The following is a 57,671-nucleotide window of genomic DNA, read 5'->3' on the forward strand; positions in this document are numbered from 1 at the left end:
AACCATATGAAAAGCTTTTGAAAAAAAATTCCTCATCGAAAATTTTTACAAGGTATTTTTTTAGATTATACTCTGTTTTCCACCTAAAATGATGATTTTACCACCTAAAACCAAAGAGAAATGCATGTCACCTTGCATGCTGTGTCAGCTTTCCCCAAAAGGACAAAGCCCACACCGGTCTTTAAATAATGGCAATCAATAAACAATGGTTTGTAAACAATCTGGCTTCTTATCTAACAGATTTGACTTGGCTTCCCCCTTCAAATGCATCCTTGTAATGTATCCCCTGTCCAGAGTTACTCTACAAAAAAACGCTGCTTTAGGAATACACACAGACGAAAAACACCCCATGCATAAAATTTTAACCACATCTCAAACAATGGTATTTTACAACACAACGGGATAAACTATTGTCTTATAGATTTTCTCGTATCACTCTCATCCTGTTTCAAGAAGTTGCCTGATAAGCACAAAATGCCATCTCAGAGAGTTCAATGCCTCACCATACGTTACAACGCATCGCCAACCTGCTGCTCTTGCCAACAGTGCACCCATTTTGAAAACAAAGAGTGGCTTTTTTCCTACACGCTTTGCCAAAAAAGGGAGCGCTCCATTTTGCTTTTTCTCGCTTTAAATAAACATATCCGTTGACCTCTTTCCACCACCCTCAAAGGACAAAGGTTTTAGCCCCACATCGGTTTGTAAACAATCCAACTCCTCTGAAGGGGCTCCATATCTGCTCATTATTTATATGATTCACTTGCATAATACTTAACCAAGCAAATCCTCACCAGAACAGTTGCTAATGTATTAAATACTTTAAGCTATCTTACTGATATCACCACCTTCAATAATAGTGTTTTAATGACGGTATTTTACGCTATAATAGGATAAAATTATCTAGGGGCTTTTTGTCATCGCACAGCAGCGCTTTAACCCCAGCACTTGAAATAATGGATCACGATATCACAAAAGAGAGGCATTTGAGCTAAAATATTGATTCATCAGCAAAAAACGCCATGAATAAAGAAAGTTTTTTTGTTCTCCCCCTACCTTCAATAATCACCGTCTTGATCCTCTAAAGAACAATAGGCAAACTTACCTTTAGACATCCAACAAAGGCAGCACAAAAAATAAAGAGAGTTGAGTTTTTTCTAAAGCGCCTCAAAACTTTCTACACAATATATTCTATAAGACTTTATATTCAATAAGACTTTTTTTCATAACAAACATTTTAGCATTTTTATCTTTCTCTCACACAGCTTTCATTCTCAGGCTTTGACAGCATAAACCACCGCCATATTGACGGGGCGTGTTTCATCCCCCCCTGTTTTTTGCAACAAGACCTTATGTTCATGCTCTCCCGCAGCCTTCGTTAACCGATCTTTATTGTAGACTTGAGCCAGATGTCTATAATATTCACCGTGATTCATATCCCAAACTACTTCGTCAATCATTGGATAACTATGCTGGTGGTTACCTGTTGAATCTGTTTTTCCCTCATGGGTATGGGATTGAAAAGACTCTTCTTGTCGGCTTCCCAAGCGACGTCCTTTATCAATTTCTTTTCCACTATCGAGCCCCCGTAAAAACATTCCACGCAAATCGGGAACATTGAATGTTGTTCTCCCGTCTCCTTTTCCCCATGTTTCTCCCAGAACAGCAAAGAGATTAGCATAGTTCCTTCGCGAATATTCTTTACCATTACACAGTAACCATCCAGAGGGTATTTTTTCTGTAGCAAAAGTCCCGATAAATCCAGAAGAAAAAGTTTCAGGCAAAGGAGGAAAGGGCGGAATTTCAGGAAGTTTTATAGTAGGATTGGTTAAAAACCAGCCATCAGCATTTTTTCCGGCAATATCACGCGTATAGACGATCTCATAAAGCCCCCCTTTTTGAATTTCCCCGCCCTTTAAAGGCACAATACCCTCTGGCGTTGCCATATAAGTTGGTCTTGGCGGCAATTGATTTAAAGAAATATTTGTTATTCCTCTGTTGACGCCTTGTGCTTTAAAGCGCACAACAATGCCATCCATATAAGTCTCAAAAAAAGACTTTGTTGCCAAACGAAGTGACGTTCTCTCGTTTTCCACATCGACAGTAAACTGTGTTTCAATCCCGCCCCCATTATCCAACAAATATTCTTTGATGCGTTGCATCATAGCGCGAGCACTATCATTGACTGTGCTTGGCGGTTGCCCTTCTGCCCAGTTTATATTCTCGTCGACATAAGCATTTTCTGATGCAACAATTGACCAATCATAAATCGAGCTCATAGAAGATACTCTTTTTTCAAAAAGGGAAAACGAGCAAAAAATGAAGAAAAGAAAGCCGCAATTTTATTTTTAGATGCCGGCATTTTCTCCATTTTCATTTTTTCCATTTTCAGGCCTATTTTGTCATAATCAACATGCAATAACTTTGTTTTCGCATTGACATAAACAGCTTCAGGGTTCACACGCAACACGTCTTGCGCCATAACGCCCTGATAACGTTGTGGATTTCCCTTATAATTAAAGGTATAAAGTGGATATCCCTTTTTCTGCCCCACAGGGATAATATTTTCTTTTGCTCTCACATCACAAAGCCCTAAAATTCCTCCGACCAATCCAAGCACTTGCTGCGCATCACGCAATGGATCTTTTGTCACAGAAGGCATTGTCGTGGATTTTCCTGAAGTCGTTCCGTAATTTCCAGCAGCCTGTGTTCCTACCTGTAACAAACTTTGCAATCGGTTCCAATCTTGATTATCTTTTTCTGACCATTTTTGGCGTTCAGCATCTAAGACATTTTGGCGGTTTATATCTTGAATCATGCCCCCTTTCAAAGCATTGCTTTGCACGTTACTCTGTCCTTGATAATAGCTATTTGCCGCATTAACTTGATCATTCTGAGAGCGATCAATCATCTGGTTTGCATTCATCATATTGTTAATATCTTGATTATATTGCTGTGCTGCAGCATTTGTTGCCAAGGCGCCTAACTCATCGGCCAGCACACCAGTATGAGCCCCAGAGCCATAACGTCCTGCTCCCGACATCGATTGATTAATTGCATCGGACGTTTTATTCAGAGCATTTTGCAATGCAGTATTAAATTTACTATTGCTTCCAATCCAGCTTCCCTTAGCCATACCGGAAAGATTTGTAGCGCTGTTGGTTGGTGCACTCAACCATTGCGTTACCGTTGGATTGTTATAGAGCCCTGCTGCTTGTTGTAAACCGGTCAGCGCATTTTTTGTCATATTGCTAAGACCAGCGACTCTGTCTCCCTGATAAACGTTTCCGCCAATTCCTTTATTATAAAGTCCAAGTGCATCAGCACTGGCTTGTTTAAGAATATCAGCCGCCCAAGCAGGTGGAGCATTTGTTTGTGTTGTTGTCTGCACTTGAGGTGTGGTTTTTCTACTCATGGGTTCAGAACCTTTCTATATTGAATAAGATTACGAGAATATCCGTGATGAGCGAGCTTTTTCGCCCATCCAGTTCTTCCAAACATGTGCATTTCTTCAGCATTAATTGTTCGCGCCCATTTTTCGACTTCATCAATCAACTTGACCAATTTCAGCCCTCCCTCTCCAGCAAGATCAGAGAGAACGACGCATTTTTTTCCCGTATGGGTTATTTCAACTTTGGTAATTGCAAAAGCACTAAATTGGATTTTATTTTTTAAGACCAGCCACAATTGTGCTTGTCCTGTAGCGATTTCTTCAGCAATTTTTTCCAGACAAACATCATCCGGAAAGCGCTGAACATATTTTTTCAATGCAGCATTGAGAGCCTCTTGATAGGGAGCTATTTTTTCCCATGGCCACTGCTCTGTCAGATGAGCAGAATATAAATCTTGACTCTCTTGCATCATAATTTTAGCTCTTTTAGCTTTGTCATTTCCCTCATTTGAGCAATACGCATCCCCATGCATACTTCACGCATTCCATGCCCCCCGCACAATAAAAGAAAAAAAGCCCCATCATCCCTTTGTCACAACAAAGAGGGAACTTTTTTCTTTATAAAAATAAACCATGGTGCAGCCTATTTTCCTTTATCGCAGAAAAGCATGAAACATAACGCACCACCTTGTTCTTCATATTATAAAGACACAGCTTATCGCATTGTGCCTTTGTTTATAAAGGCTTGGGAAGTCTATGGGGCATTTGTTCTTTAATAATAGAGGTTTGAGCCTATCGCATGGTATTACAAAAGGGCATGCCTATCGCATGCCGGCCCGCGTCAATTCCACATCAAATCCAGTGACATGAGTCCAATTCACCCCTTCAGGAATACGCAATTTAAAGCGATAAAACCGTGCCCTTGCACGACAATGAATTTGTCCAGTATTATAAGAGGGCTGTTTTTCTGGCAACCAAACAGTTTCCTCTTCAAGAGATTGTCGAAAGCGCATTCCCACAGACAAATAAAACTTTCCACTATTGACTTGAGGCATAATATTTTTCACTCGTGTTATCATGCCATTTGTCTGTCCCATTTCTTGTGATGTCACGACACAAGCCATAGGACACCCAGAAAACGAACCCAGTCTCCCCTGTTGATCAAATGCCCCCAGAATAGGCGATTCATTTTTCCAAGCTTTACTATCAAGAGAAAAGGACAAATCGTCAATATTCTTAGTCACAAAATCAAGACCTTCTAGGGTTGTTCCGGCTAAGAAAATAGGCAATATCATTTTGATATCGACGAGAGCTTTTGTCCATTTTTGCAATCCCCAATCATAAATGAGCAAGATACGTTTATGAAGATTCTCATCAGAATCAACCATCCAATAAACACGATTATACACCCCATCGATAGCAGCAGATAGAGTGTACAGATTATCCTTCCTTGATTTTGCGGTCATCGTTCGATCGACTTTTTCGAACCCAATGGGTATAATCTGTCCCTCATTTGTTATTTGATAAAACCCGCCCTCATCGGCAAAGAATGCTAAATCGCCTCTACAAACAATTGATTCAGCATTTTTTGCGCCTCGTTTATCGTGGATTTTTTGGAAACTAAAAATAATCTTAGAGCCAGGGATAAAAGAACCGGCATAGATTGCAGAACGCATAAAGATAATTGGATTTGTTGTCTCCGTTGCCCCTTGGACGAATCCGCCATCAGGAAAATCTTGATAATCACAACTTTTTTTCCCCACGGTCCAAAATTCAGCATCATTTAATCCAGACCAATGAACCCTTCTTGGATACTCGGTTAATTTCATCAAACAAACGAAATCTCCCCAGATTCGAACAATCCCTGCCTGTGGTGGATTTCCTCCTAAATTTCTAAATGTTTTATCATGGTTAATATCAATCACTTGTGGTTTATCATTGGCATTCACCGCAATGATCAAATCACCAAACAAAGCAAAAGACCACGGAGCATCAACATTAGCCAGATAAGGTTTTCCTTTTTGGCTAATATCTTTCCAGTTCATTGTTGTATTATCAAGCAAGAAGATTTTTTCTCTTGTCCCGACAATAATAGAAACCCCATTTTTTGTTTTAACCGCAAGAGTGCCTAAAATTGGCTCCGGACAAGGCTCTGATAAAGGCTCAAAACTTGGCATAGGGATATAGGAGCCATCAGCCGGGAGCACATTAACAAGTTCATCGGTAAAAATTCCATTGATATCCGCCACATCGGGTCGATAATCAGCGATTGGGAAAAAAGCCATCAAGACCCCCATAAAATCTTTGAAGAGCCCAGTGCCATTCAAAACACCAAGGCTTATTGATAAAAAACCACAAAAGCCCTTAAAACTCTAAAGGCATAAAATTCAACAAAATAAACAACCTTAGGTTGTCTAACGCACCAAAAAAACGATACCATCAATAATAGCCACCCCAACGCCATCCACCAGCGCCAAACCAAAATCAACTGCCCGCAAAATCAACCCCCACAATGACGGGGGAAAGAGCCATCAAAAGCCCCCCATAAAACCTTTGAAAAGCTCAGTGCCATTCAAAACACCAAGGCTTATGGATAAAAAACCACAAAAGCCCTTAAAACTCTAAAGGCATAAAATTCAACAAAATAAACAACCTTGGGTTGTTTAACGCACCAAAAAAAAACGATACCATAAATAATGGCCACCCCAACGCCATCCACCAGCCCTTCACCATCAACACCCAACGCGTGTATCCAGCCATAAGTGACAAACCAGCCACCAGTGCCAAACCAACCTTCAACGCCAGCCATAAACGATTTGGAAAAAAGTCTTTTAAAAACGCATTGGGCGAATCTTTGAAGAACCTTTTCGGCGCGATGTTTCAATGCGCAAAGCTTGAAGCTGTTCTTGAAAATCTCTGAAAGAAACGGCGGCATATTCAGGATCTTTAAGAATATTTTTATAAAGTTCATATTTTGCTCGTGCTTTAATAAGATCAAAAGCATAAATCAACCAAGGGTTATCATCCTCTTTCAGCTGTTCATCGGCAAAATGAACAGGAGCATAAGAAAGCTGTACAGCTTCCACATGTTCTGGTGTTGGAAAGAGTCCTATTTTTTGATCAAGGTAGGTATAAAAGAATGGCGTTCCTAGCGCAGGATGCATACCATATTGTTGATGCAACACTTCCAAGGGCTTAAAGAACAACTTTGTTGGTGTTGCACTCTTTGTTACTAAAAAGACGCCCTCCAAACTCTTTTCTGCTTCAATAAAAACCCCTTCTTCTTGCCCATACCATGTTTTACCACTTTGTGTTTTAAACGTCCTTTCTCTTTTTTCATTAAAGAAAAAGGGTTCGCGTTCACACAAACGCAAAGCCGTAAAAATTGAATCTTGAATTTGCAGGGAATATTCCGCTGTTGTATCGTCAATTTCATCTTGAATAAGCGCGACCATATAAGCAAAAGTTTTAGAATGGTCTGAATGTGTAAGGTTTAGATTTTGGGGATCAGAGGATAAAGTGGTCATAAGCCTGTCCTTGTTTCTGGAAGCATTTTAAATTTTTCCCCCAACAGATCCCTCTTGTTGGGGGAAGAAAGCAAAAATTTGCTTTAAGCGGGTGCTCCATAAGTTGGAATGACAATAGTGCCAAAATCCTGAGCCCCTTGCGTACTGCCTGGCAAGGTAAAGCAAGTTTTTTTCATCCCAATAATGGTTTTTGCCGCAACCCCGAATTCTCTTTCATAGTCGAAGAGTTCCTCCACCAATTTATAGCGTGTCGCCCCTCGATCTTTACCAAAAGCAATCACAGCACTCTGCGCACCAAGCAGAACAGCCCGCCGCACATTTGGTACAGCTTTGTTAGCGGTTCCAGCTTCGACCCCTTCGGTAATATGTTCAGCTTCGCGCAAAACCACACCATTATACATGCCCAAAGACCCATCATAGAGCGGATTTTTGATACGACTTCCACTATAGATTGCCTTAGTAATGTCGAGCCATTGCCCCGCATCAGTATTGGTTCGCAATTGTGTCACTTGGGTTGGATGTAGATAAAGCACATAGACATTTTCGCCATCAATCCGCACAGGTCTAATTTTAGGATTTGCCAATTTAGCCCGTTCAACTGCTTTATCAATCAAGCTGAGATCAAAAACATCGTCTTCTTTTAAGTCCTCATCTTTTGCTTTATCATTAGGACGTACCACACGTTTATTGGTTGGTGCCGTTGGCGCATTAAACCCATAATGAACTGGTTTAAGGGTAATCGTGCGTCCTTCAAAGTTAATTGTTTTTGCGGTATACCCGCAAACTTGAATGAAGAACATCATACTCAGACGATCTGCATACCAATCAACCAAACCATTTTTTGCCTCGGTGCGCAAATCATGGAGAATTCGTTGTTGATCAATCGTTCCCTCATTTTTGACACGCACAGCATGAACGAGTTCATTAATTGCCAAGCGATCATTGAGAAACTGTAAAGCTTCTTCATTGCCTTCCAATGTCTGCCCTTCGCTCACCCCATCGCCTAGCAACTGCACACGCAAATTAAAGCTAATAGCATCCCCACTTGCTTTCGTGGTTTCATCTTTTAATTGTACGATACTGTTTGAATCATTTCCAATCAACGGTGCAATTGGAAGTGCTTTTGAGACTTCTTGGTTTAGTAATTTAGACCATGTGCGCACTGCCATTGGGTCATTAAGTCCGATATAAGTTACAGTCATTTTGTCCTCTAAAAGTTTTATTGACATAAAAAACCCGGCAAAGCGCCGGTTGTTAAAACACCACATTTCATTTCAAATGGTGAATAGGTTGTTTGTGAGTTTTATCTAATTTCTGTTAGCGTCTGCCTCCCCCTTATAAGAGCTCTCCTCTCCACATCCGTGTTTAAGAAATCCCCTAGCATTCTCCTGCGCCAAAAGCCGCTCCACGTTCCCGCAAAAACACTCCCCCACATTCTCCTGCGCTAAAAGCCTCTTAACTTTCCCGCAAAAAACACTCCCCCGCATTCTCCTGCACCAAAAGCCTCTTAACATTCCCCGCAAAAAACACTCCCGCATTCTTCTGCGCTAAAAGCCTCTTAACGTTCCCGCAAAAAACACCCCCCGCATTCTCCTGCACCAAAAGCCTCTTAACATTCCCCGCAAAAAACACTCCCGCATTCTTCTGCGCCAAAAGCCTCTTAACATTCCCGCAAAAAACACCTGCCACATTCTTGTTTTTAAAATTCTCTTCCCCCCATTAAACGATTAAAAGCGGCTTTATTTTTAGGATCAGCAACCCAAGCGCTAAACTCTGCTTCTGACATTTTATCAAGCATATCCAAAGAAATCGGCCCATTTGGCGTCAAGCCGTTATAAGCAGCAAGAGTACGTGCAGAATTGTGTCTTTCCTGTAAATTTTCACCCATGTTATTGGGAACATTTGTGTAGCCAATTTTTTGTGCAATAGAGTAAATCACTTCAGCCGGATTTTGATTTTTTTGCGCACAATCGCGCAAGATCTGCTTCAACTCATCACCAATTATCGCATCAATATTTTGGGGATCTGCCATCTCAGGATAGAGCGAAGCACAAGCTGCCAACTGTTTAGCCCGCGTTTCATAAATAAAATCAGCTGCTTGATCAAAATCATGATGCTTTTGTTTAACACTGGCAACAGACTGCTGAAAAAATGCATGCAACTGTTCTGCTTCGCGAGCAAGAGAAGGCTGTTGTTTTTCATGTACAAGCCCTTGTTTTTGGAGTGTTTTTCCCAACCATTGCATATAGCCCATAAAGTCTTTTTGCGGATCTGGTGGAACATCTTCTCCCCCTTGAACCTCTTTTCCAGCCTTTTGCGAAGAGTACTGTTGTTGATGCACTTGCCCTTGAAAATTATCTTCAAGAGTTTTTTCTTCTCTTGCAATTTCACCATCTTCTCCCTCTTGTGTTGAGACCAGAAAATCTTGTTTCAATTGGTTTTGTTCTGCCGGCGTTAAGTGTTCTTGATCCATGACATTAGCCTTCTCTTTTTTTAAACAATAAAATCAAATTTTTCAGATAAAACAGCCCATAAGCACTTATCCCCTCAATGTTCTCCCATCATTTGAGCACCAGTATTCCCCCCAATGCTCTCCACCCCACATGACGGCAAAACTCCCCTCTCCACCCTACTTTTCCCAACAACACTGCCCTACAAAACAGTTCTTTTAAGAAAAGGGAGCCCATGCACTATGGAAATCGATAAGCCCATTCTGCGCCCACCATTCCCACCATGTTCACCCCACATGACAGCAAAACTCCCTCTCCACCCTGCTTTTCCCAACAGTCCTGCCCTACAAAACAGGTCTTTTAAGAAAAGGCAGCCCATGCACTACGAAAATCGATAAGCAATTTATGATATATGGCGTTTATCAGAAGTCACGCATGACAAAGCACCCTATTGTTGAGCCTTTGCTGTCTGCAACATCTGCATTATCTGCTCTGTCCCCACATTATCCCCCATCTGCGCTGAGGCATTTTGCTCTTCTTGAAAAGAGTTTTGCGCCTTTATCGCAATTTTATGAATAAGTGAAGCCGGTAAAGGCGAATAGCGTAAGAGATCGAGCATAATCTCAGGCGTTGTAAAATTTTGCATCAAAGGCAGCAATTGCATGATCAGTGCAAAAGTACGCTCTTTTTCATTAAGACTTGTTGGTGCATCATCCACGACAATATCATATTCCAAACTTGTCACCATTTCGCGTGTCAGCGGCACATACTGGGCATTTTCATCACCAGCAATACGCACCAACCGCCCATCGGACAGATAATTTTGAATAAGATAGAGAATAATTTTTCCCTGTCGTTGCCGATATCGACGCAACCCATCAAAAAAGGAAGCCAAAAGATTAAGTGACGATTGTCGCCGTTGTTGCTCAAGAATGCCGGGCTGATTGACAGCTCGCGTTCCAATAAATTCAGAAGACAACCCCGTCACCTGTTCGAGTGCGCTCTTTGCTTCATTAAACAATTGGAAAAACCCTTGCGGAAATTGTGCCATGGGTTTAGGCTGGATTCTTCCCCCAGACACCGCCCCACTTTTCAACCAAGTAATACTATCGGCTCTAGCCCAACTCTCGACGGCTTGTCGATCATCATCAAAAGCATCGCGCTCTGCCATAATTCCGCCTTTTGATTGGCTATTGAGCAAATGCATCACTTGACTAAAATATTTGTTTGCCCACCGTTGCGGATCTTTTGTAGGGCGCACAATTCCGTAAAACTGTCGGCTTAACTTATCAAAAGTACCGGTAATACACTCCCATCCCAATTGATTGGGTGGAACCAAAGGCTTATCAGGCGCTTCAAGCAGCTTTCTACCTAAAAATGCCCGTTTGACAATTTTTCTGTTCAACCTTGTTGCCTGGACATGAGGAAAGGTTTTGCTTAAATTTTGGAAATCCTGCTCTGAATAATCGACAAACTTTCCACTTAGAGGCTCGAGAACTTTATAAACCACCTCGCGTTCAAACCAGCGACATTCTACCAATGTCACCATTTTAGGACGTTGATAGCCGCTCCCCTCTTCTCCTTGATACCCCCTCTCGGACTGATAACTTTGTGTCATCCCATCGCTGGTTGAATGTAAAAAACTCTGATGTTTAACCCAATCAGCATTAAGGTCACTCCAATGAACATTGGGAAACATTTCCTGCGCCACAGCAAGGGGTTTTTCATCAATATACCATAAGCGTTGAGCATCAATAAGATTAGACTTGACAGCACTTGCATCCCACACCATTTTCATAGGATCCAGCCGCGCAATGATTGGTTTTCCTTGGGGATCTTGTTCATAATCAAGGCGTGTATCTGTCCAGCCCATACCGCAAATAATTGCATCTTGAAAAGCATCGGAATCTTCGTATTCCCCGTCGGCTTCATCGCGAAACCATTCGGCTGCTCCTGTCAAAATCTGGTTTGCAAAGGCAGCCCCTTCTTGTCGTGGAATAAATTGCACTTGCCTTTTATTATTGCGCTCAGCCCCAATCACGGCATTAATTAAAGGCGCAATACGGTTAAAAGTCATCACCGGTCTGTTTTGTTCGTGCAAGACAGCCAAGTCTTGCTCATTCCATTGCCGTCCATTATAAAAATCGTAATCTTCCTGGGCATTTTTTCGCCATTTTTCGACATGATCAATATCATCCTGATACCAACCCACGAGTTTTTTAAAGAGAGCTTGATTTTCAAGCGTTTTGATTTGATTAAAAGAAGAATCTGTAGAACTATTCATTAAAAAGCCATCCATGAAGTTTGAGAATGGTGAAACGAGCGATAAGGTTTTTTTCGCGCTTTAGCATTTGGTTGTTCATAAGCCACACACATCAGTCCAAAGGCATCGGCTCCATGGCTAGCCCAATCATGTTCAGCCCCTAGTCCGATATTGCGCTGTTCGTCGCGCTTTTCATGATACCAAGCAAGCGCTTTTCTCCCCGCACATGTCGTTTCACGATTAAACCATAGTGCAGGAAACAACCGCCGTACGGCTTCGATACGCATTTTCACAGCACCTGTTCCTTGGTTAGGAATTATTTTGGTTTGAAAACCGGCTTGTTGAAGGGCACTGTCAAAACTCACATTATAGACACGATCTTTTGTTGCACCATCATGAGGCAAGACCATAAGAGCCTTTTCATATCCCCTTTGAAAGACCCAGCCCACATGCTCTGAGAGAGGTTGTCCTTGGGCTTCATAATAATCGAGCACTCGGATTTCACGTCCAACAAATTGCGCCACCCACAATGCGGTAGCATCAGCCTTTGCGCCTGTTCCCCCGATATCCCAAAAGATTCTCACCTGCATCAAAGGATCCCGTGGAACAGTGGTAATCCGCCCTTCCATTTCGGCTTCCAGCAGGCATTTCTGATAATAAGCCCCTTGGACAGCTTGGAGATATTCGCCTTCCCAAATATGGTTATACTGCTCTGGTCTTTGCTGCAAATCGTCCATTCGATCACGATTGAGTTTTTCAGGAAATTGCGGATTATCACGCCAATTGATTTCCACCCCTTTGATATGAGGATTATCGACATTTCGGAAACGTTTTTCCACGGCTGCATTTTCATGGCATGGGTTCCATGTGACCCATAATTCTGCATTCCAATCTTTTCCTTCTTCGCGCAAAGTTGGAATAAGTGTTTGCCAAGCAGTTTCTGTCACGGGCTCGGCTTCATCGACCCAACAAAGGAAAACGCGTCCCATTGATTTAATACTTGCGATATTGCGATCAAGCCCAGCAAACACATAGACAATCCGTCCATCTTTTGACTTAATATATTTATCGCCGATTTCATAATAGTCTTGTAAAAAAGGATAAGACTCGATAGCGCGTTTAATTTCCTCCAAAGAACTTTCATTAAGAGAATTTTGAAATTGCCTTGCACAAAGAATAATCCCGCGTTCTCCAGCCATTCCATGGCGATATCCCACCACAGCCGACATCAAAGCAAAAGAACGTGTTTTTCCAGAACCCCGTCCTCCCCAAGCGGCTCGCACATCTGCTTTTCCAGTAAAAACAGGAATAAGCTTTGGAATAAGAGCCACTTGAGCCGTTTTCTGCTCAATTTTTTGAGAAATTTTCTGAACAGTTGTCATTATAAATTTTCATACTTTAGCAATAATTGCGCTGCACCCTTTTGCTTATCCCAAGTTTAATGATCCCAGAGCAATTGAACGAAAAGAGCAATTGAACGAAAAACGCCCTTCTCAAAAGCAGCGCTTTATCTTTTCTTCATCCTAATATTCAATAAATTTCACTTTTTTGCATGAGATCCCCTTGACCCCACCTATGCGCCCCAAGCCCCCAAGGCACAAAAGCCCCACCCCCTCAAACACCGCGCCTGTCATCCCCCAACCACAAGCAAGGTATCCCCCCAACCAAATCATAGCCTCAGCACATGGCTCTCAGGCATATCCAAAGCCCAACATCCTCCAATATCATGCCTCTCAAGCATCACCAATCCTCACACTTTATCCCCCAAGATACCCCCACCAAAACACATGCATCCCGCAAGCATAACACTTCTCTCAAGTTTCATGCCCCTCCCCCATCAAAACACTGTTCCATATCCACCACACAAATACCCTGCACCAAATTCCCTCCAGCACACGGGGGCCCTTACGGCATCATTCACCAAAGCCCCTTCCCAATATCACGAGCGCCTACAAGCACGATAGCCTCCGCTTCAATCCCCTCAAGATAGGCAATCACCAAAGCAGCCCCCTTGCAAGACATCACCCCACATCACCCACCTCAGCCTAACATTTTTCAATATCACAAGCCTCAGTTATCGAGGTATCATGCTTCTCCGGTTCACTATTTTTTGCATTCACTGGTACAATCTCAATACGCGAAACTGTTTTTGATATCTCCACACCTTCAATAACGAGAAAAAACCAAATCTTCACCAGATGTCCAAAACAGCAAATATCATCAAGCACTCCCCAACATCTTTCAGGTATCGCGCCCCTCACGCATCGCCATAAAAGCATCTTGCCGGCCCCTCTTCAAACAGACCACCCCAGACGCCATGTACCCCCAAAAAACACCATATGCACCGAAGTCTCCTCCAGTCCACGTCCTCATGCATCCCCCCAACCAAAGCCCAACAACTTCACAGCTCACATGCCTAAAGCACTCAGCCCCTCACCGCAATTTCAATCATAAGCTTTCAGACAAACACCTAGTATTCCCGTTCAAAGACAATATCCCTTAAACATCATATGCCCAACCCAATATTTTCTCATAACTTCAAGCCTCAGTGACCAAAGGATCAAGCTTCTTCGGTTCGCTATTTTTGGGCTTCACTGATACAATCTCAATACGCGAAACTGTTTTAACATCTCCCCCATTTCAATAACGAGAAAAGACCAAACCTTCACCAGAAATCCAAAACAGCAAATATCATCAAGCACTCCCCAACATCTTTCAGGTATCGCGCCCCTCACACATCGCCATAAAAGCATCTTGCCCGCTTCACACAGACCACCCCAGACACCATATACCCCCAAAAACACCATATGCACCGAAGTCTCCTCCAGTCCACGTCCTCATGCATCCCCCACCAAAGCCCAACAACTTCACAGCTCACACGCCTAAAGCACACACCCCTCAACGCAATTTCAATCATAAGCTTTCAGACAAACACCTAGCATTCCCGTTCAAAGACAATATCCCTTAAACATCATATGCCCAACCCAATATTTTCTCATAACTTCAAGCCTCAGTGACCAAAGGATCAAGCTTCTTCGGTTCAGTATTTTTGGGCTTCACTGGTACAATCTCAATACGCGAAACTGTTTTAACATCTCCCCCTGCTTCTCCCGTAACCTGAAGAGGCAAGACTTTTGCCAGCAGCGAAAAAAAAGGAACAGGATTATTCAACGCATGATATTGAAGATAAGACACCAGCCCATCCTCACCATAGTGATATCCAGCCTGCTCAGCGGCTGTCAAAAGAGCTTCATTAAATCGCTTTGTTGTTTTATTCAAAGTTGTTTTTTTCCGCCCTTTTCGACGTAAGGGAAGACAATGTTCATCTACCATCATCATGTTCCTTCCAACTAAAGAAAAACCAATACTTCAAACACAAAAAATGACATGAAAATCAGCAACAAAATTTAACAAGCCATCAACAATAAAAAATGAGACCACACCCTAAAAGACAAGAACCCACATAAAGCCCAAATCCTCCGCATAATTTTACAGATACACGTTTTTACGCTTTTCCATCTTTACAGAAAAAAGCCAAACGAAACGCTCAAATCACTACCCCGCACCGTTCTGTAAACACGGGTCTGTCAACAAGCTGATTTCTCGTCTATCAGATTTCCCTGCTGATTATTTCATATGGCTATCCCACACTTCAAAGAATGGTGTTTCATCAAACACGCCAGATAAACTCTGATCTACAATTCGACTTCAGAAAGCAAATTTTCCTCTGCTAAATAAAGCTTCCACCCCGCACCGGTTTTAAACTATAATCCAACCTATTACCCAATAAATTCCCCTACTAACATCAGATTACCGCCCCCAAACATCCCTATTTTACAGTATAACCGTACAGCAAACATTTTAATTTTTCTTGCCAATCTCCTGAAACTACTTTATTGATAGTTCTGTGTTTTTGATCGTCCACGCAACGGTCAAATAGGGATTTGAAAGCCCGAACGCTCAGTACATAAATTTATCCCGCTTTGCGGGTATCCCGGAATTCCGGGAGCTTTTGCTATGTCCAAGTGCTTGTCAGCACTAAAAGCAAAAGGCTGACTGAGCTCAGTGCTTTCAAACTCCCGGAATACTCATGCGAGGGCGCTCGCAACCGGAGGGGAGCTTGAAGTGCAAACTAAAAATTCACATTTTAATGACATTTCAATAGGTAAAAGAATCCGTCACAGACGCATTTCAATGGGACTTTCTCAAAAGGAATTAGGAAGCTATTTAGGTGTCAGTTTTCAACAAATCCAGAAATATGAAAAAGGTTTAAATCGTGTAAGCGCGGGGTGTTTACTAGAAATTGCTAAAAAACTAGAGGTTCCTATGAACTTTTTTTATGCGGACCTTTTAACAGCAGATATTCCCACAAAAGAACATGCCTTACACCACGATCAAGACACATACAGCGAAAAAGAACACGCACTTTTGAAAAACTTTAGAGAGCTCGAAGCGAAAAAACAAAAAGCAATTTTGTGGTTAATTTCAGATTAGACAGTGGTTAATTTCTGATTAGGCAAAAGCGCATCAATCGACATCCTTTGCCAATATTCCCCTCTGCCTAAAGCCTTGCCGCCTGATATCACCACATCTCAAAAAAACGGTTTACGGCACCGGTTTACGACATCATAGGATAACAAACTTCAAAATAGGATAAAAACACCAAAACCTTGGAAAAACATCCCCACCCCTCTCACAGAATTTTATCAAGAGATCTCTTCTGATTTAAACGCACAATTCCGATTGTATCATTATGATACCTTTTTACATTTACCTTGTCAAGTTTTTATATTTTTCTTTTGATATTTTTGTATTTTTCTTTAAGGGAGCCACATCCCTCAAAACACCTTTCCTGCAAAATGCCCCTCATACAAAACACAATGTCTAAAACAACAAGAGCTAAAATAGGATTTCCCCTCTAAATAGGCTTTCATTGTATTGCTCATTCACCCACTTATTAAAAAAACACCTCTCAATGCTTCTCACACCCATTTCACGGATATCCCCCATACAAATATAGACGCAAATATAATTGTTAAATTTCGCATAGAATATAAAAGCCAACCACAGTTTTTATCTCTTCACATCTCTTTACACATCAGCTCTGCAATCTGTTCACAGCTATTCCAAAACTCTTCTCTCTAGCCAACACACGAACAGCACTCTTCATTTCCCTCCATTCACACACTCTTCACCTCCCCAATCCTTCTCACCCCTCGACACCATGACAATATATTGATTTATAAGAAATAATTTAGCATTATTGATACTGATTAAGAGTTCCAAACATCGTAAGATTCTCTCATTTCAAATCCCTCCCATGTTGAATCAATCAAAATCACTCGCTTGCACGTCAAAAGCAGGGGAGAGCCCGTATGGATAAAAAACGATTAAGAAAGGAATAAAATGGCTCTTATGAACCGTCTCAAGTGCCAAGGGCTGTATGCCAAGGGCTGTAGCCAACACCCACGAGCTAGCACAAATATAATGATAGTGTGCCGGCTTGCTCTTTTATGAAGCGTAAAGATAGGGGTGCTCAATGGATTTATCATTATACCATGACAAAAAAATGCACAATACACAAAGCACAAATCCTCCGCATCATTTTACAGATCACCGTTTTTACGCTTTTACATCTTTACAGAACGTAAGCCAAATAAAATTTCCACATCACCACTCCGCACCGCTCTGCAAACACTGGTCTGCAACAATCTGATTTCTCGTCTATCAAATTCCCCTGCTGATTATTTCATATGGTTATCACGACACCTCAAAGAATACCGTGTCATCAGACAAGACTGATTAAGCCCTGCCCTCAAATATTCTCCACACACTCTTCTCCAGAAAACGCACTTAACACCCCTCTTCATCCCAACTTTCCCCGCTCCATTCACAAATACATCCCCCAATCCTCGCACCACATTCCATGCCATGATAAAAGCCCACACAAAGCACAAATCCCTCACTTCATTTTACAGATTCACATTTTTACGCTTTTACTTCTTCACAGAACGCAGCCAAAGGAAACTCCCAAACCACCACGCGACAATTTGATAAAAACAAAACACCTTTCCAACAATCTCAAACAACAGATTTCTGTAAAGAGTTCATATGAATTTGATTGTTTAGATCTGACTATTAGATTGGCATACAGAGCCGTAGAACAGAAAGTAATTTTCTATAAGACAGAAACGATAAAAGCGCTATATAACTGAGACAGAACATGAAGAATTGCAAACAGATAAAACGACATCTTTCTTCGTTACAACACTGAAATTGTAACCGAAACGACGAATAATTGTCATCTGAACATGTAATTTTCACATCTGCAAATTTTTATTGATTAATTCAATCCCAACACTTCCCCTGAAACACATTTCTTCATTATCTACTTTTTTGAGACAAACCGGCAAAGGGGTTTCATCGATTATAAGTGCGGATATAATAACGCGTTACTCCAACCTCATCATAAGAAACCATAGACATGATACCTGTCTTTATTGGCGTTATTTGATAAGTCAAGATTACACCATTTTGCTGTTTGTTTGGTTGATCTGTATAGATCACGTTATATCCATTCCGTCGCAAGAGATCAATAAATACAGGAGTAAAGTTGTCTTCTGTTTTATTTTTTTTCACAATAAGTGTTGTTGTAGCGGGCGGTAAAGGTTTTTTAAGATTACGAACAAAATCGTTAGCAATTAATTTTACATCATCTTTCGTAATATTTGGACTGACATAACTTGATGAATAATTACTGATAGATGCACAACCAGCCACCAATACAAGCGGTAACGGAAATAAATATTTTGACATCTTAACTCCCCTATTAATTGCATTCTCTTCTGAGAAGCTCCTACACCAGAAATAAGAGCCTCCTTTCAAAGAATAGCCTTAACAACATACTGCTTTACTATCAAGCATTAGTTAATCACTTTCTCGCTTGTTAAAAAAACGACCACCATCTCTCATAGTACTCAAAGCTTATGTTTAAGACACAAAATATATATGTTAAAAGTACGAAAAAACACATGTAAAGCATGTAGTATACATATAGTATATGTATACTTACTTTCATGGTGTGTTGCATTACATAAACCAACGCACAGCACCCTTCATTTCCCCTCCATTCACGAAGACACTTCCCCCCAATCCTCGCACCAAATTCCACGCCCCCAAAAGCCCAAAGTGACAAAAAACACGCACAATATATGAACCCATAAATCCTCCACTTCACTTTTACAGATTCACATTTTTACGCTTCTCCACATTTACAGAACAAAGCCAAGGAAAGGTTCACCACCCCGTACCACTCTATAAACAACGGTCTGTAAAGAATTCAAATGCTTGCCTAGCAAGTTTCCACCACTGACCACTCATTCGTTTCAGATCACCCCCTTCAAAAAGCGGTGTTTTTACCTCATGAATAAGATAATGAGCAAAACCGTCTTTAGAAAAAAGAAACGGCATGGAGATATCAAATATATCAATGGTCGTCATCGACTGTCGTGTTAAGGGGTGTTAACTCTTTATTTTTCTTAATTTTTACAACGCCAATAATTCCCGTGGAAATAATTAATGCGGACATCGCTAAAAAAGAGCTTAACAATCCCACGAGAGCCAAAAGTCCAGCAATAAAGCCAGACATTGCTTCCGCAGAGTTTGCTAAAGTTGAAAAGGTTCCAAAACTCTTACCAAAATCTTCACGACGAGAATATAATTGAATAGCTGAGACTAAACCAATATCCACAAAGGCACCAATAAATCCTAAAACAAATGCTAACACGAGAAGGAATTTTAAATAAATTTCTGCAGCTAAGGGCATAACAAACAGAATAACCCCATAAAGAAGCCAAAATATCATGAGCTTCAACGAAGTAATATTTAATATAATTTTACTATATAACAAACCACCAACAATAGTTCCAACAGCCATGAGAGAAAAAATATAACTCACAAAGCTTTCCTCTCCCCCCACAAAAAGAACAAAAGCTGGAATTAAAAATCTTAAAATAGCACCCGTAAAGAGAATAGCAAACGACGATCCAACGAGCGTAATAAATAAATTATTATTTTCTGTAGAAATATATTTAAGATATGAAGCTGTTTCTTGATAAATTTTTATAAAATTGAATGATTTATTCTCGCTTGAATTTAAATTCATGAGATTAAATAACATGATAATAGATATAAAATAGGTAAAAAAATCAAAAATGAGTACTGCCGATTTATTTGCTAAAAAAAGCAGTATGGAACAAACCAAAGGGCCAATGACGGCTGCCGTTTCCATGATAATTTGAGCAATGCTATTGGCCTTTGTAAGATCTTTTATTGAAAACATTCTGGGAATAGCAGCTTGAAAACTTGGTTGGAAAATACTTCTTCCGATCGTTGTACATATTGCTGCAAAAATAAGAACAATGATATGTGCCGTACCTGTTATATAAGTTATAAAAACAAACAATGAAGCTAATAATCTAACAACTTCACTTAAGATCATATTTTTCTTCAAAGAAAAATTATCCGCTAACCAACCTCCTATAGGGCCAAAAAAGAGAAAAGGGATAAATCTAAAAAAATACACAAGACCTGTAAAAAAGGTGTTATCTGTTAATTCTAAGACCAGTAAAATAAAAACAACTTCATAAGCATAATCACCAACTTTGGAAATAAAGAGAGAGCAAAAAAGAGCTAATGGACTCTTTTTTAAAAACAAATTCATATCAACCATCCGATATTAAACTTTTCTACACTTAAAGTTACACTTCCTTCGATACAATTGGTGATATGAACTTCAGAAGAGTCTTTTATTCTAATAAATCGCTTAATAAGTTAAGTGAAAATTTTTAAAGAAATACTCCTCTTGATATAAGCATTTAGACCAATATCAAGTAATATATTAATTTTTCTTGCTTATTTGCTTTAAAAAAAGAAAGAATGTAAAAATTATGAGATCAAAATCTGCTATATTAGTACACTGACTTCCAGCCCACGTCTCAAAGAATGAAAATTCCCAACCAGCACTAATCTACAATCCCACGTCAAAAAGCAGCTTTCCCCACAAAATAAAGCTTACACCCACCCACTCCTCAAACGACAGCACTTCGTCAGGCTCAACAAATCAAGCCCTATCTCCAAAACCGCCATCCTTCACGCATCTCTTTGCACCACCGCCTTACCCACATCTCCTCCTATCCATGCGCACTCTCTTCATCCTCCATTCCCCTTTTTCTCTCCCGTCACACACTTAACAACTTAACAGCACTCTTCCTCTAAACTTCCATTCACGAAGACACTTCCCCCCAATTCTCGCACCACATTCCACGCCCCCAAAAGCCCAAAGTGACCAAAAACACGCACAATATATAAATCCATAAATCCCCCACTTCACTTTTACGGATATACGTTTTTACGCTTTTACATCTTTAAAGAACAAAGCCAACGAAAGGTTCACCACCCCGCACCACTCTATAAACAATAGTCTATAAACGAACCCAGCTTTTTGCCTAGTACCCTTACAGTCTTCAGACACCCCCCTCAAACGACAACACTTCATCAGGCTCAACAAATCAAGGCCTGCCCTCAAATATTCTAGCTCTTCACACCCCTTCAAAGAGCAGTGTTTTATGGCATAAATAGAATAGAAAATTTTTGATTTTTCTTGCCAATCTTCTGAAATTACTTTATCACTTAAAGTGTAATTTTGATCGTCTACGCAACGATCAATAGGGATTAAAAACCCGAAGACTTGACACATAAATTTATCCCGCTTTGCGGGTATCCCGGAATTCCGGGAGATTTTGCTATGTCCAGGTGCTTTGGCACTAAAAGCAAAAAGCTGAGTCAAGTCAGTGTTTTTAACTCCCGGAATACCAATGCGAGGGCGCTCGCAACCGGAGGGGGGCTTGAAGTGCCAACTAAAAATCCACATTTTATCGACATTTTGATAGGCAAAAGAATCCGTCACAGACGCATTGCAATAGGGCTTTCCCAAAAAGAATTAGGAAGCCATTTAGGCGTAAGTTTCCAACAAATCCAAAAATACGAAAAAGGCTTCAATCGTGTAAGCGCAAAATGTTTACTGGAAATCGCTCAAAAACTAGAAGTTCCTATGAACTTTTTTTATGCAGACATTGCCACAAAAGAAGATCTTTCAACAAAAGAAACTCTCTTACACCACGATCAATGCACCTATAGCGAAAAAGAACACACTCTGTTGAGAAACTTTAGAGAGCTCGAAGCGAAAAAACAAAAAGCAATCTTGTGGCTAATCTCTGATTAAGCAACAGCACAACGATCAACATTATTCCATTCATATCCCCCTTAAGTCAAATTCAAACCAGCTCCCCTTCAAAGAGCAATGTTTTAGGGCATAATAGAATAGAAAATTCTTGATTTTTCTTGCCAATCTTCTGAAATTACTTTATCACTTAAAGTGTAATTTTGATCGTCTACGCACCGATCAAGAGGGATTAAAGGTCCTAAATCCGAGCGTAAAAATGAACCCGCTTTGCGGGTGTCCCGGGATTCCGGGAGATTTTGCTATGTCCAGGTGCTTTGGCACTAAAAGCAAAAAGCTGACTCGGATTCAGTACCTTTAACTCCCGGAATACCAATGCGAGGGCGCTCGCAACCGGAGGGGGGCTTGAAGTGCCAACTAGAAATCCACATTTTATCGACATTTTGATAGGCAAAAGAATCCGTCATAGACGCATTTCCATGGGGCTTTCCCAAAAAGAATTAGGAAGCCATTTAGGTGTCAGTTTCCAACAAATCCAAAAATACGAAAAAGGCTTAAACCGTGTAAGTGCCAAATGTTTACTAGAAATCGCTCAAAAACTAGAAGTTCCTATGAACTTTTTTTATGCAGACATTGCCACAAAAGAAAATCTTTCAACAAAAGAAACCCTCTTACACCACAATCAAGAAACCTATAGCGAAAAAGAACACACCCTTTTGAAAAATTTTAGAGAACTCCAGCCGAAAAAACAAAAAGCAATCTTGTGGCTAATTTCTGATTAAGCAACAGCACAACGATCAACATTATTTGTTAATATATCAAACAACGAAACATCCTTAAGTCAAATTCAGATCAGCTCCCCATCCCCCTTCAAAGAGCAATGTTTTACGGCGGATAAACGGCATTTCTCTCTAACGTTTTTACGCACAAAGCAATAAAGCAATCCCGCTTGTGACTTCACTTATAAAATTGCAAGAAAATAGTTTTCACGACAAACAGAAGTAAAAGAATCCTACGATATTCGAAAACGCTGATTTAACATGCAAAAACACCAGCCACTCCCTTTGCTTTGCAATAAAATACCGCTGTCTCATCGTGAATTTTTCTAAATCAGCACGCTTCAAAGAGCGGTGTTTATCACATAATAGGATTATCACCGCCCTTTATACCATGAATTTTTCCAAACTTAATCTTCAGGCAAAAATTCCAACCGATCTCCTTGTTTTGTAATTTTCACCGTCGTCTCATCGTGAATTTTTCCAAATAAGATGTTTTCCGCCAATGGATCTTGAATTTCTTTTTGAATAATCCGTTTAAGGGGACGCGCACCATAGAGCGGATCATAGCCTTTATCGGCAAGAAATTTTCTCACCTCTGGCTCGATTTGCAAAGTTATTTTGCGTTCATTGAGCAAATTTTGCAAATGTTCTATCTGAATATCGACGATCGCTTCCATATCGTGACGTTGCAGCCTTTGAAAGAGAATAATCTCATCAATACGGTTTAAAAATTCAGGACGGAAAGCCGCTTTAACGACATTCATAACATCATTTTTTGCCTGCTCAACGGTTTGCCCTTCAGGCAAAGCGGTTAAAAATTCAGCACCAAGATTAGAAGTCATAATCAGCAAGGTATTGCGAAAATCAACGGTACGTCCTTGACTATCAGTCAAGCGCCCTTCATCGAGCACTTGTAGCAAGAGATTAAAGATATCCGGATGTGCTTTTTCAATTTCGTCAAACAGAATAACCTGATAAGGTCTTCTACGTACAGCTTCGGTCAGCACCCCACCCTCTTCATATCCAACATATCCAGGAGGTGCCCCAATCAGCCGCGCCCCAGCATGCTTTTCCATATATTCCGACATATCGATGCGCAACATGGCATTGGAATCTTGGAAAAGAAAAGCGGCAAGAGCTTTGGTTAATTCGGTTTTTCCCACACCAGTAGGACCCAAAAACATGAAAGAGCCAAGCGGACGATTGGGATCTTGCAACCCTGCACGCGCACGACGTACAGCACGCGCGACGGCTTGAACAGCCTCTCCCTGACCAATCACACGTTTGCTAATTTCATCTTCCATCCGCAACAGCGCCTCCCGTTCTGCCTCCAGCATTCGATCAACAGGAATACCGGTCCAGCGTGAAACAATCCGCGCCACATGTTCAGCAGTAACCGTCTCTTCAACGAGATGATTTTGTTGGTCATCATTTTCCGCAATACTCAATTGTTTTTCGAGTTCAGGGATAACGCTATAAGCGAGCTCTCCAGCGCGTTGGAATTGTCCATCACGTTGTGCAATAGCCAAAGCATTACGTGCTTCTTCGAGTTGTTTTTTCAAATCAGCAGCATGCCCTAATTTTTGTTTCTCAGCCTGCCAAGCACTTGTCATCTCAGCGGACTGTTGTTCCAATGTTTTGAGTTCCTCCTGCACATTTTCCAAACGTTCTTTTGCTGTTGGCTCGACATCTGTTTTCAAAGCTTCCCGTTCGATCTTCAACTGTAAAATACGCCGATCAACAGCATCGAGTTCTTCCGGCTTTGAATCGACCTGCATCCGCAACCGCGCCGCCGCTTCATCGATAAGGTCAATAGCTTTATCCGGCAAGAAACGATCCGTAATATAGCGGTTAGACAAACGCGCCGCCGCAATCAAAGCACTATCTGCCAAGCGCACTTTGTGATGTTGTTCATATTTTTCTTTAATACCGCGCAAAATAGAGATAGTATCCTCTAAAGAGGGTTCCGGTACAAAGACAGGCTGAAAGCGTCGTGCAAGAGCAGCATCTTTTTCGACATATTTTCGATATTCATCGAGCGTAGTAGCGCCCACACAATGGAGTTCTCCGCGCGCAAGAGCAGGTTTTAACAAGTTAGAAGCATCCATAGGACCATCGGATTTTCCAGCGCCAACAAGATTATGCAATTCATCGATAAACAAAATGATCTGACCATTTTCAGCTTGCACCTCTGCCAGCACCGCTTTAAGGCGCTCTTCGAATTCCCCACGATATTTTGCACCAGCGATAAGCGCTCCCATATCCAACGCATGAAGCTGTTTATCCCGCAAAGTTTCAGGTACATCGCCATTAACAATGCGCAATGCCAACCCTTCCACAATAGCTGTTTTCCCCACCCCAGGCTCACCAATCAACACGGGATTATTTTTGGTCCGCCGTGAAAGCACCTGAATAGTGCGGCGGATTTCCTCTTCCCGCCCAATCACAGGGTCGAGTTTTCCTTCACGGGCATCTTTTGTGAGATCCCGGGCATATTTTTGCAAGGCATCATATTGTCCTTCAGCATGGGGGCTTGTTGCTGTTTTTCCTTTCCGCAGCGCATTAATTGCCCGATTAAGCGCTTGCGGGGTCAATCCTCCACTTGTTAAAATATCGGCTGTTTTTGCGGTCTTTTCCATGATCAGCGCTTGCAACATGCGCTCCACGGTCACAAACTGATCACCGGCTTTTTTCGCAATATCCTCAGCCAGCGCGAAAACTTTTGCCAATGGCTGCGAAAGATAGAGCTGTCCATTTCCCCCCTGCACTTTAGGCAAAGCATCAAGTGCTTCTTTTAGCGCCTTTTGAATAAGAGTAAGATCACCACCAGCGTTTTGGATAAGCGATGCAGCCAATCCTTGAGAATCGTCTAACAACACTTTCAGGAAATGCTCCGGCAAAAACTGCTGATGATCAGAAGCAAGAGCGCTATTTTGTGCTGATTGTAAAAAACCCTGCACGCGTTCGCTATATTTTTCCAAGTTCATTTTTTTTCCTTAAATCTCAAGCCATCACCACACTTTAACCTCTCCAATATTTCACAAAAGAAACATCCAGAAAGGATTATCCAGCCTCTAAAAAACACCGCGAAAAAAGCAGCAAGAAGAAGAACCATAGTGCTAAAAAGAATATGGGTTTCTACAAGCCTCATAGCAAGAGGGAGAAAAAAAATACGCTATCATTTTAAATAAAAACCGCAACTTTTCTTATACCCCCCCCATCATCACTCCCCTTTTTAAACCATCACCCCTAAATTCCACCATTAAAACTTAAATTTGAACAGCAGAAAAGGAGCATGCAAAAACACTTTAAACAAAGTAGTCTTTACAGCATATAGTTTAGAGTAAACATTAAAGTATTTTCTCTAATTTTACTTAACAAAACATTGAATATGTGCTTTAATACTTATAAAGTTACACTATTTTTATTAAGATAGAGGATTTGAGTATGTACCATACTGTAAAAAAGGTTATTTTAATACTTTTATTCCTTCTGATAAGTAAACCAAGCTATGCCGTTTTTGCCGGCAAAGTTATTACAATAGAGCATGAATGGCTTAAAAATGCATCATTTGATCTATTTGTTTTCACCCAGCAAGTAAATTACGATGGTGGGCCTAACTCCATCTATTTCTGGGGAAATAAATTTGAATTCCAAAATGGAAAAAGTGGACAAATTGGTTTTTTCAACAGGAGCGGCCGTACCATTCATTTTTCTATCTGGAATGCAACGGGATGGAAGGGTAATACATGTAAGCATTTTACTCAGGAAGGTTCAGGAGTACGATGTGAAATTAACTTTCCATGGGAGATGGGACGCAGATATCGATTATATGTTGAAAAAAATGGAAATCTAGTTACAGCGACAGTAGTCGATTTTATAACGGGTAAAAAAGTGAATATTGGGACCATAGAAGTACCAAATACATTTGGACAACTCCGTAAATCTTCAAGTTTTGTTGAAGACCATTCTCGTTGGAAGAGACATCTCTCCTCCTGTTATGATTTAAGTCCGCAAAGTTCGATTTTTTTTGAGCCTCAAGGCATAAAACAAAACAAGCTACACGAAGGGAGTCTGAAAGACTCTAATCAAGGAAAGTGTCAAGATTCTGACTTCATCCAAACATCATGTACATCCAACTTTTGCATGACAAGTATAAGCGACTTTGGAGGTTTAGCCTCGCCTACTACTAAACCAGAAATACAAATTTCCAATGAGAAAGATCTGTCTGCAGAAACAATTTCTAACGTTTTGAAACAAAAAGAGCTTGTCGTTATTCGTTCAAAAAATCGTTCTTGGGCACCCAATATCTTTTTGCCATCTCCTGATTCATTTAAGTGGAAATCAATCTTTATAGATCATCTAGCGGCTTTCAGTTCTACGCTTCACACCACTCACGGCACACAAAAGATAACCACAGGTCAAAAGATTATGTATATGTCTGATGGAAAAACTTGGAAGATTATGAAAAGAAACTAGCTTTTTTCTTCTTGATAAGCCCCTCACTCCCCTTTGAAAACAACTGGGGGTGAGAAAGTTTTTTTTCATTTCCCCACCACGGCTCCCTTTCCCAGTTATTTTTTCGAGCCCTGCTCTCATCCCTTTAGCTCACCTCATCATCATACTTTCCAGCGTATTTTCTCCATTCTCACCCCCTTTCAAAACCACAGCACCCTTTAATAAAAGCCTCACCTCCCTCTTCTATCACCCTCACACCATCCCTTCACGCATCCCTTTAAACTACCCCCACCTCTTATCCACACCCTCCCCCTTGTCCATAGGCACTCTCCCATTCCACGCACTCCTTTTTCTCTCCCATCAAACATTTACGACTTACAGCACTCTTCATTCCAGCTTCCCTCCTCGATTAACAAGCTCGTTCTCCCCCCATTTATCTCACCCCATCCATGCAAAAACCCAACGTGCCCCCAAAACACGCACAATGCATAAATCCATAAATCCTCCTCTTCACTTTTACAGATTCACATTTTTACGCTTTTACACATTCACAGAAAACAGCCAACGAAAGATTCACCACCCCACACCGCTCGATAAACACTGGTCCGTAAACAATCCAGCTTCTTATCTAGGGAAGGACTACTGATCACTTCATATAATTATCACCACCCCTCAAAAGACGCGCTTTATCAGACAAGACAAATAAGCCCTTCCTCCAAATATTCTCCACATACTCTTCTCCAGAAAACGCACTTAACACCCCTTTTCATCCCAGCTTTCCCCTCTCCACTCACAAATGCATTCCCCCATTTATCTCACCACATTCCACGCCAAATAAAAGTATACACAAAGCACAAATCCCCCGCATCATTTTACGGATATACGTTTTAACGCTTTTACGTTATTACAGAAGTCAGCCAAATAAAATTTCCACATCACCACCCGCGCTGCACTGTAAACACTGTTCTGAAAACGAACCCAGCTTTTTGCCTAGTCCCCTTACAGTCTTCAGACTACCCTCCTCAAACGACAGCACTTCATCAGGCTCAACAAATCAAAGCCCTACCCTGAATATTCAAGCTCTTCACTCCTCCTTCAAATAGCGCCGTTTTACGGTATAACAGAATAGAAAATTTTTCATTTTTCTTGCCAACCTTCTGAAACTGCCTTATGAATAAATATCGTAAGTTTGATCGTCTACGCAGCGATCAACAGGGAACTAAAAGCCCTAAACCCTAACGTACAATTGAGCCCACTTTTGCGAATATCCTTAGAATTCCGGGAGTTTTTGTTATGTCCAGGTGCTTTAAGCACTAAAAGCAAAAAGCTGACTAGGGTTCAGTACTTGTTACTCCCGGAATACCAATGCGAGGGCGCTCGCAACCGGAGGGGGGCTTGAAGTGCCAACTAAAAATCCACATTTTATCGACATTTCTGATTAAGCAAAAGACGCGATTTATAATCCATATTTCGCACTTTTTTAAAAAGTACCCAATTTTATAGTCTTTGAAATTATTTTCATTTCTCTTGCCAATCTCCTGAAATTACTTTATCACTTAAAGTGTGTTTTTGATCGTCCACGCAACGATCAAATAGGGAGTTGAAAACCCGAACGCTCAGTACATAAATTTATCCCGCTTTGCGGGTATCCCGGAATTCCGGGAGCTTTTGCTATGTCCAAGTGCGGTAAGCACTAAAAGCAAAAGGCTGACTGAGCTCAGTATTTTCAACCTCCCGGAATACCAATGCGAGGGCGCTCGCAACCGGAGGGGGGCTTGAAGTGCCAACTAAAAATCCACATTTTATCGACATTCTGATAGGCAAAAGAATCCGTCACAGACGCATTTCAATAGGGTTTTCCCAAAAAGAATTAGGAAGCCATTTAGGTGTCAGTTTCCAACAAATCCAAAAATACGAAAAAGGCTTAAATCGTGTAAGCGCCAAATGTTTACTGGAAATCGCTCAAAAACTGGAAGTTCCTATAAGCTTTTTTTATGCAGATATTGCTACAAAAGAAGATCTTCCCACAAAAGAAAATACCCCACACCGTGATCAAGAAACATACAGCGAAAAAGAACACACTCTTTTGAAAAATTTTAGAGACCTCCAACCAAAAAAACAAAAAGCAATCTTGTGGTTGATTTCTGATTAAGCAAAAGCACAACAATTACCATACCCCCTGCCTAAAGTTTCCCATACCTGATATCACCATACCTCCAAGAATGATATTTTACGGCATATAAGATAATTCACACTATAGCTCCTCGTTTTCTGTTTCCATTATTGCTTCAAGTCAAGCTGATTAAGGATTGGCAGCTGAGTTTTTTAAGTTTGGCTATTCGTAGCAAAGCGGAGTTAAACAAAAATGACATTGTCGCTCAAAACCATGCCCCCTATTGCGTTTACGAGACAGTGGAACCGTATCAAGAAGGCAAAGCCCCGAAAAAAACATATGAGCGTTTAAGTAAAAATCAAAGATTAAACCTATAACGTCAAAAAAGCTGCTCTATGTTGGATTATCTCCACGTCCTCTAAATCTCAGAAAAATGATTTAAAACATTTGTTTTATTGATGAGCCAATCATTGAGATCGAACAATTAACAAAGAACGGTTCAGCAATATCCTGATAGCCAATAAACAGAATAATCCACTCAATCCAGAAAGAAGGAACAATTTTCCAGCCGAAGTGTGACCTAAAACAAACGCTCCAACAAACGGCGCCACCAACATAGCTAAATTTTGTATAGACTGCACCCATCCGGAAGCCAATCCAATCTGTTCATTGAAATTGCTTACCAGATAAACATTAGAAGATATGGAAAAGTAAGCGCTAACCATTCCAATAAGGAAAAAACAGAGCAACAAAGTCTCAATACGGAGTAAATCAAAGTAAAAAAAGCACACTGAGATCATGACAAAACCAATCATTGTTGACATTGCCGGCATTAACAACTCTGATATTTTGCCTGTAAGGGGTTTATACTTTGATTGTTTCACACTCCAAAATCCATAGAGAAAATTACCGATTGCCGAAGCCGATACCAGCATCCCAAGAGCCTGTTTATTCATTTTCATTGCACTAAGAATAACCGGCAACTGATTATTCACCATAAAGATCATGGCAAAATACACAAACATCACCGCCACATAGGCATACCAAGTTGTCCCATAAAGCCTCTGCTTTGATTTTATGGTATTCGCTGTTTTTATCATGAGCGACGAGACAGGTTGTGCACCAAGACAACAAAACACCATAAAGCCTAGCAATGTCAAAAATCCAGAAAACAATAAAGTATAGGTATCTGATAAAAGTACAGACAGAGCACTCCCCAAAGCAGGTCCTATCATCTTTGCCGCGCTATTGATCATGTTAAGCACAGAATAGTAACGAGTCCGTCCGTTTTCAGGCACCGAATTTGCACTGAGAACGGAAATTGCAGGCATGGCTAGACTGTTGAATGTCGCTCGAATAACTGCCAGTATAATAAATCCTTGCAGACTCGTCGCCATCAATAAACCGACAGTACAGAGTGCCCGTAACAGCAGTGACGCCCGCAACCAATGGATCATAGAACGGTGACTTACCAACATTCCAATTGGCTTAGACAGAACGATACCAGGTAATAATGTTGCCGCTCCAATAAAAGCGACATCATATTGATCAGCTTTCCACGTGAACACAGATACGGTCAAAATCACGATATAATCAATCCAACCGCCAAATGACACCACGCCATTACCCAGCAAAAGCACCAACAAGCGATTTTTTATTGCCCCACCTCTTTGCACCAAAACACGCACCCCTTCTTTTTCGTTAGCAATACTGATTAGATGACCAATTTTTCCTCATACCCTAAAGGCACCAACAGCTTTCACGCAACAAAGCACCAACAAGCTATTTTTTGTTACCCCGTCTCTTTGCACCAAAACACGCGCCCCTCTTTTTTGTTAGCAATACTGATTGGACTATCAATTTTTCTCTCACACCCTAAAGGCACCAACAACTTTCACGCAACAAAGCACTAACAAGCGATTTTTTACTGCCCCGTCTCTTTGCACCAAAACACGCGCCCCTCTTTTTTCGTTAGCAATACTGATTAGATGACCAATTTTTCTCTCACACCCTAAAGGCACCAACAACTTTCACGCAACAAAGCACTAACAAGCGATTTTTTACTGCCCCGTCTCTTTGCACAAAAACACGCACCCCTTCTTTTTTGTTAGCAATACTGATTGAACTATCAATTTTTCCTCACACCCTAAAGGCACCAACAGCTTTCACGCAACAAAGCACCAACAAGCAACTTTTTATTACCCCGTCTCTTTGCACCAAAACACGCACCCCTCTTTTTTCGTTAGCAATACTGATTGGACTATCAATTTTTCCTCACACCCTAAAGGCACCAACAACTTTCACGCAACAAAGCTCCATCGACCTTCATGCAACAAAGCAATTTATAATTATCCATGGTAAACAAAACCTCTGGAGATAAGTCTTAGATATGTATTAAAACTTCCATCGTTGATTGAACTTAATCTGCGTCTTTGCGAATGACGATAATAAGCAAGCCGTTAATCCAGCTCTTAAATACATTTACGATAATCCCGCGCGCCTCCCCTTCAGTTTCCACACAAAAAAACGCTTTAGCGTTCTTTTCTCAAGAGAACTCTTTATTCTTCTTCATCACTTACTTGTGGTGGGGGTGGTAAAATATAAGAGCCTGAAAGCCAACGATTAAGATCAATAGCTCGGCACCGTGTGGAACAAAAAGGATAAGAAGATTTTTGTGACATCTGACCACAAATAGGACAAGGATGCGGAGGACGGGTCTCTTTTTGCAAATTTAGCTCTTTTTGTTCTTGGCACACCTTTGTCATTGGCTTCTTCATTAACTTTTCTTCTGTTGCTTTTTTTTCATTTTTGCTTTTCTCTTTTTGTTGCTTTTCACCTTGCATTGATCTTACCTTAAAGTTTTTCTAATGCGTTTGTTCAGCCCAGTGAGTGAAAAGTGGATAGTGATAAGCGGTCAAGAGATCGGCTGTTTCAGCCAAAGGCAATCCCACAACATTAGAATAAGAACCCGTGATATGGACAACAAAAGCCCCTGCTTTTCCTTGGATAGCGTAGCCACCTGCTTTCCCTTGCCATTCTCCTGAAGCAAGGTAAGCCTTCATCATGGCAGAGGTTAAGCGTCTAAAGCGAACACGACTTTCAACCAATTTTACGGTTATTTTTCCACGTTCATTGAGCGCACAAATGGCACCATAGACCTTATGCGAACGCCCAGAAAGGTATCGTAAACATTCATAAGCCTCATCCTCGCTTTCTGGTTTGGGGAAAATGGTCCGCCCAACAGCCACCACCGTATCAGCCGCCAAGATAATCATTTTCTGTCCAGGTAATTTTTCTTGACCATTCTGCAACTCGTCTTGACCATTCTGACTGTACCAGCGCAAAATTTTTTGGGCTTTCAGTGCTTTTTCTTTTGCCAAACGTTTGGCAAGGTTTGCAGGATGTTCTTTTAATTTTGGCGTTTCATCAATATCGCTTGCATAAACCTGCTGGGGATCAATCCCTATTTGTGCCAAGAGCGCTAAACGCCTTGGCGAAGCGGAGGCAAGCACCAAATAAATTTCTTCTGTAAGAGTATCTGCCAAACGTTTTTCCCCCCACTCTCTTATATTTCTCATTTCCACCCCTTCACAATTGACTTCCCTCTCACCCCCTTTTAAGCGCCCCTTTAGCCTCCCTTTTAAGCGCTATTAATCTCCTTATCCTTTTTCCGCATCGATTTTACAGTTTTTCAAGGCTCTTCAAACACTCCCCTTTTTTCACTCATGAAAAGCAAACTAAAAAACTGTTAAAAAATAATAGAAATAATATGATAGCTTTTAGAAAAAAGTGCAAGCCACCCACGAGGCTACTTATAGCGATATGTAATACGCCCTTTTGTCAAATCATAAGGTGTCATTTCCACCATGATTTTATCACCGGCCAACACCCGTATACGATTTTTCCGCATTCTACCAGCGGTATGGGCAATAATTTCATGATCATTTTCCAGTTTCACACGAAACATCGCGTTAGGTAAGAGTTCAGTAACGATACCAGAAAATTCTAAAACTTCTTCTTTTGACATAAACAAACATTTCCTTTACAGTGCACATATTTTGTTAAGCTGCGCGTTATTTCCAGCGTTCATATCCTATTTTCTTAAGTTTGTGAATAAAAATTCCACAAAAAGGGAAAGGTTTTTCAAGTTTACTCTTCCATGCTCTCAAAAAACGTCATCCCACACCTTAAGAATCAAAACTTTTTTTTCACCAATTTTACCCGCTAATTTCCTTCAATTTTTATGATGATTTTGGTTTCAGTGTGACAAGAAATTACGCTAATTTTTTCCCCTAAAGCATTTTCCCAACACCTCTGACTAATCCCTCCACAACTTACGAACAATCATCCTCTCTCCAACTTTTCCTCACCTTCCACACCTTAAACATGTGCCCTTCAGATAAACACCACTCCCCCCACGCCAGAAGCCCTTCCTTTTCTCAAAAACCTTCTCCATTCTTCACACACCATTCACAACATGCTTCACTGCCCCACACTTCATACTCTACGCATTTCCCATACAGCCTTCCCCATTTTCTCTCTCTTCACACGCTTCCTCTAAGCCACTCTTTCCATTTATGTTGTTCTTCCTACCTTCGAAAACACGATCCCTATACATTGCGTATCATTAACCACAACGCCTCTAACGACATAAAGCCTTTTCCTTTTTTACACATTTCCGTTTTCACGCTTTTACATATTTACAGAACATAGCCAAATGAAACTTCCACACCGCACCACTCTATAAACAATAGTATTACCCCAGCTTCTTACCTAGCCAATCTCCCCCAAGCACACTTCAGATCACCCCACATTCACGGACTTCAGCCCCCCCTCAAATGACACCACTTCATCAAGTACCATAAAAGCAAAGCGCTATCTCCTTCACACCATCCTTCACGCATCCCTTCGCACCACCGCCTCTTACCCCCTCTAGTCTGTTCATTCCTATTCCGCCCCCACACTCTCTTCTCCATTCAATCTCCCGCAGGCTTCATCCCAGCTTACCACTCCATTCACAAAAACTCTTTCCCCCATTTATCTCACCACATTCCATGCCATGCCAAAAGCATACACAATGCACAAATCCTCTACTCCTTTTCACGAATATACGTTTTTAAGCTCCCCTTCTAATCATGATTTCGGAGCCGCGTGAGAGGGACAAAACAAGCCGTTAAGTTCTGGGGGTCAAGGACGCCGTTAGGCGCCATGTAATGGTCTCCTTGACCTTAAGAACCTAGGATTGTTAGTCCCCTCATTAAAAGCGGGCTTTAACAGCTTACTTGTAATCTATTTATATCTTTGTAATAATATACATTATGGATAGATTTATTGGGATAGGTAAGGCCGCTCAAGTTTTGGGTGTTTCGATCAGCACTCTACGCCGTTGGGAATGTGAAGGCAAAATTATTTCTGAGCATACGGCAGGAGGTCACCGCCGTTATGACCTATCTAGGTTTAGATCTGGGCTTTTCATTCGAGAGAACTATCACAAAGAAAAACCATTGCTTATGCGCGTGTATCGAGCCATGATCAAAAAGACGATTTAGAGCGACAAAAACAGGTTCTTGAGCTTTATTGCGCAAGCCAAGGTTGGACTTATGAACTCATCTCTGATTTAGGGTCAGGGATGAATTATCGTAAAAAGGGTCTTAAACGTTTATTGGATGCTCTCATTGAAAATGAGATAGGTCGTTTGGTGATTACGCATAAAGATCGTTTATTGCGCTTTGGTACAGAATTGGTCTTCGCCATTTGTGAAGCCAAACAAGTTGAGGTTGTCATTCTTAATCAGGGGGAAGAAAGCAGTTTTGAAGAGGATTTAGCCAAAGATGTTTTAGAAATTATTACTGTCTTTAGTGCTCGTCTTTATGGAAGTCGTTCGAGAAAAAATCAAAGATTATTAGAGAATGTTCGTCAAGCTGTAGAGGCATCGCAATGATTATTGCTCACAAAATAGCTCTAGACTTAAACAATAAACAACGAAGCTACATGGCTCGAGCCAGTGGTTGCGCGCGCTTTGCTTATAATTGGGCACTGAAGGAATGGCAGCAGCAATATGAAGCATGGAAGAAAGATAATAATTTACCAAAGCCTAATGACTATGCGCTACGTAGACAATTCAATTCTCTAAAACGAGAACAATTTCCATGGATGATGGAAGTTACTAAAAATGCTCCACAAATGGCAATTACTCAATTGGGTGTGGCTTTTAAGAATTTCTTTTCAGGGAGAAGCCGATATCCCACTTTTAGAAAGAAAGGAGTGCACGATCGTTTTACTTTGACCAATGATCAAATACAGTTGCAAGGTTTCAAGATAAGAATTCCCAAGCTTGGTTGGGTTCGTCTGCGGGAACAATTGCGATTTCAAGGAAAGATCTTGTCAGCAACCATTAGCCGTAAAGCGGATCGGTGGTTTGTAAGTCTTAGCGTTGAAACAGATAATCAAGAGTCACTGAGCGAGAACCAAGCTATTGTTGGTCTTGATTTGGGCGTCAATGCACTTGCAACGCTTTCGACAGGAGAAACCATAAGAAGCGTTAAACCTTATAAGGCTTTGCTAAATCGTTTACGACGCTTATCACGAAAGCTAAGCCGTAAGCAAAAAGGCTCGAGCAATCGTTATAAGGAGAAACAAAAACTCGCTAAGCTTCATGCACGAATAAGCAATATCAGAACAGATCATTTGCATAAGATTACAACAGATTTAATTCAGCGTTTTGGTACATTTTGTCTCGAAGATCTTCATGTAAAAGGCTTGCTGAAAAATAAGCATTTATCGCGTGCCCTTGCAGATCAAAGTTTTTTCGAGTTTCGCCGTCAATTGGAATATAAGGCGGCACGCTATGGTCGACAGATTGTTATTGCAGATCGTTGGTATGCGAGCAGTAAGATCTGCCATCATTGCGGATGTAAGATTGAACAATTACCTCTTAGCATACGTGAGTGGAGATGTTCTCATTGTGGTACACACCATGATCGAGACATTAATGCCGCGATTAATTTAAAAAACTTGGCGGTGAGTTCCACCGTATCAGCCTGTGGAGAGGAAGGCTCTGGCCAATGTCCTGTAACTTTGGTGAAACCAGCCTCAAAGAAGCAGGAAATCAACAGTATATTTAATCAGAAATGATCACATTTACATAAGTTTGATAGAACGGTCTGATCTCATGATTTTGGTGAGCGTTCCGGAGAGTTTGAGAGGCGGAAAGCCTCTCATTAAAAAATAAAGTTTATAAATAAAAACTATTTTCATTTGCCAATCTTCTGAAATTACTTTATCACTTAAAAGACATTTTGATCGTCTACGCAGCGATCAAGAGGGATTCAAAAACCCTAAGCTCTAGCGTAAAATGAGCCCACTCTTGTGGGTGTCCCGGAATTCCGGGAGATTTTGCTATATCCAGGTGCTTTAAGCACTAAAAGCAAAAAGCTGATTAAGCTCAGTACTTTTAGACTCCCGGAATACCAATGCGAGGGCGCTCGCAACCGGAGGGGGCTTGAAGTGCAAACCAAAAATCCAAATTTTATCGATATTCTGATAGGCAAAAGAATTCGTCATAGACGCATTTCCATGGGACTTTCCCAAAAAGAATTAGGAAGCTATTTAGGTGTCAGTTTCCAACAAATCCAAAAATATGAAAAAGGCTTCAATCGTGTAAGCGCAGGGTGTTTACTCAAAATCGCCCAAAAACTGGAAGTTCCCATAAGCTTTTTTTATGCAGATATTGCCACAAAAGAAAATCTTTCAACACATGCCGCACACTATGATCAAGAAACATACAGCGAAAAAGAACATTCACTTTTGAAAAATTTTAGAGAGCTCCAGCCGAAAAAACAAAAAGCAATCTTGTGGCTGATTTCTGATTAAGCAAAAGAGTAACAATTAATATTATTCCATTCATATACCCCCTTAAGTCAAATTCAAACCAGCACTCCACACCCCTCCAAATCACGCCATTTTATGGGATATTGATTTTTCTTGCCAATCTCCTGAAATTACTTTATGAATTGGCCTGTGTTTTTTGGTCGTCTACGCAGCGGTCAATAAGGAGTTGGATTCCTTAAAACTTAACACATAAACAATTATGGCTATCCCGGAAATTCCGGGGGCTTTTGTTATGTCCAAGTGCTTTAAGCACTAAAAACAAGAGACTGTTTAAGTTCAGTGAATCCAACCTCCCGGAATACCAATGCGAGGGCGCTCGCAACCGGAGGGGGGCTTGAAGTGCAAACCAAAAATCCAAATTTTATCGACATTCTGATAGGCAAAAGAATTCGTCAAAGAAGAATTGCCATGGGACTTTCCCAAAAAGAATTAGGAAACTATTTAGGTGTCAGTTTCCAACAAATCCAAAAATATGAAAAAGGCTTCAATCGTGTAAGCGCAGGGTGTTTACTCAAAATCGCCCAAAAACTGGAAGTTCCCATAAGCTTTTTTTATGCAGATATTGCCACAAAAGAAAATCTTTCAACACATGCCGCACACTATGATCAAGAAACATACAGCGAAAAAGAACATTCACTTTTGAAAAATTTTAGAGAGCTCCAGCCGAAAAAACAAAAAGCAATCTTATGGTTGATTTCTGATTAAGCAAAAGCGCACACAAAGCATAAATTCTCCGCATCATTTTACGGACATACGTTTTTATTTTACGGATCAACGTTTTGATGCTTCTCCACATTTACAGAAAGCAGCCAAACGAAACTTTCAAATTCCCCCCGCATCACTTTGTAAACATAGGTTTGTCAACAATACAGCTTCTTACTCTAGCCAATTCCCCTGCTGATTTCAGATCACGACACCACAAAGGATAATGTTGCATCAAACGCGACAGATACCTCCTATTTTAAAATATTATTGCCCCTTCACCACCCTAAAGTAAGATCACGCAAAGCACCGGTCAATCCCACTTCAAAAACAACTTTCCCCACACCCTCTCTCCTCAACACCCCCACCTCTTCATTCAAGCTTCCCCCCTTCATAAGACTCTTCATCCCCACCCCCTCTTTCCTCTCTCGTCAACACACCCACCTCTTCATCCCCCCAATCTTCTCTCCACATTCCATGCCATGATAAAATCATACACCACGCATAAAGTCCCAGCTTCCTTTTTTGCACATTTCCGTTTTTACGCTTTTACATATTTACAGAAAGCAGAAAATCTGTAAAAAATGCATTACACAATAACGTTTTCAACAACTGTCATTAAAATCTCACCTCCCTTTTCATCTAACTCCCCCTATTTTCACTTAAATCATAGATATAAACCGCCCTATTATTGTATTGAGCAGCATAAAATTTTTCGACAAATTCTAGCGATCAAAAGAGTGCATAAGAAGCATTTTACGACTTTTAAAAGAATTTTTATTTACACCCAGTGCTTTTTTGTAACGTAGAAGAGCACATTTAATTAATTGACTATAAGAAAGTTTGAAATGAGAGAAGCTTTTCGTTTTTCTCGTTCAACATCCACAACGATAACTCCTTCTTATAAATCAATTTTTTTCGTAATACAAAACGCACCAAAAGGAATAGACTTGTGTTGCATATTCACGCGCTTGTTTTAAAGAAAGATCTCTCAACGCTCATCACACCCATTTTGCAAAACGCCGCCCGTAAAGAAATGGTAAGCCCCCATGAAGTATATAAAATCCTTTCAGCCCTCCCCTATCTTTACGCTTATGGAAAAACACGTTTACGCTTATGGAAGAACAAGGCCGGCATCATCACAAAAACTCTGCCAGCTCCCAATGTTGCAGACAGCCTTCGGTTCAAGAGATAATTCATTAAAGGCATGCCTTTCTTGTACAGTTTTGACCCACATGCACGCCCCACCACTTATGATGTATAAGCCAAGTAATTTTAATTGATTTAATATGAGAGAACTGGTGATGAGAAATTTTATTATATTCAGCAACGCGCTTCACGGTAAAAAAATGGTTATTTATTATTATAAATCAATATATTAATAAAGAAGAGAGTCATCATCAAGACGCTTACCTTTTTCTAAAAAAGGCTTCACACTGAAAGAAAACATCTAAAACTTAGATAAAAAAAAAGGTTTGCCTCTAATAAACAAACCTCTGCAGAAAATTATTCACATAACTTTCAAAATTTTAAATTAATCCCTCTAGAAGCAATAAAAACGCTTTAGAAGCACCAAAATGAATACAAAGATCAATTTAACACAATGTTAAGAAAAATCAAGAACAAAAAATTTTTATCGTTAATGCACCTTTAAAAAACGAGGCTTTTTAACCTACGCGGCTCAAAAGTCCGGGGCTTCTCTACAAACGCCTCCAAGCCAATCAATCCCTTCATCTCTCTCAAAAGACAGCATAAAAGGTTCACAATACAAGTCTTCGCTAAAAAAATATCAATCGCCAGCGCTCATAAAAGCCAGCGTTGGTATAAAAGATCAGATTATCGAACAATCTTGCTAAAATGTCTTCCCAATAAATAAAAAAGAAGCGGTTTCTTAAATATTTCCGCCTCTTTAACAATAAAAATTATGATGAGGGATTATTAAAAAATTTCAAGACTGTGAAGGGAACCAATTTGATAACAATTCATACCTTACAGGATCATCGGCACACTGCCCACCACCACATTCCAGTATGGTAGAAATCAAATTTGCCGCAATCAAAAACACAAATAAGAAACTTGCCGCTTTACTCAAGACTGGAAAAGGAGAAAATTCTTTGAACTTGTGTGCCAACTCGCCTAAAATCATGACAAATGAGACAGCAAAGATACAAAGGACAGAAATAATGAAAGCCCAAGTATAAAAATGCAATCCAAAGAACGTTGAACCATATCCTAAATCATCGGGTGTGATATGCAAAAACACTTGCCGTGCTGCCACAGCACTGGTTACCATACAACCAAGAATAACCATACCATAATGGGTATTTTTCACCTTATGGTGAATATTGAGTAAGAACCCACAACCTGCCAGCATCAATCCAACGCGCTGCAGCAAACAAAGGGGACAAGGTAACTCAAACTTTACCAATTGATAATAAAAAGCCACCACCAAGACAATAGATAACCCAAAGAGTCCTAGCGTATTCATAAAGATGACGAAGTGAGGATTTTTTTGTTCAACATGTTCCATGGCTATTCTCTCAAAAAGATAAATTTAAAGTAGAAGTTGCGTGATGATTGAAAGTGAGAAGAATGACAACGAATAAAATTGCCCACAAAGCATAACTTATATTTTTTTTGCCACACATAGTCGTTACTGCAGTACCTAAAGCGATTAAAAATGGAAGAAACATAGCTTTTAAATCTCCTTTACATCCGTTGTTTAACTCTTATTTATTTCAGCGTTCACCATATTACAAAATTGGGCAAAAAAGAGACCATGGATTTATTATTCACAATTCGTCACTCGCGATTGATATTGCCATTATATTTAAGTGAAAAAACGATATAATCGCTCAGAAGCACATCTCAACAAAAGCGTTAAAAGCACAAAAGCGTTGATTATTCGCTTCCCCTTATATCAGCCATTGTTAAAGATATATCGACAATTATAAAGATTATATCCCCTATAAAGATTATATCCCCCACTCACAAAAGAATCACTTGAACAACAAAATAAATAGGCTTTGAAATCGAGAGATATACATCTCTTTTTTTCTCAAAAGAATATCCTCATTTTGCAACACATTTTTGACATAAAAATCTCTTTTTCTCATAAGCAATGTTTCAAATTGCAACAGATTTTATATCATATGGTGATCTTGTTTATTTTAGCAAATAAAAAATAAGACATTTTTTTAAAAAAAACTTATAATCAATGGCTTTTCCCCAATACATTTTTCCCTCTTATCTTAAATAAAAGACAATACCGCAAGCTCAACAGCCTCATGGGTCCCACGCCACCCCGTGACATTGCCCTCCCCCCTCACAAGAAGTGCTTCATGCCTTCAATACTTTAGTTTTTCATCTCTCGAGATCCCCTTTAAATTTTTAGCTTTCCGCCTTATTTGAAAAATAACTGTTTCTCTGTCATCAATTGGCTTTGCAAAAAGAATATAAAACTTTAAAAAAAATAATGATAAAGAATCGCATTGAACCTTTGAAAAGGATAGAGAATGATGAAAAAATCATGTGATGTGGCGATTTTAATGGGGAGCCAATCGGATTGGCAAACGATGTGCCATAGTGCAGATATTTTGACGAATCTTGGTATTTCTCATAGTTCGCATATTGTCTCAGCACACCGAACTCCTGAACGCCTTTATCAATTTGCAAAAGAAGCAAAAGAAGCAGGGTTTAAAGTTTTAATTGCCGGTGCGGGGGGTGCAGCGCATCTTCCAGGTATGTTAGCAGCCCTTACTCCTCTTCCTGTTTTTGGCGTTCCAGTGCATTCTCACTCTCTTTCTGGTCAAGATTCTTTGCTTTCAATCGTGCAAATGCCAGCAGGGATACCCGTCGGCACATTAGCAATTGGCAAAGCAGGTGCAATTAATGCAGCACTTTTAGCCGCAGCCGTTATGGCCGTTTATGACCATGATCTCGCCCAACGATTAGAAGATTGGCGTCAACAACAAACAGCCAATGTCGCCCAAACGCCTGTAACGGAGGTTTAAAATGGCACCGTTTTTCAACACCACCTCAGCCAACACCACCTCGTCCAACACCACTCCCTCCAACACCACCTCGTCCAACACCACCTTAGCCAACACCATGTTACCTCCAGGCAGCGTCATTGGTTTAATCGGGGGGGGACAATTAGCGCGGATGCTCGCCATAGCGGCCGCAGAATTAGGATTTCGAACCGTTATTTTTTGCCCTGAAGCCGATTGCCCAGCCGCTCAAACAGCAAACAACCATATTGTTTCCTCCTATGACGATATATCAGCTTTAGATCATTTTATTTCTCAGTGTGATGTTGTCAGCTATGAATTTGAAAATCTTTCGCTTCAAACGGTTCAATATGTAGAAAAGAGTAAGCCTGTTTATCCTTCTTCCAAAGCATTAGAGATCACGCAAGATCGACTTTTTGAGAAGCAATTTTTGCGTGATCAAGGGATTGGCACCGCGTTATGGCACGCTGTTGACAATTCTTCTTCTCTTCTTTCCGCTCTTGATACCTTAGGCGGACGTGGTCTTTTAAAGACGCGTCGTTTTGGTTATGACGGAAAAAACCAGATCAAGCTTGATCACCCAGATGAACAAACCCTTGACGAAGCCTTAAGGACTTTTCAGGAACAGCCTTGTATTTTAGAAGAAATAGTCCCTTTTTTATCGGAAATTTCGGTTCTTTCGGCACGTACAAAACAAGGAGAACATATTTTTTATGACTGCCCTGAAAATCAACACAAAAATGGTATTCTTCATAAGTCCTTTGTTCCATCACATATTCCACTTGACGTGCAAAAAGCAGCTCAAGAAATCAGTGTAACAGTCATGGATGCCCTCGATTATGTTGGTGTTCTTTGTATTGAACTTTTTGTCTTAACGAATGGTCATCTTTTAGTGAATGAATTAGCACCGCGTGTCCATAATTCTGGTCATTGGACACAAAAGGCATGCATAACTTCACAATTTGAACAGCATATCCGTGCTATTTGCGGACTTCCCTTAGGCAGTCCCTATCGCCATAGCGATTGCCAAATGACCAATCTTCTTGGTAACAATTTTAGCACGTTAAAATATTTTCTGAAGCAAGAGCGCACCTCGATCCATTTATATGGCAAAAGCACTGTTCACCCCAACCGCAAAATGGGGCATATCATCCAATTACTGGGACCAGCCAACAAATCTTAAGCCCACATATATACAAATACTTTTTCACACTTTCCCCCTAAATGAACTGAAAAAACAACCTCTCCCCCCACACCGATATCCATCGGCTTCAAAAGCGCCCCTAACCTTTTAATTCTCCCCTGAAAGGGCGTGAAGCCCTCCTACAAGCTCCTTCTCTCTTAAAAACATCACCTCTTCCCCCTCCAAACCGCTTCATCCTACACGAACATCTCATCCGCCCTCAAAAACAACCTCTCCCCCACACACCGATATCCAAGCAGTACAACAAGCGCTCCCAACCCTTCAACTCCACCCCCTAGCTCTTCTCCCCTTCCTTTTCTCAAAAATATCCCCCCACGGCTAAAAACAATCCACCAGCCCCCAACTTCACTACCCCTCCACCTCCCACAGCATAAATATTCCCCTATAACATACGCAGCCCCTTCATTTTTCTTTTAATGCCAATCTTTAAGAAATAGACTGATCTATTGCACCCCATAGATACCAATCCCCATGATTGCGCTTTTATTGTCTCTAGCTTCTCTTCTTATGTTCATTTTTTCACAAAAGCATTTTCACAAAAGCATCGTTTTGTTTTCCATAAAATCGCTGCAAAGAGGTAAAACGTATTACTCTCCCCAAACAACTCTCGAGAATTCGGCCCAATATCAGCCAGACGATAGCCCCCTCCAGCATAGCAACTTTCTTCTTTTTCTCCTCTCTCTTTTTCCTTCAACGGATAGAAGATTTTCTCCTTTCGTTAATTCCCCCCAACACATTCCTCGAAAAGGTTTCCTGAACTTCTCCCCAAAGGCTTAAGTTTCTTCTTTTCAGATCAATTTTTCTTCTCTCACAAAACCCTCCCCTTTTTTAGTGCATCAATTTTCTCACCTTTTAATCCTGTTAAGATAATGAATTATAAGGCACATCACCACCGTATAATGCGCATTGATTTTATGGCATCTTTTTATTGCATCTCGCACAATTCTTTATGAACTCCCCTTATCGTAAACGCACTTTGTTTACGCATATTCTTAACCACCCATAAGAGATTGTCTGTAACTCTCTAATCCTGCTCAGCAATGACATTCGTCACCCCCAACAGACCAGCGCTTCATGAAGTTCCCACAATTTTTCTCAATCCAAGCTTATTTCAAGAGCACCTAATAATTTATAAATATAAATGTTTATTTTATTATCCTGATAAAGCTAAACTATACTTTTTAATACTATTATTTTAACACTATCATTGCCTTTAAAACGCTCATTATGCGAAAAAATACTTCACTTCTAACAATAATAAAATAATTTCGCTTGTATCTTATCTTAATATGTGATTAACGTTCAGCATAAACTTAGATCTTTTTATAGCAAAAATACCATACAAAAGGGGAAAATAATGGAGGGTATCTCTTCAAACAAACTCAAAGATGAAAACAATGAAAATAAGGAAGCAACTTTAAATGAGGCACAGTCTGTTCCTCCCCAAAAACGTAAAGGAGTCCATTTAGACATATGTTGTTCCTTTTTCTTTTAACTTTTCGTAAACCCATTGTTTTCGTAACGAAAATCCTAGCGATAGGCTTTTTATTAATGGCAGGAATTCTTTGTCTAACATACCTCGCAGTAGGAAGAGAGTCATTACCCCTATCGATCGGGATACCAATGATCATTACGTCAGCTCTCTTTGGCATTTGCAACATGTATATAAATTGGTATTATGACATGCTTTTATTACGTTTATCGCCAGACAATGTGAACCTTTCACTCTTTCAATAAACATCATCATAGACCACCCTTGGGAAGGTCAAATTTTTCTACAGCATGGATATTAAAAGGAATTCAAACTATCCACATTCAAGAGCCAAAGTATATTCTCACTATACTGGTTCCCTCACCGGATAATTTGAATTCCCCCTCCGTTTGACAATATCCAGCACTCCACCCACGTAGAAATAATAGGGTTGCAAAAAATCATAAACTATTGCCTTAAAAGAGAAATTTATGCATAATCTTTCACTCTAACAGCACAGATTTAATCCCTCATTAAAAGTACCGAGCGCTCCGCTCCGTCCCTGATCTCCACGTCAAAGATATAATTACAGGATATGATTACAGCACTAAGCTTATCCATTCCCAAACCAAACATCCTCTCACCCCTCACGTAAAATAAAAAGCCTCAAACAGAAGACACTTGTGTTGCCAATTTACGCACTTGTTTTAAAGAAACACTTGGCCAATGCACATTGCCACCACTTCACAACAGCAGCCCCGGTCATAGAGCATAAAAACTCTCGATAATAACTTAAACATTCATAGTGCACCACCCTCTTTAAACTTATGAAGCGTAAACGCCAACCTCATCATACCGCTTTGCCAGTCTCCAATGTTACAACACTCTTAGCATTTGAAAGCATTCATAAAAGACCGTTTTATTCCTTATCTTCAAGTATCTTTACCATAGATCAATCCCGCTTGTGATATGCAAGCAGCGAATGCTATGCTTAAAGATACACAGATTTGCAATGAGAAAACCTTAAGACTATGCGAAACTCTTATTTTACTATGTTTTCTCTGAACAATAGAAATTTATCCTTATCAATTCATCATCTTCGTCATCATCATGCGGTTTATTTTTTAGGTTTTAAGAATAAGCCTTAAGAATATCCTCACACACGAACAAAAAACACCTCATGTTATAAATTTTACATGAGCCTTACTAAACGATGATATTTTACGAAAAAACAGGATTATTTTCTCACAAATAGGAAGCTTTTACTTTTTTCCACTCTTTGTGCTTTTTTATGTCCTTTTTTTTTACGAGAAAATTTTTACCTTCAAGGCAACCATTAACACACCCTAAGGAATTTGTAAGGGATATACCCTTGACAAGAATAAGACTTCTTGTTAAATCTCTCTTACTTTTTTGCAATTTTCACTTATCGTTGTGCTAATGAAGTGGTTAATGCGTACCTTAAGAGTGCGCTTTTCTTTTTGTGATCACAGTGAAAAAGTGTATCGTGTGATGTTATCATGCAAGTACGATATCGCAATGCAATGCTCATAGAGTAAGCAGTCTATTGGGGTTGTAATATTGTATTTTCGTGTTTTAATATTGTATTATAGTATTGTGTTACGTAAACTATTTAAACGGTGAATATGATGAAAATTAAAAATTCGCTTAAAGCACTAAAAGAGCGCCACCGTAACAATCGTTTGGTGCGTCGTAAGGGTCGTGTTTATATTCTTAATAAAACGAACCCACGTTTTAGAGCACGTCAGGGCTAATTCTTTTAGGACTAATTTCTTTAGGATCAATGTTTTTATGCCTACTTTAATTGTAGGCTTAAAAAATTTTTTTGCGTTTTTTTGGTTATAAGTCCGTTGATTACAAGTCTAGTATTTGATAATATTTGGTGATTTATCTTTTGGGGGCTTGTTTTTATGGATTCTTTTATTTTTTTAAAAGCCTTTCGATTTTTTCAGCTGCGTTTTTTCTGTATTTTTCAGCGTGCGTTTTTTCTTTTTTTTGTTGGTGTTTTTTGTTTTGTTCCCTCGAGCTATGGGCAAAATCCTCCTTCTCTTCCTGAAGATCGGCCTTCTCCACAATCGCTTTTACCATTAGATGATCTTATTCCCAATTCTCCTCCCCCTTCCTCAACGCCCTCCGATTCTGATTCCTCGGCGGTTATTCTTGAAGATCTTGACAAAGAGCAGCTTTCCCATGTTGACAGAGTTAAGCAACGCAAAGAAGCAGAAATTTCACGTTTACTCAAAGAATTGAAATATTGTGCTGATGTTGCTAAAGCGAAAAAGATCAGTCAACAACTTCAACATTTATGGTCCCAATCGGGGAGTGAGACGATTGATCTTTTAATGTCATGGGCTGAAAATGCACTCAACAGCGACGATTATGGACTTGCTCTTGATTATATTGATAATGCTCTTGCACTTTTACCTACTCATGCTGAAGCTTGGGTAAGGCGTGCTTGGATTCACATTCAACTGAACGATTTCAAACTTGCCCTGCTTGATCTCAACCATGCTCTTGAACTTGAGCCGCGCAATTATAGTGCTTTTTTTGAACTTGGCGTTGTCATGGAAGCAACGGAGCGTCCCAAACTTGCTCTTAAAGCTTATGAAACAGCATTGGATTACTATCCACAAATGCGCAGGATTCAAAAGCGCGTGCAAGCTCTGTTAGACGAACAATCACCCCAAGCTCTTTAAAACCATTCAAGAACAAGACACTTTACGACATCCTTTCAAATCTATATAAGACGCAAGCCGGCTTCACATTCCACTCAATAAACTCAGTCCCTGCACACGCCATCAAATACCATCCCAAGAAATTCCCCCCCAAGCAATTGACAATGTCTTTTTTGAATTTGGACCTTTTTTGTATTGAAGGCAGGGTCCAAACACTTCCAATATACTTCCTTCAGAATTTCTCTCATAGCAAAAAAACGCTGCACGCCTGCGTTCTCTTCACACCGCCTCTTTTTTTCACTATCCCTCCATCATGGATAAAAAGATGATAAAACACGATCCTCAAAAAATATTTTTTGAAAAAAGCTTAAAACATCGCTTAGCCCCTCTGATAAATAGTCATCGTCTTTTTTTTTATTTTTATAAAACCATAGCAGCACATACCATATCGGCTCTCTCCCCCCCTCAAAGTTGATAAAACAGCACTGAAATATTCCCTACAAGGAAAAAACTTCAAAGACGCAACGTCAGTTAAACAAACATTCTTGAATAAGAAATATTTCCCCTTCAAAGCTCCCCGAAACATTCCCCCCGAAACATAAAAATCAAGCGATTGCCAATGCATATCCTCCCCACACCTTAAAGCACGAAGTCTCTTAACCCACTTCGGACTGTAAACAATCCGAATTCTAGTAGACTTCACTTGGTTTCCCACATATGGGATTTTCTTAAACTTAAGGACATTGACCACACACATAAAAACATTGAACCTATCAAGGATAGCAACCTTATATTGCCAGTAAATAACAGTATGTTACGCCATAACAGGATAAAATTTGATACCATCACGACTTTCTATGCACGTTTTCATCTCCCAGTATAGTCACTTTCCTATTTTCCTTTAAATTGGAACAAATCTTTCTATTGGGTATAGACCACCAACACCCATTTTAAAATCTGTCATTTTAACGCTTTTACCAAGTTGAAAATCATCCAATGACTTGATATGAGGCGTTAATTTGTCAGAAGGTATATATGGGCAAACTGCTTGAAAGGTATTATCTTCAAATTGCAAACAATACCGACGACGAGCTAAATATTTAGCTGCTATAATTTTCTTTTTATTTTCTAATTTCCAAGCCCCTATTTTAGAGGGATGAATATCTAATTTTTTAGCATTTTCAGTTTTGAAACAATGGATACTATCAGTGTCACAATAGATAAAATTTTCAAGTCCAATTTTGTAAATAGACTCAATTAAAAACATACGAGCATAACTTCCAGCAAATAAAGAAATTGGCAAATAACCACATTTTTGGAATATTGTTTCACCCCAAATAAATCTAAGAACATCATTTTCAAATTCGATATATCTTTTAATTCTATGAGGACGTTCAGCCATTTTTCCACATAATGAATTAAGAAACATTTTTCCTATTCTGCTGATTGTTTTATCTGAAGAATTTTTCAATTCAAAAAATTCATCAATATAATCAGTAAAAAGGTCATCTCTTGCTTGAAAGAGATAACCATCTAATAATTCCAAATTTTGGTAGTGATAAGATTGTTTAAACAATTCAAATTCTTGTAATGTTAACATGAATATTTTTTTATGTTCACATTCGTGTTCAGATAAAATTTGTAAATATTCAACACCCCCAGATGATGATTGTGTGTTATTATTTAAAATAGGTATTTTGTTTTCTCTTAATTCTGCTGAATTTATATAAAATCTTTGAAGACCTAGAGGGTGTAAGTCATTAGTTTCAATTTTACCTTTTTTATAAAGAGGTGCCCCTATAGGTAATTGTTTTAACATCATAGCAGGGCCCATACTATTGACATCATAAATTTCAATTTCTTTATTTATGAATTTACCCATATATCTATTAAAAAAACAAAAACCACCGTCATTTGCTTTTCTAAAAATATAATCATCACCTTCTTCTAAAGATGGGAATAAATATGTTTCTGCTTTAATTTTTGTAAATTTTTTAAACATTTTTTCTGACCATACAGCTTTAGCATCAGCTGCAAAAGTCATTTTATTTCTTCCCCATTGGAGTCTTTTTTTGAGAGCAATGGCTAATCCCTTGCTTTCATTCACACAGCAATCGATATCATTTTGATGAATAATAACATCATCAATGCACTCAAAGAGAGAAGATTCACTTTGTTTTAAATCGGTAAAAGCTGTTATTATGTCTTGCAAAGGAACTAAAAATAACTCTAATGAATCGAATAGATAAACTCTTTTTGATTTATTTGATTGAAATGCAAGTTCCGATCTAAGAACTCTAGCATTTTGCGAGATAAAATCATAAAATTTAGGTGTTATAAGATCATTTTGATTAAAATGACACCAAGATCGAATAATAGCATAATCATAGTTTAGGTTATAAGCATAAAATCTTGTACTGTTTTCTATTTTTTTCACAAATTCTAAAAAAAGTCTAACAGGATCACCATCGTTTATTGTAAAAACAGTGATATCTGTTAGATCTTCAACATTAACAATTGAAACCATATAGGGCTTAACAGGTTCTTTAATTGTCGCCTTGAAAGTAAAAGTATATAATTTTCTAAAGTTGATAAGTCTCATGTTTCCTCCCTTTTTAGATTTTATCACCTCTTTATTGTGTTTGCTTCATTCTAAAGACAAAAAATATTTATCTTTTACTATATTTCGCTCTTCACGAACACTCTCATAGCCTTCACCCCATGATTGGAGATACCTTTTTACACTTAGAAAATCATAGAAACGAAAAGCGTTCACAATTTGCCCTCAAAGTTGATAAAACAGCACTGAAATATTCCCTACAAGGAAAAAACTTCAAAGAAGCAATATCAATTCAACAAACATCCTTAAATAAAAAATATTTCCCCTTCAAAGCTCCCAGAAACATTCCCCCCGAAACATAAAAATCAAGCGATTGGCAATAAACCGTTCTACGTCACTCAAACACCCACCCCCACTCATATTTTTTGCTTTTTTACTTTGAATAAGCCATCCATCATACAGCCATTTCGAGCAACCACCGACAATATCATCAATCTCTCCTGAAATACTTTATGAAAAAGAAGAGAGCGAGGTTATTTTATCTCTAGCAGAAACTCTGAAATTGTTTTATATTAAGGAGGGTGTTCTGCGCTTCTCGACAGGAAATAACGTATTCCTGAGACCTTAATGATCTCCAAGGGAGCTGTCCCTGATCAAGCCCGTGGGCTTTTTCATATGGCGCCCACCTATTTGTATAGGTTCCCGGGATCAGCTTTTTCCATCGGCTGTTGTGGATCACCCTTTATTTATATAACTTTTTTACATCAAATTTTTCCAGCTAAAATTGAGAGCGTCCTTTTACATAAGACCAATGACGATACTCTCTTTTCAAGAAATAAAAATTACGATAAGCTTTATTTTATAAAACAGACAGCACTTACAAAATAATCCCCTCTGTGAATCTGCTTCGCCCCTTCGCACGCAAGCAACGCAAAAGCGGCTTGTCGCACCAAAATACCCCCTAAAGAGCACACACTTTTTTTCATGCTTTTTTTTCATGAGCACAGCTCTTGTCCATACAGAGATTTACAAAACGCCAACAATGGATAAAATACCAGCATCTTATAAAACAATTGACGAGACAATGACAAATAATCCCCTCTGTGAATCTGCTTCATCCCTTCGCACGCAAGCAGCGCAAAAGCGGCTTGTTGCACCAAGATACCCCCTAAAGAACACACACTTTTTTCATGCTTTTTTTTCATGAGCACAACTCTTGTCCTAACAGAGATTTACAAAACGCCAACAATGGATAAAATACCAGCATCTTATAAAACAATTGACGAGACAATGACAAATAATCCCCTCTGTGAATCTGCTTCATCCCTTCGCACGCAAGCAGCGCAAAAGCGGCTTGTTGCACCAAGATACCCCCTAAAGAACACACACTTTTTTCATGCTTTTTTTTCATGAGCACAACTCTTGTCCTAACAGAGATTTACAAAACGCCAACAATGGATAAAATACCAGCATCTTATAAAATAATTGACGAGACAATGACAAATAATCCCCTCTATGAATCTGCTTCATCCCTTCGCACACAGCAACGCAAAAGCGGTTTATCGCGTCGTGATGCTCTTTTAACAGAAGAGCGTGCACTCTTTTCGCAGCGTGCTTGTTGCCACTTTATTGAATACCTTGAAAAGAAGGGAACCGATTTTTCACGCCTCATTTTAGCAGGCTATTGGCCCATTAAATCGGAAATTGACCCGCGTCCTTTACTGGATGCTGTAGCGTTACGCGGTGGGCATTTAGCCTTACCAGCAGTTCTTGATTCCACCACCATGATTTTCCGTGCCTTTTCGCCCAGCACAATTTTAGAGCCCATGCGTTTTGGCACCTTTGGTCCGGGTGCAGACAATGACGTTGTTGCCCCCAATAATATTATTGTTCCGCTTTCTGCGTTTGATCGTCAATGTCACCGTCTTGGCTATGGAGGAGGATACTATGACCGTGCTGTTGCAGCTCTTGAAAAACAAGGGCATCAAATGATATTATGGGGCATAGGATTTTCATGTCAGGAGGTTTCCTCTATTCCCGCAGCAGAACACGATCTACAGGTACAAGGAATTTTTACAGAAAAAGGTTTCTTAAAATGTTAAAATGTGATTAAAGCGCCTATGCGTTTTTTATTTTTAGGTGACATTGTTGGTAGCACAGGCTGTAAAGCTGTTTTTGAACACCTTCCTCAACTGATTGAGAAATGGCAGCTTGATTTTGTTGTGGTAAATGGTGAAAATGCCTCTGGTGGTTTTGGTCTCACACAAGAAACGTATCAAGATCTTTTGATAACCGGTGTTGATGTTGTCACCACAGGTAATCATGCTTTTTCTCACAAAGAAGCATTGCAGTATGCCCATGAGAGTGATCGTTTTTTACGCCCTGCCAATTTTTCGAAAGAAACTCCTGGAAAAGGTTCTGGTGTTTTTACGGCAAAAAATGGCGCCCGTGTTCTTGTCGCCAATCTGTTGGGCAACGTTTTTATGCCGTGTAAAGTAGAAGATCCATTTGAAACAGCGGAAAATATTCTGCTTGCCTGTTCGTTGATGGAGCAAGCCGATACGATTATTTTTGACTTTCACGCAGAAACGACAAGCGAGAAGCAATGTTTTGGCCATTTTCTTGATGGTCGTGTAAGTGTTATCGTTGGCACACATACGCATATTCCCACGGCTGACGCGCAGATCTTAGAAGGTGGGAGCGCCTATTTAACAGATGCAGGCATGTGTGGAGATTATAACTCCTCTCTTGGAATGGATAAAGAAGAACCCTTACACCGTTTTCTTTATAAGACGAAGCAAGATCGTTTTGAACCGGCCTGTGGTCCTGCCACCCTTTGTGGTTTAGCGGTTGAGATTTCAGATCGCACCGGTTTAGCAGAAAAGGTCTCGGCGGTACGGATTGGTCCTCATTTAAAGCCTGAAGTTCCGGATTTTTGGTAGCTTCTTTTAAGCCGCCCCTTTGATAGTTTCTTTCCAAGATTTCCTTTTGAGAACTCTATTTGACAAGACGACTTTTCCAGCCCTTCCCAAATCCTAAAAACACCCCACCCTCCAATTTGCCTAATACAGCAACTTTTCTAGCACAAATAAGTCACTCTTTTAAAAAAAATAAAGGATAAAGGATAAAATTTTTCGTGATTTTTAAAACGATGAGAAGGAGGTTTTATTTGGACATTTCTGCGGGGGGGGGGGGAGGAGAAATGCTAACCCCCTTCTCTAAAAAAAGCTTTATATAATAATTTATTATTTAGCAAGAGCCTCTTTAATCTTTTTTTGATTCTAACGAAAATTTAATCTTAAAATTGCTTTTTGCTTTTTAGGTTTGAGCTCTCTAAAACTTTTCAAAAGGATGTGCTCTTCTTTACTTGAAATCCTTTCATCACAGCAATACAAGACATTTTCTTTTGTTGAGAGATCCGTATAGAAAAAAGAAATGGGAACATTGAGAATATCAGCAATTTCCTGTAAACGCCCAGCTCCTATACGATTAGAGCCTTTTTCATATTTTTGGATTTGTTGAAAAGTCACCCCTAACTGGCTGCCTAATTTCTTTTGCGACATTCCCAGCATTGTTCTTTTAAAGCGAATTTTTCTGCCTATCGAAATATCGTTAAAGTGTGGATTTTTAGCTTTCACTTCAAGCTCCCCTGCCGGTTGCGAGCGCCCTCGCATTGGTATTCCGGGAGTCAAAAACACTGAATCCGAGTCAGCTTTTTTGCTTTTAGTGCTAGAGCGCACCTGGACATAGCAAAAACTCCCGGAATCTCGCGATACTTATAAAGCAGGCCAATGTTTCATCTTGGATTTTCAGGCTTTGGGTTTCACCATTCAACCACACTGTACGACGAGAACCCTGGTGCTTGTTCATAAAATAATTTCTGGAGACCAGCAATAAAATTTAAAACAGTGTTTTTATCTCATGAAACAATCAAACACAAAATTGCCTTCTGTTTTTGAGGTTTGAGCTCTCTAAAACTTTTCAAAAGAATGTGCTCTTCTTTACTTGCGATCCCTTCATCACAGCAATACAAGGCATTTTCTTTTGTCGAGAGATCCGTATAGAAAAAAGAAATGGGAACATTGAGAATATCAGCAATTTCCTGTAAACGCCCAGCTCCTATACGATTAGAGCCTTTTTCATATTTTTGGATTTGTTGAAAAGTCACCCCTAACTGACTGCCTAATTTCTTTTGCGACATTCCAAGCATTGTTCTTTTAAAGCGAATTTTTCTGCCTATCGAAATGTCGTTAAAGTGTGGATTTTTAGCTTTCACTTCAAGCTCCCCTGCCGGTTGCGAGCGCCCTCGCATAAGTATTCCGGGAGTCTGAAAGTACTGAGTTCAGTCAGCTTTTTTTGCTTTTAGTGCTCATCGCACCTGGACATGGCAAAAACTCCCGGAATCCCGGGATACCTACAAAAGTAGGCTAATCTTATGTACTGAACTTTAGGGCTTTCAGACCCTACTGATCGCTGCGTAGACGACCAAAGTTACCCTTTAAGGTATAAAGTAATTTCATGAAATTAGCAATAAAATTTAAAAACAGTCTTTATTTTATGAGCTCCACCCCCGCCTCTCAAACTTTTATGCCCGCTCGTAAAAACTCCAAAACCATGAAATAAAACCCACGTTTATTGAGAGGACTAATAACCCTTTATTTTTGAGATCACACCTCCCAAAAGCACACCTAACAACATATCACCCCCTCCCAAAGCCATTTTTGAGAGACATCTTACAGATTTACACTGTGATACGTTGGATTTTTGCGCCACAACGAGCCAATTTTTCTTCTAATCTCTCAAATCCACGATCAAGATGATAAACACGATTGACGATTGTTTCCCCCTTTGCCGCCAATGTAACAAGATAAGAGGGCTGCAATCACAAGAGAAACAACAAGCACGCAAATCCGTCGCCATGACAGGAGCCCCTTGCAAATTCTCTGTTCCATGAGATAGTTGCCCTCTCGCCCATCAAGCTTTATTTGCGCCCTCAAGCGATTGAGTTCTTGAACATGCATAAAACGATCTTCGAAAACCGTCTCTGTAATATGCGCGATTCCTTCAGCCCGTGTCATGCACCCCGCGTCATGAGCGCCATGAACGAAACTTAGACAATAATCACGAGCCTCCTCAAGAGTGAGAGAAGCAAAACTTTACACGAAAGAAAAACCATTCCGAAAAGAAAACAGCAGCCACAAAAGCCATACCCTTGAAAGATGGAGATTTGAAAGAACTATTGAGAAAATCATCAAGAATGTACGGCTCCAAAATTCCACAAGCAAGAGAGTAAACCATTAAAAATGCACCAGCCAAGCCCAGCGCCCCAAGCCCAGCCCCTCCCAACAAGCAAACATTGTGTTAAAACGCCCCCAAGCAATCGCCCCCCCCCTCAACCACAGCGCAAAGCATTCAGCATATCTTTGAAAGCTTTACACTGTGATGCGTTGGATTTTTGCACCACAACGAGCCAATTTTTCTTCTAATCTCTCAAATCCACGATCAAGATGATAAACACGATTGACGATTGTTTCTCCCTTTGCTGCCAATGCTGCAATCACAAGAGAAACAGAAGCACGCAAATCCGTCGCCATGACAGGAGCCCCTTGCAAATTCTCTGTTCCATAGACAGTTGCCGTCTGCCCATCAAGCTTTATCTGTGCCCCTAAGCGATTGAGTTCTTGAACATGCATAAAACGATTTTCGAAAACCGTCTCTGTAATATGCGCGCTTCCCTCAACCCCGTGTCATGAAAGCATGCCGCCCACACAACAGCCACCCCCCAAGCAACCTCTCAAAGCCATTTTTGAGAGACATCTTACAGATTTACACTGTGATACGTTGGATTTTTGCGCCACAACGAGCCAATTTTTCTTCTAATCTCTCAAATCCACGATCAAGATGATAAACACGATTGACGATTGTTTCCCCCTTTGCCGCCAATGTAACAAGATAAGAGGGCTGCAATCACAAGAGAAACAACAAGCACGCAAATCCGTCGCCATGACAGGAGCCCCTTGCAAATTCTCTGTTCCATGAGATAGTTGCCCTCTCGCCCATCAAGCTTTATTTGCGCCCTCAAGCGATTGAGTTCTTGAACATGCATAAAACGATCTTCGAAAACCGTCTCTGTAATATGCGCGATTCCTTCAGCCCGTGTCATGCACCCCGCGTCATGAGCGCCATGAACGAAACTTAGACAATAATCACGAGCCTCCTCAAGAGTGAGAGAAGCAAAACTTTACACGAAAGAAAAACCATTCCGAAAAGAAAACAGCAGCCACAAAAGCCATACCCTTGAAAGATGGAGATTTGAAAGAACTATTGAGAAAATCATCAAGAATGTACGGCTCCAAAATTCCACAAGCAAGAGAGTAAACCATTAAAAATGCACCAGCCAAGCCCAGCGCCCCAAGCCCAGCCCCTCCCAACAAGCAAACATTGTGTTAAAACGCCCCCAAGCAATCGCCCCCCCCCTCAACCACAGCGCAAAGCATTCAGCATATCTTTGAAAGCTTTACACTGTGATGCGTTGGATTTTTGCACCACAACGAGCCAATTTTTCTTCTAATCTCTCAAATCCACGATCAAGATGATAAACACGATTGACGATTGTTTCTCCCTTTGCTGCCAATGCTGCAATCACAAGAGAAACAGAAGCACGCAAATCCGTCGCCATGACAGGAGCCCCTTGCAAATTCTCTGTTCCATAGACAGTTGCCGTCTGCCCATCAAGCTTTATCTGTGCCCCTAAGCGATTGAGTTCTTGAACATGCATAAAACGATTTTCGAAAACCGTCTCTGTAATATGCGCGATTCCTTCAGCCCGTGTCATGAGCGCCATGAATTGCGCTTGGAGATCAGTTGGAAAAGCAGGATAAGGTCCTGTTTTAATATCAACGGGCATAATTTTGGTGTTCTTTGGATTTCGCTTAATATGAATTCCTTGAGGTTCTATTTGAATCTCGAGTCCTGTTTTTTGGAGCACCTTAAGCACTTTTGTGAGATGATTAGGATTTGCATTTTTAAGAAAGACATCTCCTCCCGTCATAGCAACAGCCATTGCATATGTTCCCGCTTCGATTCGATCAGCAATAACGCGTACTCTAGCACCGTTGAGTTTTTTAACCCCTTCAATTGTAAGCGTTGTTGTTCCTTCACCGGTTATTTGAGCCCCCATAGCATTCAGGGTTCGAATAAGGTTTGTCACTTCTGGCTCACAAGCCGCATTCTCAAGAGTGGTTGTTCCCTTTGCCATTGTCGCCGCCATCAGCAGCACATGGGTTCCACCAACAGTGACTTTAGGGAAACGATAGTGAGCACCTTTTAACCCCTTTAGCGCTTTTGCATGAACATATCCATTTTCGATCGTAATCTGTGCGCCTAAAGTTTTAAGTCCCTCAAGGATAAAATCGACAGGCCTTGTTCCAATAGCGCATCCTCCAGGAAGCGAAACATAAGCCTCTGCGCATCGTGCAAGCAGAGGTCCGATAACCCAAAAGCTTGCACGCATTTTTTTCACCAGTTCATATGGCGCCCGTGTTGTAGCTATTTTTTGCGCCGTAAAATGAATTGTTCTTGAATTCACACATTCATCGTTAAACTCTTGTCCATCAACGGCATATCCAACACCATGATTATTGAGAATACGAATAAGCAATTCAACATCGGCCAGATGCGGAATATTTTCTAAAGTGAGCGTTTCTTCTGTCAGCAGCGCCGCAATCATAAGAGGCAATGCAGCATTTTTTGCCCCAGAAATAGGAATTGTTCCTTGAAGTTTTTCTCCCCCAACAATTTGAATAGAATCCATCGTGTTTTCCCTCTTTTCCTTTGTGCCTGCCCTTCCAAAGGATTATCCCCCTTCGGGAAGTTATGCTTTATTAATCGTTTTAGAACGCATTCTAACTATGAGAACAA

The 57,671-nt window shown here is 40.2% G+C and carries 49 protein-coding genes, 1 other RNA gene and 4 pseudogenes; 19 read left to right on the top strand and 35 right to left on the bottom strand.

Annotation, left to right across the window (positions count from 1 at the left end):
- Window positions 1–1,271: 1,271 nt before the first annotated feature.
- The 15 genes from bgtC to ACFIMP_RS04365 all read right to left on the bottom strand — a co-directional run bounded on the left by bgtC (window position 1,272) and on the right by ACFIMP_RS04365 (window position 14,961).
- A complete protein-coding gene (gene bgtC / locus ACFIMP_RS04295; protein WP_375686041.1) occupies window positions 1,272–2,276 on the bottom strand; it encodes a gene transfer agent tail collar protein BgtC in 1,005 nt (334 codons plus the stop codon).
- Window positions 2,273–3,412 carry a BaGTA-type gene transfer agent maturation protease BgtD gene (gene bgtD / locus ACFIMP_RS04300; protein ID WP_375613652.1) on the bottom strand — a complete coding sequence of 380 codons (1,140 nt, stop codon included), beginning with the start codon at window positions 3,410–3,412 and terminating at the stop codon, window positions 2,273–2,275. The genes bgtC and bgtD overlap by 4 nt, the downstream gene beginning before the upstream one ends.
- The gene (locus ACFIMP_RS04305) at window positions 3,409–3,861 is read right to left on the bottom strand and encodes a hypothetical protein (RefSeq protein ID WP_375613653.1); all 453 of its coding nucleotides are present in this window, start codon (window positions 3,859–3,861) and stop codon (window positions 3,409–3,411) included. Before ACFIMP_RS04305 ends, bgtD begins: the two co-directional genes overlap by 4 nt.
- Window positions 3,862–4,209: 348 nt before the next feature.
- On the bottom strand, window positions 4,210–5,673 hold the full coding sequence (gene bgtE, locus ACFIMP_RS04310) for a gene transfer agent protein BgtE (RefSeq protein ID WP_375613654.1): 1,464 nt from the start codon (window positions 5,671–5,673) through the stop codon (window positions 4,210–4,212).
- 302 nt (window positions 5,674–5,975) lie between these two features.
- On the bottom strand, window positions 5,976–6,197 hold the full coding sequence (locus tag ACFIMP_RS04315) for a hypothetical protein (RefSeq protein WP_375621459.1): 222 nt from the start codon (window positions 6,195–6,197) through the stop codon (window positions 5,976–5,978).
- A gap of 22 nt (window positions 6,198–6,219) precedes the next feature.
- Window positions 6,220–6,915 (bottom strand): phage adaptor protein, encoded by a 696-nt coding sequence (locus ACFIMP_RS04320; protein ID WP_375613655.1) that lies wholly within the window; start codon window positions 6,913–6,915, stop codon window positions 6,220–6,222.
- An 83-nt stretch (window positions 6,916–6,998) separates the two neighbouring features.
- Window positions 6,999–8,117, bottom strand: a complete 1,119-nt coding sequence (gene bgtG / locus ACFIMP_RS04325; protein ID WP_273791303.1) for a BaGTA-type gene transfer agent major capsid protein — start codon at window positions 8,115–8,117, stop codon at window positions 6,999–7,001.
- A 253-nt stretch (window positions 8,118–8,370) separates the two neighbouring features.
- Window positions 8,371–8,568, bottom strand: coding sequence for a hypothetical protein (locus ACFIMP_RS04330; protein ID WP_375686042.1), 198 nt, complete (start codon window positions 8,566–8,568; stop codon window positions 8,371–8,373).
- Between the two features lie 46 nt (window positions 8,569–8,614).
- Window positions 8,615–9,388: a hypothetical protein gene (locus ACFIMP_RS04335; RefSeq protein ID WP_375613656.1), complete on the bottom strand. Its 774-nt coding sequence runs from the start codon at window positions 9,386–9,388 to the stop codon at window positions 8,615–8,617.
- 179 nt (window positions 9,389–9,567) lie between these two features.
- Window positions 9,568–9,699 (bottom strand): hypothetical protein, encoded by a 132-nt coding sequence (locus tag ACFIMP_RS04340; RefSeq protein WP_375686043.1) that lies wholly within the window; start codon window positions 9,697–9,699, stop codon window positions 9,568–9,570.
- Window positions 9,700–9,813: 114 nt separating this feature from the next.
- Complete coding sequence (gene bgtI, locus ACFIMP_RS04345) at window positions 9,814–11,664, bottom strand: BaGTA-type gene transfer agent portal protein BgtI (RefSeq protein ID WP_375686044.1); 1,851 nt, start codon at window positions 11,662–11,664, stop codon at window positions 9,814–9,816.
- On the bottom strand, window positions 11,649–13,010 hold the full coding sequence (locus ACFIMP_RS04350) for a PBSX family phage terminase large subunit (RefSeq protein ID WP_375686045.1): 1,362 nt from the start codon (window positions 13,008–13,010) through the stop codon (window positions 11,649–11,651). The genes bgtI and ACFIMP_RS04350 overlap by 16 nt, the downstream gene beginning before the upstream one ends.
- A gap of 663 nt (window positions 13,011–13,673) precedes the next feature.
- Window positions 13,674–13,889 carry a hypothetical protein gene (locus tag ACFIMP_RS04355; protein WP_375641003.1) on the bottom strand — a complete coding sequence of 72 codons (216 nt, stop codon included), beginning with the start codon at window positions 13,887–13,889 and terminating at the stop codon, window positions 13,674–13,676.
- Complete coding sequence (locus ACFIMP_RS04360) at window positions 13,870–14,001, bottom strand: hypothetical protein (RefSeq protein ID WP_375611677.1); 132 nt, start codon at window positions 13,999–14,001, stop codon at window positions 13,870–13,872. Before ACFIMP_RS04360 ends, ACFIMP_RS04355 begins: the two co-directional genes overlap by 20 nt.
- A 630-nt stretch (window positions 14,002–14,631) precedes the next feature.
- The gene (locus ACFIMP_RS04365) at window positions 14,632–14,961 is read right to left on the bottom strand and encodes a hypothetical protein (protein WP_375611698.1); all 330 of its coding nucleotides are present in this window, start codon (window positions 14,959–14,961) and stop codon (window positions 14,632–14,634) included.
- Between the two features lie 792 nt (window positions 14,962–15,753).
- Here ACFIMP_RS04365 and ACFIMP_RS04370 point away from each other — a divergent pair.
- On the top strand, window positions 15,754–16,122 hold the full coding sequence (locus ACFIMP_RS04370; protein WP_375686046.1) for a helix-turn-helix domain-containing protein: 369 nt from the start codon (window positions 15,754–15,756) through the stop codon (window positions 16,120–16,122).
- Between the two features lie 1,926 nt (window positions 16,123–18,048).
- Here ACFIMP_RS04370 and ACFIMP_RS04375 read toward each other — a convergent pair.
- From ACFIMP_RS04375 to ACFIMP_RS04390, 4 genes are all read right to left on the bottom strand, one after another.
- Window positions 18,049–18,444: a conjugal transfer lipoprotein TrbH gene (locus ACFIMP_RS04375; protein WP_375610669.1), complete on the bottom strand. Its 396-nt coding sequence runs from the start codon at window positions 18,442–18,444 to the stop codon at window positions 18,049–18,051.
- Window positions 18,445–18,717: 273 nt separating this feature from the next.
- A complete protein-coding gene (locus tag ACFIMP_RS04380) occupies window positions 18,718–18,849 on the bottom strand; it encodes a hypothetical protein (protein WP_375686047.1) in 132 nt (43 codons plus the stop codon).
- Window positions 18,850–18,942: 93 nt separating this feature from the next.
- Window positions 18,943–19,098, bottom strand: coding sequence for a hypothetical protein (locus ACFIMP_RS04385; protein ID WP_375686048.1), 156 nt, complete (start codon window positions 19,096–19,098; stop codon window positions 18,943–18,945).
- A gap of 16 nt (window positions 19,099–19,114) precedes the next feature.
- Complete coding sequence (locus tag ACFIMP_RS04390) at window positions 19,115–20,350, bottom strand: MFS transporter (RefSeq protein WP_375686092.1); 1,236 nt, start codon at window positions 20,348–20,350, stop codon at window positions 19,115–19,117.
- A gap of 1,188 nt (window positions 20,351–21,538) precedes the next feature.
- Here ACFIMP_RS04390 and ACFIMP_RS04395 point away from each other — a divergent pair.
- Window positions 21,539–21,910 carry a helix-turn-helix domain-containing protein gene (locus ACFIMP_RS04395; RefSeq protein ID WP_375686093.1) on the top strand — a complete coding sequence of 124 codons (372 nt, stop codon included), beginning with the start codon at window positions 21,539–21,541 and terminating at the stop codon, window positions 21,908–21,910.
- A gap of 368 nt (window positions 21,911–22,278) precedes the next feature.
- The gene (locus ACFIMP_RS04400; protein ID WP_375686049.1) at window positions 22,279–22,650 is read left to right on the top strand and encodes a helix-turn-helix domain-containing protein; all 372 of its coding nucleotides are present in this window, start codon (window positions 22,279–22,281) and stop codon (window positions 22,648–22,650) included.
- A gap of 404 nt (window positions 22,651–23,054) precedes the next feature.
- On the opposite strand, the gene clpB is transcribed toward ACFIMP_RS04400, so the two are convergent.
- Window positions 23,055–25,634 (bottom strand): ATP-dependent chaperone ClpB, encoded by a 2,580-nt coding sequence (gene clpB / locus ACFIMP_RS04405; RefSeq protein WP_375686050.1) that lies wholly within the window; start codon window positions 25,632–25,634, stop codon window positions 23,055–23,057.
- Between the two features lie 460 nt (window positions 25,635–26,094).
- Here clpB and ACFIMP_RS04410 point away from each other — a divergent pair, with 460 nt between their 5' ends.
- Window positions 26,095–27,126, top strand: a complete 1,032-nt coding sequence (locus ACFIMP_RS04410; protein WP_375686051.1) for a DUF3472 domain-containing protein — start codon at window positions 26,095–26,097, stop codon at window positions 27,124–27,126.
- 1,759 nt (window positions 27,127–28,885) lie between these two features.
- Window positions 28,886–29,257, top strand: coding sequence for a helix-turn-helix domain-containing protein (locus ACFIMP_RS04415; protein WP_375686052.1), 372 nt, complete (start codon window positions 28,886–28,888; stop codon window positions 29,255–29,257).
- A 428-nt stretch (window positions 29,258–29,685) separates the two neighbouring features.
- Here ACFIMP_RS04415 and ACFIMP_RS04420 read toward each other — a convergent pair whose 3' ends face one another.
- The 4 genes from ACFIMP_RS04420 to infA form a co-directional block, all read right to left on the bottom strand.
- The gene (locus ACFIMP_RS04420; RefSeq protein ID WP_375686094.1) at window positions 29,686–30,894 is read right to left on the bottom strand and encodes an MFS transporter; all 1,209 of its coding nucleotides are present in this window, start codon (window positions 30,892–30,894) and stop codon (window positions 29,686–29,688) included.
- 882 nt (window positions 30,895–31,776) lie between these two features.
- Window positions 31,777–32,061 carry a DNA gyrase inhibitor YacG gene (gene yacG, locus ACFIMP_RS04425; protein ID WP_375611670.1) on the bottom strand — a complete coding sequence of 95 codons (285 nt, stop codon included), beginning with the start codon at window positions 32,059–32,061 and terminating at the stop codon, window positions 31,777–31,779.
- Window positions 32,062–32,082: 21 nt separating this feature from the next.
- Window positions 32,083–32,796, bottom strand: coding sequence for a Maf family nucleotide pyrophosphatase (locus ACFIMP_RS04430; RefSeq protein ID WP_375610660.1), 714 nt, complete (start codon window positions 32,794–32,796; stop codon window positions 32,083–32,085).
- Window positions 32,797–33,026: 230 nt separating this feature from the next.
- Entirely contained in the window at window positions 33,027–33,245 is a 219-nt protein-coding gene (gene infA / locus ACFIMP_RS04435) for a translation initiation factor IF-1 (RefSeq protein WP_004857577.1), read from the bottom strand.
- A gap of 1,291 nt (window positions 33,246–34,536) precedes the next feature.
- On the opposite strand from infA, the pseudogene ACFIMP_RS04440 reads away from it, so the two are divergent.
- The 4 genes and pseudogenes from ACFIMP_RS04440 (at window position 34,537) to ACFIMP_RS04455 (ending at window position 37,813) form a co-directional block, all read left to right on the top strand.
- Window positions 34,537–35,159, top strand: a pseudogene (locus ACFIMP_RS04440) (IS607 family transposase).
- On the top strand, window positions 35,156–36,352 hold the full coding sequence (locus ACFIMP_RS04445; RefSeq protein ID WP_375686053.1) for an RNA-guided endonuclease InsQ/TnpB family protein: 1,197 nt from the start codon (window positions 35,156–35,158) through the stop codon (window positions 36,350–36,352). Before ACFIMP_RS04440 ends, ACFIMP_RS04445 begins: the two are co-directional and overlap by 4 nt.
- 372 nt (window positions 36,353–36,724) lie before the next feature.
- A complete protein-coding gene (locus tag ACFIMP_RS04450; protein WP_375686054.1) occupies window positions 36,725–37,090 on the top strand; it encodes a helix-turn-helix domain-containing protein in 366 nt (121 codons plus the stop codon).
- A 357-nt stretch (window positions 37,091–37,447) separates the two neighbouring features.
- Entirely contained in the window at window positions 37,448–37,813 is a 366-nt protein-coding gene (locus ACFIMP_RS04455; RefSeq protein WP_375686055.1) for a helix-turn-helix domain-containing protein, read from the top strand.
- A 275-nt stretch (window positions 37,814–38,088) separates the two neighbouring features.
- Here the strand turns inward: ACFIMP_RS04455 and ACFIMP_RS04460 are convergent, their stop codons facing one another.
- Entirely contained in the window at window positions 38,089–38,217 is a 129-nt protein-coding gene (locus tag ACFIMP_RS04460) for a hypothetical protein (RefSeq protein ID WP_375686056.1), read from the bottom strand.
- A gap of 545 nt (window positions 38,218–38,762) precedes the next feature.
- Here ACFIMP_RS04460 and ACFIMP_RS04465 point away from each other — a divergent pair.
- Complete coding sequence (locus tag ACFIMP_RS04465) at window positions 38,763–39,005, top strand: hypothetical protein (RefSeq protein ID WP_375631866.1); 243 nt, start codon at window positions 38,763–38,765, stop codon at window positions 39,003–39,005.
- A gap of 753 nt (window positions 39,006–39,758) precedes the next feature.
- Here ACFIMP_RS04465 and ACFIMP_RS04470 read toward each other — a convergent pair.
- Complete coding sequence (locus ACFIMP_RS04470; RefSeq protein WP_375613594.1) at window positions 39,759–40,340, bottom strand: disulfide bond formation protein B; 582 nt, start codon at window positions 40,338–40,340, stop codon at window positions 39,759–39,761.
- A gap of 10 nt (window positions 40,341–40,350) precedes the next feature.
- Entirely contained in the window at window positions 40,351–40,503 is a 153-nt protein-coding gene (locus ACFIMP_RS04475; protein ID WP_273790835.1) for a DUF5993 family protein, read from the bottom strand.
- Between the two features lie 822 nt (window positions 40,504–41,325).
- Between ACFIMP_RS04475 and purE the strand changes: the two genes are divergently transcribed.
- The gene (purE, locus tag ACFIMP_RS04480; RefSeq protein ID WP_375610656.1) at window positions 41,326–41,823 is read left to right on the top strand and encodes a 5-(carboxyamino)imidazole ribonucleotide mutase; all 498 of its coding nucleotides are present in this window, start codon (window positions 41,326–41,328) and stop codon (window positions 41,821–41,823) included.
- A gap of 1 nt (window position 41,824) precedes the next feature.
- Window positions 41,825–43,003, top strand: a complete 1,179-nt coding sequence (locus ACFIMP_RS04485; protein ID WP_375686057.1) for a 5-(carboxyamino)imidazole ribonucleotide synthase — start codon at window positions 41,825–41,827, stop codon at window positions 43,001–43,003.
- 197 nt (window positions 43,004–43,200) lie between these two features.
- Here ACFIMP_RS04485 and ACFIMP_RS04490 read toward each other — a convergent pair whose 3' ends face one another.
- Window positions 43,201–43,326 carry a hypothetical protein gene (locus ACFIMP_RS04490; protein WP_375627706.1) on the bottom strand — a complete coding sequence of 42 codons (126 nt, stop codon included), beginning with the start codon at window positions 43,324–43,326 and terminating at the stop codon, window positions 43,201–43,203.
- Window positions 43,327–46,144: 2,818 nt separating this feature from the next.
- Here ACFIMP_RS04490 and ykgO point away from each other — a divergent pair.
- Window positions 46,145–46,270: a type B 50S ribosomal protein L36 gene (gene ykgO, locus ACFIMP_RS04495; RefSeq protein ID WP_004863016.1), complete on the top strand. Its 126-nt coding sequence runs from the start codon at window positions 46,145–46,147 to the stop codon at window positions 46,268–46,270.
- A 156-nt stretch (window positions 46,271–46,426) separates the two neighbouring features.
- Entirely contained in the window at window positions 46,427–47,212 is a 786-nt protein-coding gene (locus tag ACFIMP_RS04500; RefSeq protein ID WP_375621482.1) for a tetratricopeptide repeat protein, read from the top strand.
- Between the two features lie 880 nt (window positions 47,213–48,092).
- Here the strand turns inward: ACFIMP_RS04500 and ACFIMP_RS04505 are convergent.
- Window positions 48,093–49,793: a DNA polymerase gene (locus ACFIMP_RS04505; RefSeq protein WP_375654331.1), complete on the bottom strand. Its 1,701-nt coding sequence runs from the start codon at window positions 49,791–49,793 to the stop codon at window positions 48,093–48,095.
- Window positions 49,794–50,331: 538 nt separating this feature from the next.
- Between ACFIMP_RS04505 and ssrS the strand changes: the two genes are divergently transcribed.
- The 5 genes from ssrS to ACFIMP_RS04530 all read left to right on the top strand — a co-directional run bounded on the left by ssrS (window position 50,332) and on the right by ACFIMP_RS04530 (window position 52,693).
- Window positions 50,332–50,492: non-coding RNA, 6S RNA (gene ssrS, locus ACFIMP_RS04510), on the top strand.
- 256 nt (window positions 50,493–50,748) lie between these two features.
- Window positions 50,749–50,958 carry a hypothetical protein gene (locus ACFIMP_RS04515; RefSeq protein WP_375636923.1) on the top strand — a complete coding sequence of 70 codons (210 nt, stop codon included), beginning with the start codon at window positions 50,749–50,751 and terminating at the stop codon, window positions 50,956–50,958.
- Window positions 50,955–51,164: a hypothetical protein gene (locus ACFIMP_RS04520; RefSeq protein WP_375686058.1), complete on the top strand. Its 210-nt coding sequence runs from the start codon at window positions 50,955–50,957 to the stop codon at window positions 51,162–51,164. Before ACFIMP_RS04515 ends, ACFIMP_RS04520 begins: the two co-directional genes overlap by 4 nt.
- A gap of 83 nt (window positions 51,165–51,247) precedes the next feature.
- A complete protein-coding gene (locus ACFIMP_RS04525) occupies window positions 51,248–51,853 on the top strand; it encodes a 5-formyltetrahydrofolate cyclo-ligase (protein WP_375682725.1) in 606 nt (201 codons plus the stop codon).
- Between the two features lie 18 nt (window positions 51,854–51,871).
- Window positions 51,872–52,693, top strand: coding sequence for a TIGR00282 family metallophosphoesterase (locus ACFIMP_RS04530; RefSeq protein WP_375613599.1), 822 nt, complete (start codon window positions 51,872–51,874; stop codon window positions 52,691–52,693).
- A gap of 339 nt (window positions 52,694–53,032) precedes the next feature.
- On the opposite strand, the gene ACFIMP_RS04535 is transcribed toward ACFIMP_RS04530, so the two are convergent.
- The 6 genes and pseudogenes from ACFIMP_RS04535 to murA all read right to left on the bottom strand — a co-directional run bounded on the left by ACFIMP_RS04535 (window position 53,033) and on the right by murA (window position 57,564).
- Entirely contained in the window at window positions 53,033–53,491 is a 459-nt protein-coding gene (locus tag ACFIMP_RS04535; RefSeq protein ID WP_375686059.1) for a helix-turn-helix domain-containing protein, read from the bottom strand.
- 179 nt (window positions 53,492–53,670) lie between these two features.
- Complete coding sequence (locus tag ACFIMP_RS04540) at window positions 53,671–54,063, bottom strand: helix-turn-helix domain-containing protein (RefSeq protein ID WP_375675217.1); 393 nt, start codon at window positions 54,061–54,063, stop codon at window positions 53,671–53,673.
- A 429-nt stretch (window positions 54,064–54,492) separates the two neighbouring features.
- Window positions 54,493–54,829 (bottom strand): annotated as a pseudogene (locus ACFIMP_RS04545) (carboxyvinyltransferase); the annotation flags it as partial.
- A 354-nt stretch (window positions 54,830–55,183) separates the two neighbouring features.
- Window positions 55,184–55,489, bottom strand: a pseudogene (locus tag ACFIMP_RS04550) (carboxyvinyltransferase); the annotation flags it as partial.
- Window positions 55,490–55,577: 88 nt separating this feature from the next.
- A pseudogene (locus ACFIMP_RS04555) lies at window positions 55,578–55,914 on the bottom strand (carboxyvinyltransferase); the annotation flags it as partial.
- Between the two features lie 354 nt (window positions 55,915–56,268).
- Window positions 56,269–57,564 (bottom strand): UDP-N-acetylglucosamine 1-carboxyvinyltransferase, encoded by a 1,296-nt coding sequence (gene murA / locus ACFIMP_RS04560; protein ID WP_375613603.1) that lies wholly within the window; start codon window positions 57,562–57,564, stop codon window positions 56,269–56,271.
- Window positions 57,565–57,671: the final 107 nt, after the last annotated feature.

The organism is Bartonella sp. AP65SXKL (assembly GCF_042195725.1).
Taxonomy (GTDB): Bacteria; Pseudomonadota; Alphaproteobacteria; order Rhizobiales; family Rhizobiaceae; genus Bartonella.

Excerpts from the sequence above, each read along its gene's own strand:
- bgtC (WP_375686041.1), bottom strand. The coding sequence starts at position 2,276 with ATGAGCTCGATTTATGATTGGTCAATTGTTGCATCAGAAAATGCTTAT.
- bgtD (WP_375613652.1), bottom strand. The coding sequence starts at position 3,412 with ATGAGTAGAAAAACCACACCTCAAGTGCAGACAACAACACAAACAAAT.
- ACFIMP_RS04305 (WP_375613653.1), bottom strand. The coding sequence starts at position 3,861 with ATGATGCAAGAGAGTCAAGATTTATATTCTGCTCATCTGACAGAGCAG.
- bgtE (WP_375613654.1), bottom strand. The coding sequence starts at position 5,673 with ATGGCTTTTTTCCCAATCGCTGATTATCGACCCGATGTGGCGGATATC.
- ACFIMP_RS04315 (WP_375621459.1), bottom strand. The coding sequence starts at position 6,197 with ATGGCTGGCGTTGAAGGTTGGTTTGGCACTGGTGGCTGGTTTGTCACT.
- ACFIMP_RS04320 (WP_375613655.1), bottom strand. The coding sequence starts at position 6,915 with ATGACCACTTTATCCTCTGATCCCCAAAATCTAAACCTTACACATTCA.
- bgtG (WP_273791303.1), bottom strand. The coding sequence starts at position 8,117 with ATGACTGTAACTTATATCGGACTTAATGACCCAATGGCAGTGCGCACA.
- ACFIMP_RS04335 (WP_375613656.1), bottom strand. The coding sequence starts at position 9,388 with ATGGATCAAGAACACTTAACGCCGGCAGAACAAAACCAATTGAAACAA.
- bgtI (WP_375686044.1), bottom strand. The coding sequence starts at position 11,664 with ATGGATGGCTTTTTAATGAATAGTTCTACAGATTCTTCTTTTAATCAA.
- ACFIMP_RS04350 (WP_375686045.1), bottom strand. The coding sequence starts at position 13,010 with ATGACAACTGTTCAGAAAATTTCTCAAAAAATTGAGCAGAAAACGGCT.
- ACFIMP_RS04360 (WP_375611677.1), bottom strand. The coding sequence starts at position 14,001 with ATGAGGACGTGGACTGGAGGAGACTTCGGTGCATATGGTGTTTTTTGG.
- ACFIMP_RS04365 (WP_375611698.1), bottom strand. The coding sequence starts at position 14,961 with ATGGTAGATGAACATTGTCTTCCCTTACGTCGAAAAGGGCGGAAAAAA.
- ACFIMP_RS04375 (WP_375610669.1), bottom strand. The coding sequence starts at position 18,444 with ATGTCAAAATATTTATTTCCGTTACCGCTTGTATTGGTGGCTGGTTGT.
- ACFIMP_RS04380 (WP_375686047.1), bottom strand. The coding sequence starts at position 18,849 with ATGGGTTCATATATTGTGCGTGTTTTTTGTCACTTTGGGCTTTTGGGG.
- ACFIMP_RS04385 (WP_375686048.1), bottom strand. The coding sequence starts at position 19,098 with ATGCCGTTTCTTTTTTCTAAAGACGGTTTTGCTCATTATCTTATTCAT.
- ACFIMP_RS04390 (WP_375686092.1), bottom strand. The coding sequence starts at position 20,350 with ATGAATTTGTTTTTAAAAAAGAGTCCATTAGCTCTTTTTTGCTCTCTC.
- clpB (WP_375686050.1), bottom strand. The coding sequence starts at position 25,634 with ATGAACTTGGAAAAATATAGCGAACGCGTGCAGGGTTTTTTACAATCA.
- ACFIMP_RS04410 (WP_375686051.1), top strand. The coding sequence starts at position 26,095 with ATGTACCATACTGTAAAAAAGGTTATTTTAATACTTTTATTCCTTCTG.
- yacG (WP_375611670.1), bottom strand. The coding sequence starts at position 32,061 with ATGCAAGGTGAAAAGCAACAAAAAGAGAAAAGCAAAAATGAAAAAAAA.
- ACFIMP_RS04430 (WP_375610660.1), bottom strand. The coding sequence starts at position 32,796 with ATGAGAAATATAAGAGAGTGGGGGGAAAAACGTTTGGCAGATACTCTT.
- infA (WP_004857577.1), bottom strand. The coding sequence starts at position 33,245 with ATGTCAAAAGAAGAAGTTTTAGAATTTTCTGGTATCGTTACTGAACTC.
- ACFIMP_RS04445 (WP_375686053.1), top strand. The coding sequence starts at position 35,156 with ATGATTATTGCTCACAAAATAGCTCTAGACTTAAACAATAAACAACGA.
- ACFIMP_RS04460 (WP_375686056.1), bottom strand. The coding sequence starts at position 38,217 with ATGAAGAGTCTTATGAAGGGGGGAAGCTTGAATGAAGAGGTGGGGGTG.
- ACFIMP_RS04470 (WP_375613594.1), bottom strand. The coding sequence starts at position 40,340 with ATGGAACATGTTGAACAAAAAAATCCTCACTTCGTCATCTTTATGAAT.
- ACFIMP_RS04475 (WP_273790835.1), bottom strand. The coding sequence starts at position 40,503 with ATGTTTCTTCCATTTTTAATCGCTTTAGGTACTGCAGTAACGACTATG.
- purE (WP_375610656.1), top strand. The coding sequence starts at position 41,326 with ATGATGAAAAAATCATGTGATGTGGCGATTTTAATGGGGAGCCAATCG.
- ACFIMP_RS04485 (WP_375686057.1), top strand. The coding sequence starts at position 41,825 with ATGGCACCGTTTTTCAACACCACCTCAGCCAACACCACCTCGTCCAAC.
- ykgO (WP_004863016.1), top strand. The coding sequence starts at position 46,145 with ATGAAAATTAAAAATTCGCTTAAAGCACTAAAAGAGCGCCACCGTAAC.
- ACFIMP_RS04500 (WP_375621482.1), top strand. The coding sequence starts at position 46,427 with ATGGATTCTTTTATTTTTTTAAAAGCCTTTCGATTTTTTCAGCTGCGT.
- ACFIMP_RS04505 (WP_375654331.1), bottom strand. The coding sequence starts at position 49,793 with ATGAGACTTATCAACTTTAGAAAATTATATACTTTTACTTTCAAGGCG.
- ACFIMP_RS04515 (WP_375636923.1), top strand. The coding sequence starts at position 50,749 with ATGAGCACAGCTCTTGTCCATACAGAGATTTACAAAACGCCAACAATG.
- ACFIMP_RS04520 (WP_375686058.1), top strand. The coding sequence starts at position 50,955 with ATGAGCACAACTCTTGTCCTAACAGAGATTTACAAAACGCCAACAATG.
- ACFIMP_RS04525 (WP_375682725.1), top strand. The coding sequence starts at position 51,248 with ATGACAAATAATCCCCTCTATGAATCTGCTTCATCCCTTCGCACACAG.
- ACFIMP_RS04530 (WP_375613599.1), top strand. The coding sequence starts at position 51,872 with ATGCGTTTTTTATTTTTAGGTGACATTGTTGGTAGCACAGGCTGTAAA.
- ACFIMP_RS04540 (WP_375675217.1), bottom strand. The coding sequence starts at position 54,063 with ATGCGAGGGCGCTCGCAACCGGCAGGGGAGCTTGAAGTGAAAGCTAAA.
- murA (WP_375613603.1), bottom strand. The coding sequence starts at position 57,564 with ATGGATTCTATTCAAATTGTTGGGGGAGAAAAACTTCAAGGAACAATT.